The organism is Niabella ginsenosidivorans (assembly GCF_001654455.1).
Taxonomy (GTDB): Bacteria; Bacteroidota; Bacteroidia; order Chitinophagales; family Chitinophagaceae; genus Niabella; species Niabella ginsenosidivorans.
Window position 1 is genome coordinate 3,979,331 of the sequence record NZ_CP015772.1, and the last position, 57,671, is coordinate 4,037,001.

The 57,671-nt window shown below is 44.4% G+C and carries 52 protein-coding genes (2 of these 52 running past the window's edge); 23 read left to right on the forward strand and 29 right to left on the reverse strand.

Features of this window, described 5'->3' with window-relative positions; all coding sequences use genetic code 11:
* Positions 1 to 1,036, reverse strand: the 5' portion of a protein-coding gene (locus tag A8C56_RS16745; RefSeq protein WP_245645550.1) for a lipopolysaccharide biosynthesis protein. The gene continues 416 nt to the left of window position 1, outside the view; 1,036 of the gene's 1,452 nt are visible here — the first part of the coding sequence; it begins with the start codon at positions 1,034 to 1,036; its stop codon lies off the left edge, out of view.
* A 412-nt stretch (positions 1,037 to 1,448) separates the two neighbouring features.
* Between A8C56_RS16745 and A8C56_RS16750 the strand changes: the two genes are divergently transcribed.
* Positions 1,449 to 2,057 (forward strand): hypothetical protein, encoded by a 609-nt coding sequence (locus A8C56_RS16750; protein WP_067758518.1) that lies wholly within the window; start codon positions 1,449 to 1,451, stop codon positions 2,055 to 2,057.
* 684 nt (positions 2,058 to 2,741) lie between these two features.
* Here the strand turns inward: A8C56_RS16750 and A8C56_RS16755 are convergent.
* Entirely contained in the window at positions 2,742 to 3,911 is a 1,170-nt protein-coding gene (locus tag A8C56_RS16755) for an ABC transporter substrate-binding protein (protein WP_067758521.1), read from the reverse strand.
* Between the two features lie 55 nt (positions 3,912 to 3,966).
* A complete protein-coding gene (gene guaA / locus A8C56_RS16760; RefSeq protein ID WP_067758524.1) occupies positions 3,967 to 5,502 on the reverse strand; it encodes a glutamine-hydrolyzing GMP synthase in 1,536 nt (511 codons plus the stop codon).
* Positions 5,503 to 5,658: 156 nt separating this feature from the next.
* On the opposite strand from guaA, the gene A8C56_RS16765 reads away from it, so the two are divergent.
* The gene (locus A8C56_RS16765) at positions 5,659 to 6,384 is read left to right on the forward strand and encodes a head GIN domain-containing protein (protein ID WP_067758527.1); all 726 of its coding nucleotides are present in this window, start codon (positions 5,659 to 5,661) and stop codon (positions 6,382 to 6,384) included.
* A gap of 354 nt (positions 6,385 to 6,738) precedes the next feature.
* Here A8C56_RS16765 and def read toward each other — a convergent pair whose 3' ends face one another.
* Positions 6,739 to 7,323 (reverse strand): peptide deformylase, encoded by a 585-nt coding sequence (gene def, locus A8C56_RS16770; RefSeq protein WP_067758529.1) that lies wholly within the window; start codon positions 7,321 to 7,323, stop codon positions 6,739 to 6,741.
* Positions 7,324 to 7,380: 57 nt separating this feature from the next.
* Positions 7,381 to 7,947, reverse strand: coding sequence for a Crp/Fnr family transcriptional regulator (locus A8C56_RS16775; protein WP_067758532.1), 567 nt, complete (start codon positions 7,945 to 7,947; stop codon positions 7,381 to 7,383).
* A gap of 393 nt (positions 7,948 to 8,340) precedes the next feature.
* On the opposite strand from A8C56_RS16775, the gene trpS reads away from it, so the two are divergent.
* From trpS to A8C56_RS16795, 4 genes are all read left to right on the forward strand, one after another.
* Entirely contained in the window at positions 8,341 to 9,366 is a 1,026-nt protein-coding gene (gene trpS, locus A8C56_RS16780) for a tryptophan--tRNA ligase (protein ID WP_067758534.1), read from the forward strand.
* Positions 9,367 to 9,435: 69 nt separating this feature from the next.
* Entirely contained in the window at positions 9,436 to 10,074 is a 639-nt protein-coding gene (locus A8C56_RS16785; RefSeq protein WP_067758537.1) for a deoxynucleoside kinase, read from the forward strand.
* A gap of 235 nt (positions 10,075 to 10,309) precedes the next feature.
* On the forward strand, positions 10,310 to 11,146 hold the full coding sequence (locus A8C56_RS16790) for an endonuclease/exonuclease/phosphatase family protein (protein WP_067758540.1): 837 nt from the start codon (positions 10,310 to 10,312) through the stop codon (positions 11,144 to 11,146).
* A 431-nt stretch (positions 11,147 to 11,577) separates the two neighbouring features.
* Positions 11,578 to 12,870 carry an aminopeptidase P family protein gene (locus tag A8C56_RS16795; RefSeq protein WP_067758543.1) on the forward strand — a complete coding sequence of 431 codons (1,293 nt, stop codon included), beginning with the start codon at positions 11,578 to 11,580 and terminating at the stop codon, positions 12,868 to 12,870.
* A gap of 265 nt (positions 12,871 to 13,135) precedes the next feature.
* Here A8C56_RS16795 and A8C56_RS16800 read toward each other — a convergent pair whose 3' ends face one another.
* The 6 genes from A8C56_RS16800 to A8C56_RS16825 form a co-directional block, all read right to left on the reverse strand.
* Positions 13,136 to 13,858 carry a DUF3471 domain-containing protein gene (locus A8C56_RS16800; protein ID WP_067758546.1) on the reverse strand — a complete coding sequence of 241 codons (723 nt, stop codon included), beginning with the start codon at positions 13,856 to 13,858 and terminating at the stop codon, positions 13,136 to 13,138.
* Between the two features lie 35 nt (positions 13,859 to 13,893).
* Positions 13,894 to 14,337, reverse strand: a complete 444-nt coding sequence (locus A8C56_RS25320; protein ID WP_067758549.1) for a serine hydrolase domain-containing protein — start codon at positions 14,335 to 14,337, stop codon at positions 13,894 to 13,896.
* Entirely contained in the window at positions 14,331 to 14,603 is a 273-nt protein-coding gene (locus A8C56_RS25325) for a serine hydrolase domain-containing protein (RefSeq protein ID WP_067758552.1), read from the reverse strand. Before A8C56_RS25325 ends, A8C56_RS25320 begins: the two co-directional genes overlap by 7 nt.
* Positions 14,604 to 14,928: 325 nt before the next feature.
* Positions 14,929 to 15,993 (reverse strand): hypothetical protein, encoded by a 1,065-nt coding sequence (locus A8C56_RS16815; protein WP_067758555.1) that lies wholly within the window; start codon positions 15,991 to 15,993, stop codon positions 14,929 to 14,931.
* Between the two features lie 12 nt (positions 15,994 to 16,005).
* Positions 16,006 to 17,808 (reverse strand): HSP90 family protein, encoded by a 1,803-nt coding sequence (locus A8C56_RS16820; RefSeq protein ID WP_067758558.1) that lies wholly within the window; start codon positions 17,806 to 17,808, stop codon positions 16,006 to 16,008.
* A 7-nt stretch (positions 17,809 to 17,815) separates the two neighbouring features.
* Positions 17,816 to 20,311 (reverse strand): tetratricopeptide repeat protein, encoded by a 2,496-nt coding sequence (locus A8C56_RS16825; RefSeq protein ID WP_067758560.1) that lies wholly within the window; start codon positions 20,309 to 20,311, stop codon positions 17,816 to 17,818.
* Positions 20,312 to 20,492: 181 nt separating this feature from the next.
* Here A8C56_RS16825 and A8C56_RS16830 point away from each other — a divergent pair, with 181 nt between their 5' ends.
* The 4 genes from A8C56_RS16830 (at position 20,493) to A8C56_RS16845 (ending at position 24,623) form a co-directional block, all read left to right on the forward strand.
* Complete coding sequence (locus tag A8C56_RS16830) at positions 20,493 to 21,218, forward strand: succinate dehydrogenase cytochrome b subunit (RefSeq protein ID WP_067758562.1); 726 nt, start codon at positions 20,493 to 20,495, stop codon at positions 21,216 to 21,218.
* Positions 21,219 to 21,296: 78 nt separating this feature from the next.
* Positions 21,297 to 23,273 carry a fumarate reductase/succinate dehydrogenase flavoprotein subunit gene (locus A8C56_RS16835; RefSeq protein ID WP_067758564.1) on the forward strand — a complete coding sequence of 659 codons (1,977 nt, stop codon included), beginning with the start codon at positions 21,297 to 21,299 and terminating at the stop codon, positions 23,271 to 23,273.
* Positions 23,274 to 23,422: 149 nt separating this feature from the next.
* Positions 23,423 to 23,905, forward strand: coding sequence for a four helix bundle protein (locus A8C56_RS16840; protein ID WP_067758565.1), 483 nt, complete (start codon positions 23,423 to 23,425; stop codon positions 23,903 to 23,905).
* Positions 23,850 to 24,623 carry a succinate dehydrogenase/fumarate reductase iron-sulfur subunit gene (locus tag A8C56_RS16845; protein WP_067758567.1) on the forward strand — a complete coding sequence of 258 codons (774 nt, stop codon included), beginning with the start codon at positions 23,850 to 23,852 and terminating at the stop codon, positions 24,621 to 24,623. The genes A8C56_RS16840 and A8C56_RS16845 overlap by 56 nt, the downstream gene beginning before the upstream one ends.
* A 751-nt stretch (positions 24,624 to 25,374) precedes the next feature.
* On the opposite strand, the gene A8C56_RS16850 is transcribed toward A8C56_RS16845, so the two are convergent.
* The 4 genes from A8C56_RS16850 to A8C56_RS16865 all read right to left on the reverse strand — a co-directional run bounded on the left by A8C56_RS16850 (position 25,375) and on the right by A8C56_RS16865 (position 31,255).
* A complete protein-coding gene (locus tag A8C56_RS16850) occupies positions 25,375 to 28,545 on the reverse strand; it encodes a TonB-dependent receptor (protein ID WP_067758574.1) in 3,171 nt (1,056 codons plus the stop codon).
* Positions 28,546 to 28,754: 209 nt separating this feature from the next.
* Positions 28,755 to 29,366 (reverse strand): trimeric intracellular cation channel family protein, encoded by a 612-nt coding sequence (locus A8C56_RS16855; RefSeq protein ID WP_067758579.1) that lies wholly within the window; start codon positions 29,364 to 29,366, stop codon positions 28,755 to 28,757.
* A gap of 58 nt (positions 29,367 to 29,424) precedes the next feature.
* Complete coding sequence (locus A8C56_RS16860; protein ID WP_067758581.1) at positions 29,425 to 29,883, reverse strand: DUF983 domain-containing protein; 459 nt, start codon at positions 29,881 to 29,883, stop codon at positions 29,425 to 29,427.
* Between the two features lie 88 nt (positions 29,884 to 29,971).
* On the reverse strand, positions 29,972 to 31,255 hold the full coding sequence (locus A8C56_RS16865; RefSeq protein WP_067762185.1) for a UDP-N-acetylmuramoyl-tripeptide--D-alanyl-D-alanine ligase: 1,284 nt from the start codon (positions 31,253 to 31,255) through the stop codon (positions 29,972 to 29,974).
* A gap of 51 nt (positions 31,256 to 31,306) precedes the next feature.
* Here A8C56_RS16865 and A8C56_RS16870 point away from each other — a divergent pair, with 51 nt between their 5' ends.
* The 5 genes from A8C56_RS16870 (at position 31,307) to A8C56_RS16890 (ending at position 34,340) form a co-directional block, all read left to right on the forward strand.
* Positions 31,307 to 31,486 carry a hypothetical protein gene (locus tag A8C56_RS16870; protein WP_067758584.1) on the forward strand — a complete coding sequence of 60 codons (180 nt, stop codon included), beginning with the start codon at positions 31,307 to 31,309 and terminating at the stop codon, positions 31,484 to 31,486.
* A gap of 13 nt (positions 31,487 to 31,499) precedes the next feature.
* Positions 31,500 to 31,979 carry a 2-C-methyl-D-erythritol 2,4-cyclodiphosphate synthase gene (ispF, locus tag A8C56_RS16875; RefSeq protein ID WP_067762187.1) on the forward strand — a complete coding sequence of 160 codons (480 nt, stop codon included), beginning with the start codon at positions 31,500 to 31,502 and terminating at the stop codon, positions 31,977 to 31,979.
* A 69-nt stretch (positions 31,980 to 32,048) separates the two neighbouring features.
* The gene (dut, locus tag A8C56_RS16880) at positions 32,049 to 32,492 is read left to right on the forward strand and encodes a dUTP diphosphatase (RefSeq protein ID WP_067758587.1); all 444 of its coding nucleotides are present in this window, start codon (positions 32,049 to 32,051) and stop codon (positions 32,490 to 32,492) included.
* Positions 32,493 to 32,557: 65 nt separating this feature from the next.
* Positions 32,558 to 33,403 (forward strand): DUF4292 domain-containing protein, encoded by an 846-nt coding sequence (locus A8C56_RS16885; protein WP_067758590.1) that lies wholly within the window; start codon positions 32,558 to 32,560, stop codon positions 33,401 to 33,403.
* Between the two features lie 28 nt (positions 33,404 to 33,431).
* A complete protein-coding gene (locus tag A8C56_RS16890; protein WP_067758593.1) occupies positions 33,432 to 34,340 on the forward strand; it encodes a murein hydrolase activator EnvC family protein in 909 nt (302 codons plus the stop codon).
* Positions 34,341 to 34,620: 280 nt separating this feature from the next.
* Here the strand turns inward: A8C56_RS16890 and queA are convergent, their stop codons facing one another.
* On the reverse strand, positions 34,621 to 35,670 hold the full coding sequence (gene queA / locus A8C56_RS16895; protein WP_067758596.1) for a tRNA preQ1(34) S-adenosylmethionine ribosyltransferase-isomerase QueA: 1,050 nt from the start codon (positions 35,668 to 35,670) through the stop codon (positions 34,621 to 34,623).
* 441 nt (positions 35,671 to 36,111) lie between these two features.
* On the opposite strand from queA, the gene A8C56_RS16905 reads away from it, so the two are divergent.
* The gene (locus tag A8C56_RS16905; protein ID WP_067758603.1) at positions 36,112 to 36,366 is read left to right on the forward strand and encodes a hypothetical protein; all 255 of its coding nucleotides are present in this window, start codon (positions 36,112 to 36,114) and stop codon (positions 36,364 to 36,366) included.
* 131 nt (positions 36,367 to 36,497) lie between these two features.
* On the opposite strand, the gene A8C56_RS16910 is transcribed toward A8C56_RS16905, so the two are convergent.
* The 4 genes from A8C56_RS16910 to A8C56_RS16925 all read right to left on the reverse strand — a co-directional run bounded on the left by A8C56_RS16910 (position 36,498) and on the right by A8C56_RS16925 (position 40,012).
* On the reverse strand, positions 36,498 to 38,213 hold the full coding sequence (locus A8C56_RS16910) for an ABC transporter ATP-binding protein (protein ID WP_067758606.1): 1,716 nt from the start codon (positions 38,211 to 38,213) through the stop codon (positions 36,498 to 36,500).
* Positions 38,214 to 38,215: 2 nt separating this feature from the next.
* The gene (locus A8C56_RS16915; protein WP_067762189.1) at positions 38,216 to 38,602 is read right to left on the reverse strand and encodes a hypothetical protein; all 387 of its coding nucleotides are present in this window, start codon (positions 38,600 to 38,602) and stop codon (positions 38,216 to 38,218) included.
* Positions 38,603 to 38,802: 200 nt separating this feature from the next.
* On the reverse strand, positions 38,803 to 39,180 hold the full coding sequence (locus tag A8C56_RS16920; protein WP_067758609.1) for a hypothetical protein: 378 nt from the start codon (positions 39,178 to 39,180) through the stop codon (positions 38,803 to 38,805).
* Between the two features lie 61 nt (positions 39,181 to 39,241).
* Positions 39,242 to 40,012 (reverse strand): AMP nucleosidase, encoded by a 771-nt coding sequence (locus A8C56_RS16925; RefSeq protein ID WP_067758612.1) that lies wholly within the window; start codon positions 40,010 to 40,012, stop codon positions 39,242 to 39,244.
* A 78-nt stretch (positions 40,013 to 40,090) separates the two neighbouring features.
* On the opposite strand from A8C56_RS16925, the gene A8C56_RS16930 reads away from it, so the two are divergent.
* Entirely contained in the window at positions 40,091 to 40,537 is a 447-nt protein-coding gene (locus A8C56_RS16930; RefSeq protein ID WP_067762193.1) for a type I restriction enzyme HsdR N-terminal domain-containing protein, read from the forward strand.
* Here the strand turns inward: A8C56_RS16930 and A8C56_RS16935 are convergent.
* A complete protein-coding gene (locus tag A8C56_RS16935; protein WP_084490254.1) occupies positions 40,511 to 41,401 on the reverse strand; it encodes a 3-hydroxyacyl-CoA dehydrogenase family protein in 891 nt (296 codons plus the stop codon). The two genes, A8C56_RS16930 and A8C56_RS16935, sit on opposite strands and share 27 nt — an antisense overlap.
* Before the next feature lie 515 nt (positions 41,402 to 41,916).
* Here A8C56_RS16935 and A8C56_RS16940 point away from each other — a divergent pair.
* Entirely contained in the window at positions 41,917 to 42,423 is a 507-nt protein-coding gene (locus A8C56_RS16940; protein WP_067758617.1) for a ribonuclease domain-containing protein, read from the forward strand.
* 6 nt (positions 42,424 to 42,429) lie between these two features.
* A complete protein-coding gene (locus A8C56_RS16945; RefSeq protein WP_067758620.1) occupies positions 42,430 to 42,708 on the forward strand; it encodes a barstar family protein in 279 nt (92 codons plus the stop codon).
* A 146-nt stretch (positions 42,709 to 42,854) separates the two neighbouring features.
* Here the strand turns inward: A8C56_RS16945 and A8C56_RS16950 are convergent, their stop codons facing one another.
* Entirely contained in the window at positions 42,855 to 43,499 is a 645-nt protein-coding gene (locus tag A8C56_RS16950) for a carboxypeptidase-like regulatory domain-containing protein (RefSeq protein ID WP_067758622.1), read from the reverse strand.
* A gap of 104 nt (positions 43,500 to 43,603) precedes the next feature.
* On the opposite strand from A8C56_RS16950, the gene A8C56_RS16955 reads away from it, so the two are divergent.
* Positions 43,604 to 44,677, forward strand: coding sequence for an Mrp/NBP35 family ATP-binding protein (locus tag A8C56_RS16955; RefSeq protein WP_067758625.1), 1,074 nt, complete (start codon positions 43,604 to 43,606; stop codon positions 44,675 to 44,677).
* A 7-nt stretch (positions 44,678 to 44,684) separates the two neighbouring features.
* Here the strand turns inward: A8C56_RS16955 and A8C56_RS16960 are convergent, their stop codons facing one another.
* The 5 genes from A8C56_RS16960 to A8C56_RS16980 all read right to left on the reverse strand — a co-directional run bounded on the left by A8C56_RS16960 (position 44,685) and on the right by A8C56_RS16980 (position 51,582).
* Positions 44,685 to 47,336, reverse strand: a complete 2,652-nt coding sequence (locus tag A8C56_RS16960) for a glycoside hydrolase family 2 protein (RefSeq protein WP_067762195.1) — start codon at positions 47,334 to 47,336, stop codon at positions 44,685 to 44,687.
* Between the two features lie 905 nt (positions 47,337 to 48,241).
* Positions 48,242 to 48,958, reverse strand: a complete 717-nt coding sequence (dapB, locus tag A8C56_RS16965) for a 4-hydroxy-tetrahydrodipicolinate reductase (protein ID WP_067758629.1) — start codon at positions 48,956 to 48,958, stop codon at positions 48,242 to 48,244.
* A gap of 69 nt (positions 48,959 to 49,027) precedes the next feature.
* Entirely contained in the window at positions 49,028 to 49,747 is a 720-nt protein-coding gene (locus tag A8C56_RS16970; protein ID WP_067758632.1) for a DUF5683 domain-containing protein, read from the reverse strand.
* 19 nt (positions 49,748 to 49,766) lie between these two features.
* A complete protein-coding gene (locus tag A8C56_RS16975) occupies positions 49,767 to 50,696 on the reverse strand; it encodes a ParB/RepB/Spo0J family partition protein (RefSeq protein WP_067758635.1) in 930 nt (309 codons plus the stop codon).
* An 85-nt stretch (positions 50,697 to 50,781) separates the two neighbouring features.
* Positions 50,782 to 51,582, reverse strand: coding sequence for a ParA family protein (locus A8C56_RS16980; RefSeq protein WP_067758638.1), 801 nt, complete (start codon positions 51,580 to 51,582; stop codon positions 50,782 to 50,784).
* Positions 51,583 to 51,738: 156 nt separating this feature from the next.
* On the opposite strand from A8C56_RS16980, the gene A8C56_RS16985 reads away from it, so the two are divergent.
* From A8C56_RS16985 to lon, 3 genes are all read left to right on the forward strand, one after another.
* Entirely contained in the window at positions 51,739 to 52,998 is a 1,260-nt protein-coding gene (locus A8C56_RS16985) for a metallophosphoesterase (protein WP_067758641.1), read from the forward strand.
* Positions 52,999 to 53,074: 76 nt separating this feature from the next.
* Positions 53,075 to 53,665, forward strand: a complete 591-nt coding sequence (locus A8C56_RS16990) for a porin family protein (protein WP_067758644.1) — start codon at positions 53,075 to 53,077, stop codon at positions 53,663 to 53,665.
* 242 nt (positions 53,666 to 53,907) lie between these two features.
* Positions 53,908 to 56,307: an endopeptidase La gene (gene lon / locus A8C56_RS16995; protein WP_067758647.1), complete on the forward strand. Its 2,400-nt coding sequence runs from the start codon at positions 53,908 to 53,910 to the stop codon at positions 56,305 to 56,307.
* A 514-nt stretch (positions 56,308 to 56,821) separates the two neighbouring features.
* On the opposite strand, the gene A8C56_RS17005 is transcribed toward lon, so the two are convergent.
* Positions 56,822 to 57,523: a porin family protein gene (locus A8C56_RS17005; protein ID WP_084490255.1), complete on the reverse strand. Its 702-nt coding sequence runs from the start codon at positions 57,521 to 57,523 to the stop codon at positions 56,822 to 56,824.
* Positions 57,524 to 57,637: 114 nt separating this feature from the next.
* Positions 57,638 to 57,671, reverse strand: partial view of a hypothetical protein gene (locus A8C56_RS17010; protein WP_157098020.1) — the end only. Its footprint extends 566 nt past the window's final position; the window shows 34 of its 600 coding nt (coding positions 567–600); its start codon lies off the right edge, out of view — the gene reads right to left on this strand; it ends in the stop codon at positions 57,638 to 57,640.

Here is a 57,671-nt window from a genome sequence, read left to right on the forward strand (position 1 = left end):
TGCCGAGAAAAACATTCGCCATCAGTAAAATGGGAACAATTCCCAATCCTGAACGATATTTCTTACCGATCATGTTCTGCCAGATGTGCAGGTAAAGTCCTGTAAAAAGGTACGCTACACACAACGTAATCACAAACCATTTCATTACGCGGGCATACACCTGCCTGGCGTTTGTGGCACTCTTTTGCCTGAAGAAAAAAGGCTCCCCTGCCATCCGAAACGCCTGTATGAACATAGTAATGAAAATAGATATTTTATAATTGGCAGAATAAATTCCAACAATCTGCATATTCTCATCCATGGAATGCGGCAAAAAACTTTTTAGCATTTGCCGGTCCATTACTTCATTGATCATTCCCGCCAGGCCAATGATGATCATGGGTGTGCTATAATGCACCACGGTTTTCCAAAGATCTTTATTGATTTTAAAACGAAAGCGCTTCCACTCCGGGTATAAAAAAAGAAAAACAAAGAAAGACTGTACCATATTAGCCAGCACCAGGAGCGTTACCCGGTTTTGATGCAGTACCCACCTGACAAGAAAGTTATTTGATTTTGAAAAATACTCAGGAATAAAATACACAAACAGAACCACCAACCCAATATTTACTACAATACCAAAAATCTTTATGAGGGCATATCGCCGCGGGCGATTCTCCTGGCGCAACTTCGCAAATGGTATAGTGGCTAATGTATCAAAAGCCATTACAAAAACCGTAATTACAATTACCTGCGGCAATTTGCCAATTTCAAGAAATTCACTGATGGGTTGACTATAATAAAGCAGAATGCCACTTAATAACAGGGTTGTAATTACGTGAGAACCAAATGTTGTGTTGAATAATTGCTTTTGGGATATGCCGGCATCACTGCTAAACCGGAAAAATCCGGTTTCCAGGCCATATGTATAAATGATGTTTGCAACACCAATCCATGCATACAACAGGCTAAAATCACCATATTCCTTAACCCCTTTTTGATCCACCATCAGGTAGGTTAAAATAGGGGTTAACAGAAAATTTAATAATCTGGCCATTACATTGCTTAGACCATACCAAATCGTTTGCCCTGCCAGTTGTTTAATGCCGCTCAATGGATTCTTAAATTATTTGACAAATGTAGTGCACTTATTATAAATGGTAATAATTCCCGGGGGCGGGCGCATAAATCTGTAAAATACTCTGTAAAATACTTTGCCACGGTTACACGAATAAAAAAATACTATTCCTTACTTCAAAATGAGCACGAATAGCGCTGACTGGTGCTTATTTGTGCCTGCCCGGATGGGAAACAGGTGGATATTCGTGGCATTGTGAATAAAAACTCCTGATGACCAATTAGAGTAAAAAATAACTTGATGCGTTCGCCCGGATAACCCCTAAAATTTGGGCTTAGAGGAACAACTAATTAACTTCGCAATGCATCCATATATAAAAATACGAATTCACATGAAAAAGATCCTGTTAATCCTGGCTTTGTTTACTATGACCGGCTCTGTAACTTTTGGACAAAAAGCTTATGAAGGAAAAATAAAATATAAAAAAGCAGAGGAACCGGCTATTGTTATTGAATACAATTATCCCCGGGAAGTGGTGGAAAACGCCTTAAAAGCAAAGATGGCGGACCTGCGTTTAACCGGGCAGGAAACCAGAGGCATCTTAACCTACCCCAACAGCGTTATTACTTCTATTACCCCCTCCAAACTCGACTATACATTTAAAACAGAACAAACCGGTAAGAGCGGCAACTGGAAAACCACATTGTATATGCTGATGGAAGGCGCCGGCAATATTTCCGGTGATGCCGTTGTACTGGCATCCAATGCCAAATCTTTCCTGGAAAGCCTGAATGATAATGTCCGCAGAAGCAATACGATTCTCGAGATAAAAAAGCAGGAAGCCATTATGGTAGATGAAGAGCAAAAGCTAAAATCTTTGCAGGACGAGTACAGCGCGCTTGAAAAGAAAATGGAAGCCAATAAACAGGCACAGGCCGCCCAGGAAAAAGTGGTAGCGTCTCAAAAAAGCATCCTGGATGATCTGAAAGCGAAAAATTAGAAAGGGTATTCATTCAGAGGCACAATATTATCTTATTAGGTCTACCAGAAAATGCAGGAGCGACGAAAATTGTATATCTCTAAAACTTACTGGGGAGCCGGACTTTGGAAATTTTTAATGCTCCTGCCACTTAAGGGTCTTTTTTCGTACCCTTTTAACGATAAACTTATATAAAGTTTATAGGTCGCCCCGATGGGGCTCCCGATCCGTATAAAATCCTTTTAACGGGAAATTGCCTCTATGAGGCAGCAGGCCCCGTGAGACTGAATGCAAGTAAAAAATCGGTTCCTGCCTGAATAAAAGAAGCTGTTTCAAAAGTCTGATACAGCCTCTTTTTGTTTGGTAAAGGCGATGAGAGCGCAAGATCAAATATGCGATTCTCAGAACCTTCAAAAACCTCTTGATACACGCTCAGCCTGTTTTAAGCGCTTTACTGTAATGATGATTGAAAAGCTGCAACGGGTTCAACAAAGAAACAATGGATATGAAAATCAATAGTCCTTCAAAATGGGTGTTTTTATAAAAAAATGCATTTTGTAACCAGTAAATCCTCCTGAAAGGCAATTCCTGCCTGTATTTCATATTTTCGGAGCAACCTCATTAAATATTATAATCGCCTGCGGCGATAAGATAACAATGCGAAGCGTTGTCGCTTCACATAGCACATGCCTCTCACAGCGTCTTTTATTTTATTTCCTGTAAACTTCCATTAAAATATTTAAGGAAATACAGTTTTTTATTTTCGTAGTAATCAATTTTATTTTCTTTGCTTACCGGTTCTATATCCAGGTCATAAAATATCCTGAACTGGTTGCTTTCCAGCATACCGGGCACATTACCATTGTATTGATCCAGCAAATGCCCGAAACGATACACCAGTCCGAATCCCCTGAAAACAAGATCTGAGGGGCGTGCAAACATTTTTGAACTGTAATAGGTGCTGATGTTACGGCTTGCCACATCGGTGCGGGGGTTATAAAAGGGATTGCTGTAAATAAGGCTTAGTCCTTTGTATTTTGAAAAGTCCAGGTTATCCCAGGTGGGCATGCCCATTACCGTTATCGGCGAATAGGTTTTACCAAATCTTGCAAGCTGTGTTAACAGCCTGTCTGCATAGTTATTATCCAGCGATCCTATAACAAATAGCGAGGATCTGCCTTTTACCAAATTAGCAGCTACCTGCGCCTGGGAAAGGGTATCTCTTACCTCCACAAATTTTATATGCATTGCGGTGCTCCTGTCGGCCTTGTTTAAAGTTTCAAAAACGGACCGCAGGTAATTCTCTGATGCGCCTTTGCGGGTAAGATAGGTAATCTGCTGGCCTGGATAGTTCTTTTTGAGGTAGGCATAGATCTGCTCCCCCTGTGTAGGCAGGGTGGGGTTCAGTACTACAAAATAAGGATTATTGCGTACGTTACCGTCGTTGGGCACCGTGGCATTAATAACAGTAATCTTTTTGGAAGCAGCCAGCTTTGCCAGTGTTCCCAGCTCATTTAATGAGCAATAGGCTATAATCAGTTCCACCCCGTCTGTAGCCGCCTTATTAAACTGGCTTTCAATGTTCTGTCGGGATGATTTGGAATCATAGATATAAACGTCCAGCGGAATGTTCTGTGCGTTCAACGAATCAATTGCCATTGAAACGCCATGGTAAAACTCCAGTCCGGGTATTGAGGCCTTGGGAAAGGACCTGTTATCATAATTATAGCTGCCATCAGGGCCAAAAGCATTATCCAGGTACAGCGGAGTAAAAACGGCCAGCTTATGACGGTTACCGGCAGCCCCCGTAACCTGGGCAGCAACAGGTAACAGGCCGGTTACCAGAAGGAACACTAATAAAAAAAATTGCTTCATAGTTTACAAGAATATTTATCCCATTAAACAGATGGGCACTTATTACCTGCAAATATTATTCCCATTCTATAGTGGCCGGGGGCTTACTGCTGATATCGTAAACCACACGGTTAATGCCCCTTACATTATTACAGATCTCATTGGAAACATTTGCAAGAAATTCATAAGGCAAATGCGCCCAGTCTGCCGTCATACCGTCTACACTGGTAACTGCGCGCAGCGCAACAGTGTATTCGTAAGTACGCTCATCTCCCATTACCCCTACGCTTTTTACCGGTAATAAGATTGTTCCTGCCTGCCAAACCGTTGCATACAGATCATTTTCTTTCAGCGCTTTTATATAAATATCATCTGCTTCCTGCAACAATTTTACCTTTTCTTCTGTTACCTCCCCCAAAATGCGGATAGCCAGTCCTGGTCCGGGAAAGGGGTGACGGTCAATAAGGTTGGACGGAATGCCCAGTTCCCTTCCCACTTTTCGTACCTCATCCTTAAACAGGAAACGCAATGGTTCTACGAGCTCCAGGTGCATTTTTTCGGGCAAACCACCTACGTTATGATGCGATTTAATGGTAACCGAAGGGCCATGTACTGAAACGCTTTCAATTACATCCGGATAAATGGTGCCCTGGCCCAGAAAATCAATGCCGCTAAGCTGCTTGGCCTCCTGCTGAAACACATCAATAAATAAACGGCCGATGATCTTCCGCTTGGCCTCCGGATCCGGGTTGCCCTTTAACTCTTTATAAAATAATTGCCGGGCATCAACACCTTTTATATTCAGTCCCAGTTGTTTATAGGTTTCCAGTACCTGTTCAAACTCTCCTTTCCGTAAAACCCCGTTATCTACAAAGATCCCGTAGAGGTGGTCACCAATAGCTTTATGAATAAGTGTGGCCGCCACAGTGCTGTCTACACCGCCGCTCAGTGCCATAATCACTTTCCGGTTGCCAATCTTTTCTTTCAACTGGCTGATCGTGTCCGTAATAAAGTGGGCGGGGGTCCAATCCTGGCTGCACCCGCAGATATTTACCAAAAAGTTGTGCAGGATATTCTTTCCTTCCACACTATGATGCACTTCCGGGTGAAACTGCAATCCATACAACGGGTGCGGGGCTTTACTGTACTTAAATGCTGCCACCGGAATGCTTTCTGTTGTAGCCAGCACCTCAAAATCTGCCGGCAGTTCCAGAATGCTATCGCCATGGCTCATCCATACCTGGCTTTTATCCGGTACGCCCCTTAATACCACATCTTTTGCACCTTTTACTTCCATCTGGGCCCGGCCATACTCCCTTTTGTTACTCTTTTCCACCCTGCCTCCATAAAGCTTTGTGGCAAGTTGTGCTCCATAGCAGATCCCCAAAACAGGCACCTGTTCTGCCATACCTTTCAGGTTAATAACCGGCGCATTCGTATCGTTTACCGAAAATGGTGAACCGGAAAGAATGATTCCTTTTAAATTGCCGTCAAATTCAAAGGTTTTAGAGTAAGGGAGTATTTCGCAATAAACATTGGCTTCTCTTACACAGCGGGCGATCAGCTGTGTATATTGAGAGCCAAAATCAAGGATTAAGATTTTTTCGGTCATGATGCGGCGAAGTTAATAAAATCAGGCTGACATATTAGTAATATATTTATGAAGCAATGGTGATATTATTTTTAACAGCAGGAAAACCGGTATTACCTATTTTAAGGTTAAAAAGGGGAACGGCATTCCTGATATTTTAAACCCAAAAATACACGGATGAAACAGTTAATTCTTCTTTGTTTATCAGTAGCAGTAATTGCAGCCTCCTGCAATATTGTTGACAACCAGCGCGTGAAGGGAAACAAAAAGATCAACTCCCGGACCTATGATCTGAAAAATTTCAGCTCTATTGATGTAGGAGACAATGCAGCCGTTTACCTGAAGCAGGATTCGGTATACGGTGTAAAAATTGAAACAGACGACAATTTATTTCAATACCTGATTGTGGATATTGAGGATGGAGAATTGAACGTTGATGTAAAGGATGGTTATAATTTGAATCCAAGCCAGGAACTGAAAGTATATATATCAATGCCCTATGCCAACAAAATAGCTATTTCAGGAGCGGCCACCCTTAAACTGGTCAATGATAAATTTATGCAGGACCGCCCCCTTTCATTTGATATTAGCGGCGCATCTGACGGGAGCTTCAGGGTAAAAGCCCCCTCTATTAAGCTGGATGTGAGCGGAGCTTCCACTTTTACCATTTCAGGTGAAACAAGAGATGTAAGCGGTGAAGTAAGCGGAGCTTCCACTCTAAAGGCATATGACCTGAAAGCTGAAACCAGCAATATGGATGCATCCGGCGCCAGCACGGCCAACGTATTTGCCAGCATCCAGTTAACAGCAGATGCCAGCGGGGCTTCCAGCATCCGGTATAAAGGAAATCCAAAGGTAAATTCTACGGCTAACGGGGCCGGGAGCGTAAAGCAGGCCGATTAATTCAAATTGCGGCGGCTGTATTGCACCCCCGCTCTGCATTACGATGATATAATTGATTCTCAACGGTCAACATTTTATACCATTTAGATTTAAATTGCACCAGGTGAAGGTATATCAGGCTTGACGAAGCCCAATCATCCTTCGGCATCTATTTATAGTATCGCTCAACAGACCCTGAAACACCCCGAACATTCGGAGCAGGGTGACCCATAAGAAGGATTGTCACTGCCTCATCCGAACTTTCGGATGATTTGGTTTTTACAAATGGAAAACTGGGTGACAGTGTTCTTTAATCTAAATGTATTATTGGCAGTTGCTTTTGTCTGATTTGAATGGGAACACCCTGCAACAAGTTTACCTGAAGAAACACATCGGGTAGCCTGCCTGCACTTTTCCGGCCCGGATTTTTTTCAGTCTGGACATCAGCAATTTCCGGGCAACCGGGTTCAGGTGATCTATGTAAAGGATGCCCTGTGTATGATCATATTCATGTTGTATCATCCGCGCGGTATTACCGCTGAAAACTTTTTGACGCTGAACCAGCTCTTTATCCAAATACCGGATCTCAATGCTCCAGGGTCTTGCAACCGGCTGCGATAGCGAAGGAATGCTCAGGCACCCTTCCTCTTCTACCCATACATCACCGGATCTGCTGATCATCTCCGCGTTGATAAAAACTTCCTCTATTCCCGTATCCCCATTTTCATACAGGGCCTGGCGCGCTGCATTTTCCATCTGCTGATACGTACTCCTGCTGTCTACTATAAAAAGGCAAAGGTTTTTACCAACCTGGCTGGCCGCAAGGCCGCAGCCATTTGCCCGGCGCATGGTTTGCCACATCTGATCGATGAACGTATCCAATTCTTCTTTATCAAGGCTCACCGGTTTGCCTTTTTCCCTCAGCAGCGGGTGGCCATAGGCCAGTATGGGCTGTAACATCTGTAATAGTTTATTACAAATGTCTTTATTCCGGGCACAGCCAGCAATGAATAATTGTTAAGAAATCTGCCGGCGAATGCGGCTCAAGGCCTGTGGGGTTATGCCTATATAGGACGCAACATATTTCAGGGGTACCTGCTGCAGCACTCTTGGCTCTTCTTTTAATAATTGCAGATAACGCTCAGTTGCGTTGTACCGCACAAGGTCAATAGTCCGTCTGGCACAGGTAAGGAACATCCGTTCTGCTATAAAACGCCCCAGGAAATTTCCGGCCCTGGTATGCGTATAAACTTCCTGGAGATCCTCATAGGAAATACGCCAGAGCATGGTTTCAGAAAGCGCCTGCAACCGGTACGTTGCCGGGGTTCTTGTAAGAAAAGAATCATAGGCACCTGTAAACTCCTTATGAAAATTAAAATGGAAGGTCCATTCTCTTTCATCACCGGGAATATAAAACCGCACCAGGCCGGATTCAATAAAAGACAGGTAGTTTTCCGTTTCACCAAGGTCAATGATATGTTCCTGCTTTTGAAAAACCTGCTTTTGAAAATGAGCAGCTATGAAACGCCATTCCGGCTCCTCCAGCTTTATAAAACGCTCGTAAAATTCCCGGATATACCCCATAGGCATCAAAATTACTAAATACCCGGAAAGTTATAGCATTCATCATCTGCAGCATCTGCAGGAGTCCTGCCGGGTTTTGCATCTGCTGCTGTTATTCTTGCAAGCAATAGCATGCCGGCACAGCCAGGCTACAGCCCCCAGGCAACCGCATCTGGTAATAACCGGTCATCAAAAATAGTATTTTGTACAAACAGCAACTGAAGCACTGAGTACGGCCTGTTGAGAATTCAGAATGTTCAAAAATGAATTTGTCCATTTATCATATTGATGAGGTTATTAGCAATACCGCTTTATCCACATTTATGGATTCAAAAAAATAATTAAGATGCGTTTGCCCTGTTACTGCCATTTCAAAGATGTGACAGACCCAAACATTAATTATCTTTGCCGGCTATGGACAAGAAAAGTGCTACCCGGCCTGCCGGCAGGCCGGTTGTTTTAAGCGGTGTAAGGCCCACAGGAGCCCTTCATTTAGGTAATTATTTTGGAGCGATCAGCAATTATGTAAGAATGCAGGATGAATACCATTGTTATTTTTTTATAGCAGACCTGCATTCCCTGACCACACATCCTGATACAAAGGAACTGAGAGAGCATGTTCTTTCTGTTACTTCTTATTATCTTGCAAGTGGACTGGATCCGGACAAAAGCGTGCTCTATTGCCAGAGCGATCTGCCACAGACCACTGAGCTCTATTTATTCCTGAATATGCTGGCCTATAAAGGCGAACTGGAAAAAACCACCACCTTCAAGGATAAGGTAAAACTACAGCCCGAAAATGTAAATGCCGGTCTGCTCACCTACCCTGTTTTAATGGCTGCTGATATTTTAATACACCGTGCGCAATATGTTCCGGTAGGTAAGGACCAGGAACAGCACCTTGAAATGACGCGCACGTTTGGAAACCGATTCAATCACCGTTATGGCGAAGTGTTCCCGGAGCCCAAAGCATTCAACTACGGGCAGCAGCTATTAAAGGTGCCCAGCCTGGATGGCGCCGGTAAAATGAGCAAAAGCGAAAATCAATACGCAACGATTTATCTGTCGGACGACGATGACCTGATCCGCAAAAAGATCATGAAAGCAAAAACAGACGCAGGGCCTACTGAGCCAAACGCAGTAAAGCCGGATTATATTGTAAACATCTTTGACCTGATGAAGCTGGTAAGCGCCCCATCGGTCATTGAAAAATATGAGGCTGATTTTAATGCCTGTACGATCCGCTATGGAGACCTTAAAAAGCAACTTGCGGAGGATATGATCCAGTTCATCAGGCCCATTCGTCAGAAAGCAAAAGAGATCCGTGAAAATGAAAGCGCTTTAAACATTATTTTAAAAGTAGGCGCTCAGAAAGCTGCTGAAAGTGCCGAAAACACCATGCAACTGGTAAGAAGCGCCATAGGACTGAAGTACTTTTAAGAAAAATAAAAACGATTTAAAAAAGAATGGTTATTTTTCAATATTAAAAGATTTTATCCGCTTTATAACATGGCTAAGTCAAAATCCAAACCCAAACACATTGCCATTGCCGGTAACATTGGTGCCGGAAAAACAACGCTGACCGAAATGCTGAGCAAGCACTATAAATGGATTCCCCACTTTGAGGACGTGGACCACAATCCTTACCTGATGGATTTTTATGAAGACATGCCAAGGTGGAGCTTTAACTTACAGGTCTATTTTCTCAACAGCCGGTTAAAGCAATTGCTGGAAATCCAGAATGGAACGGAAACCGTTATCCAGGACCGGACCATTTATGAAGACGCGAATATTTTTGCACCGAACCTGCACGAGATGGGATTGATGAGCAAGAGAGACTTTGATAATTATTATCAATTTTTTACAACATTGAAGTCCATGGTCAACCCGCCGGACCTCATGATCTATCTGAACGCCTCTGTTCCCACACTGGTTGGTCAGATACAGAAACGGGGCCGGGAATATGAAGAAAATATCCGGTTAGATTATTTAAAGCGGCTGAATGAGTATTATAATAAATGGATTGCGGGGTACAAAGAAGGCAAGCTGCTGATCATTGATGTGGATAAAAACAATTTTGCAGATAACACGGAAGATTTTGGAAAGATTATATCCAAGATAGATGCACAGTTGTATGGATTATTTTAACCCAGGGGTAGAGCATCCTGTTATAAAAATCCCGTTTTAAAAGAACCAGCAAAATATTTCCGCTGTTCAGGACGACCATTGCACAACAGTTTCAGGAATACTTTTACAGGCTTAACCCGGAACCCTCCTAACAGGGAACATTATCTTTATATGACCTCTTTACGGATTGGTAACAAAATCCTAAATTAGCCCCGGATCAGCCAATCAACAATCAACATCTAAAACCATCAGACCAATGTATAAAAGAAGCCTTTTTAGTTTTCTGTTTTTTATTTGCTTTCTGTGTTCGTACAGCCAGACATTGAACATAGCCACCTATAATCTCCGTTATGACAACCCGGGAGATACGGGCAATTTATGGAAAGACCGGTCTGTCGCAGTTGTCGGCCTGATCCGCTTTCATGATTTTGACGTGTTTGGCACACAGGAAGGGCTGAAGAACCAGCTGGATGACATTGCAAACGGGCTGCCTGAATATACCTGCTATGGTAAAGGCCGGGATGATGGCGGCGATAAAGGAGAGCACTCTGCGGTCTTTTATAAGAAAGAAAAGTTTGCCCTGCTGAAGTGCGGCGACTTCTGGCTTTCCGAAACACCGGACAAGCCGGGCAAAGGCTGGGATGCGGAATGCTGTAACCGTATCTGCTCCTGGGTGCTTTTAAAAGATAAAGCTACCGGAAAACAATTTTATTTCTTTAATGTGCATTTTGACCATCAGGGAAAGATTGCACAGGTGGAAAGCGGGAAACTGATGCTGAAAAAGATCAGGGAGATTGCAGGCAAGAATAACGTGGTACTTACTGGCGATTTTAACGGAGACCGCAGCTCCGACTGGTACCAGCGCATCGCCAGTTCAGACATACTAAAAGACACGTATAAAGATGTAAAATACCCCTATGCCAATAATGCCTCTTTTAATGCATTTGGCAAAACGCTTGACCGGGATGATGTGATTGATCACATTTTCATCAGCAGGAACGGAAAATCATCCAGATGGGGGATTTTAACAGATACCTACCGGGGAAAGTTTCCGTCAGACCATTTTCCGGTGGAGGCGTTCATTCGTTTTTAATCAGCCGGATCAATAGTAAACCGAGGTTGGCATCTAAAAAAAGCTATGATTGCCAATAGATTCTGTACCAAGTATAGAACGACATTACGTCCTAAAATGATTTTTGATACAGCTTTGTTTTTTCATTTTGGAGCAGGCCATATTCTACTAAAAATTTCAGAGCTCCACAGAAGCCTATATTTCGCATCTTTGTTGGTGTTACGTCCCGGTTTCGCAGCGATAGCAGAAACACCAACAAACGCTGTTATGCCGCTGGTACCTTTCCTTCATGCATAAGCCGCACTCAACACCAACGGTGGCGAAACTTTAAAAGGATCCGCTTTAGTACCAACCCTCATCAGCGGTTATTGGTGCATTTGTAGCTTTGCAAAACCGGCAACGGGGTTCCTGCAATTACTTTATCTTTGAAAAAAATAAATCAGTAGCAATTCATGAAATATCTACCTCTTAATCCTGCAATTTTTATTAAGAACCGCAAACGTTTTGTTGATAAAATGGAGAAAAACTCCATCGCTCTTTTTTGGGCCAACGATGAAATGCCGGAAAACGGTGATGCGCTTTATAAATACAAGCCCAACAGCAGCATCTTCTGGCTGTCGGGTATTGGCCAGGAAGACACGATGGTTATTTTATATCCGGATCATCCGGATCCGAAGTATCGCGAGGTGCTGGTGCTGGTTCGCCCGAACGAGCTTAAGGAAAAATGGGATGGCCGGCGTTTGCGCGCTCATGAAGCTACAGCCATTAGTGGTATGAAAACAGTGGTTTGGGCAGATGCGCTGGAAGGGCTGCTGCAGGGATGGATTCATTCGGCACAGAACATATACCTGGATACCAATGAAAATGACCGCAAAGGTACTACAATTGAAACCCGCCAGTACCGTTATATAAAAGAATTACAGGCCAAATACCCGCTGCACCATTACTTAAGAGCGGCGCCTTTTATGAAAGAGCTGAGGGCTATTAAAACACCGGAAGAGGTAGAAGTAATCAATAAAGCCATAGCCATTACTGAAACCACTTTCCGCCGTTTACTGCAATTTATTAAACCGGGGGTTTGGGAATTTGAAATTGAAGCAGAGATCGTTCATTCCTTTTTGAGCAACCGCGCTACCCGTGAAGGATATGCCAGCATTATTGCCAGCGGTGATAATGCAAGAGTGCTCCATTATATCAGTAACGACCAGCAATGCAAGGATGGCGACCTGATACTGATGGATTTTGGTGCCGAATATGGGGGGTATAATGCGGATCTGACAAGGACCGTTCCTGTTAACGGCAGGTTTACCAAACGCCAGCGCGCCGTATATGATGCCTGTTTAAGAATACACCGTTATTGCGCTTCTATCCTGAAGCCGGGGATCAGTATTGCCACCTATCATGAAAAAGTAGGCGACCAGGCGACCAAAGAATTTATAAAACTGGGCCTTCTGACAAAAGTAGACATAAAAAACGAAGATCCGGCCAACCGGGCTTATCGCAGGTACCTTTATCATGGCATCAGCCACCATTTGGGTATTGATGTGCACGACCTGGCTCCTAATTTCCACACTCCTTTAAAAGCGGGGATGGTACTGACCATTGAACCCGGCATTTATATTGAAGAGGAACAAATGGGCGTACGGATTGAAAACAATTTCCTGCTGACGCGCAGCGGTAATGTAGATCTGATGAAAACAATGCCCATTGAAGCGGATGATATTGAAAGGCTGATGAACAGCTGATAAAAGGCCGGGCAAAATTATTTTTAAGACACCTATGGCATTTTTTTGGTTCATAAGACATGATCCGGATCATCGGACCAAGGTCTATCGCCGAGGCTGACCAAAAAGCCCCTTTTGTCATGCTGAATTTATTTCAGCATCTAAAATAGCGATTGCTTGTCAATAGATTCTGATCCGTCAACCGGCTGACAGAACGACACTCTATTATAAACAGACTTTTTGGTCAGTCCTGGGTCTTTATTCGCAGCTTTTGCAGGCATTTGAGCTATTTGCTTTTTTTAAAATGCAGGTACTTAAAAAGGAAATCGCTACTGTTTATAGCAAGCCGGAAACCCTTGGGGTTTCCATTTTTGTTCATCTCAAATCTTACTTCTCCTGCAGGAACAAACTGATCATTGAATACAATTTTGAATGTATCCTTACTCAAAAAATATAAATAACCGGAGAACTGATTTTTAGACGGCAGCAACTCCAAAAATGCTTTTCCCTTTTCTTCTCTTATAAGGGCTTTACCATATGCACTGTCTTCATATTCTCCTTCGTATATTGAAAAGTCCGGAATAGATATATGTGACCTGTAAGCCGTATCCGTATCGTCTTCGTCCCATGAAAAATGAAAGTTCTTGCCATACAAATCCGCATCCGTATGCTGCCAGTTAATCCTATTGCCTTTCAGACATTTTATTACTACATCTGCAAGTTCTTCATTAAAGTAGGTGATTTTACTGGTTAGTATCACTATGTCTATACTATCACCTGGTATAATGGTTATATAAGATTTGTAACCAGGCATACCACCCCCATGTGTCAATATCTTTTTTTCATTTTCAAGTTCTATGTTCCAGCCGAAGCCATATCCGTCATCAGATGTATTTGAAAAGTGTATCTTGGGGGTGGTTATAGCATATATAACTATCTTCAGATAATAAACGCCTGTTCTTAAAAACGCCTTTATGAATCCATGCCTGCAGCCATCTGAGCATATCATCAATATTTGAATTTATACCTGCTGCAGGTGCCATATTATCCACGTTTACTATTGGTATGGGGGCTATTTCTAAAATGAGGCAGCGCATAATTATTGCTCTTTATCACTTGTACGATACTTGTTGAGCTATTTTGCATGAATAACGGTGAAAAGAATTTTTCTTTTATAAAATGATCCCATGTTTGCCCTGTAACTTTTTCAATGATCAGGCCCGCCACGAGATACATTACATCCTGGTAGCCATAATCAGCCCGGAAGTGATTCCGGATAGCACTGTATTGTATTCTTCTTACAATCTCCTGCCTGGAATAATCAGATCCATACCAGAGCAAATCTCCTTCAAAAGTTTCCAACCCTGACCTATGGCTTAAAATATCAGCAAAGGTAATATGTTTGGTTATCCATGGATCGCTTAATTTAAAATCCGGCAGGTATTTGATCACTTCATCATTCCAGTCAACTTTACCTTCGTCTACCAAACACCTATGGCAGCGGCTGTGAAAGCTTTGGTACATGACATAATTGGAAAAACAGTTTGTGTTGTTACGGGAGTACCATTAACTGTGCTGTTTACACCATATCCCTTTTTAAAAACAACCTGATTGTTTTTGATGATACCAATTGCAAGCCCCGGAATATGATAATCGGCCACTTCTTTTGCGATAAAAACATCAAGCGAATCAGTCTGGTATTGCGCAAAAAGCAAATTCGGGGTTACGAATAGAACGATGAATATCTTTTTCATTTATGGCTATTACATCTGGTTGATTTCTTTAACATACACACTTTACGAAAAGTGGGGTTTTTCTTTTGAACCTGCAATTTGCTTTGGGTATTTTCTCCACTTAATCCGTTTAACTTTTGAATTATTACTACACTAAGTTAAAGCGGTTTTAGAAAATCAGGGAGAAAATTATGATTGCATTGAGATTAAATGGCTGTATGCTGGCCAAGCGTGCAGGCTTTGTTGATCTGTTGACTAATAAGTGCATAAGGCTTTCCGGTTATTCAACAATCCCTAAATAGAAAAGCGGCTGATGGGTCGCTCTTTTGTTCCAGGCGTTTATGGATCATAATAGCTGTTCCACCTGTTTGCTGAAATTCCGGTTCCCGTTCCTTTCATCAAATAAACGGGCTATTTCCTTTGCTTCCCTGCTGAAATGTGCTATAAGCTCATTACGGGTGTATCCTGTTTTACCGGTATACAGGCCGTGTTCTTCCGGCAACACCAGATGAAACACGACTTCCTGCGGAAACTGCGGCAATATTTCCAAAAGTGACAAAGTCATCTGGAACATTTTGCGGCTTTTGCTCCCCACAACTTTTGGGATCAATTGTTCCAGGCGTTCTTTTACCCCTGCCGGATCCCCGGTCACCTTGCAGATCAGCAGCTTGACTTCCGAGAAGATTGCGGAAGAGTCATTGGCCAGCTTTGCCAGCTCTTCTTCTGCTTTATCAGAAAAGTTCCTGGCTATATCCGGCTGTCCGTTTTTATACGCGTGATAGCTGAGGTTTACCAATGTACGCATGGGCACATGTACACAGGTATATTGTTTCTCTAATAAAGGAACCGCCTGTGCATGCCCCTGTTCAAAACCATCCAGTTCCAGCGTAGCGCTTACGTCCGCATCCATTTCACAGGCCTGGCAATCGCTCATGGCATCCCTTTCCACAGTTTTCAGTTGCTCTGCAAATGCACGGATCAATACAGGGTCTTTCTGAATAAGCGCATCGCTGTACAGTTCATTATAGTAGGCCCGCAGACCATACCCATTCCTTTGCAGCCTGGTTTTAAAATCTTCCAGTGCCGCCTGAAGCTGTTCTATGGAAACAAGCGGGTTATCATACAGATCGCTCATCATCCACTTATACTGCCACAAAAAATCGGTTTCTGAAAACAGATCCGGGTTTTCATCGCAGGCCTTCAGTACCCATGCAAAGGCGGGAATCGATTCCCTGGAAAAAGCCACATCCCTTTCTTCTTCAATCAACATCAGGCGCAGGTCATATCCCCATTCTATATCTTCATTCTCATCGGCAATTTTAATGGCCTGTAACAAAAGCTTTATTTTTTCCTCAGGCGTTGCCAACCCTTCTACCTGGTTTAATAATTTCTGGATCTTTAATGTATACATGGTGTTTACCCTTTAAATCTGAATAAAATTTTTCATTCCCATTACCAGCAATGAATGCAGCGCATTGTTAAAGAGCAGTAGCTGTTTTTCGCTTACAGGATATTTCCCCATTAGTAATGCCTGTACATACAGCACTTCGGTAATAGCCTGCAGCATATAATCATCGTCGATCGTAAGGAGGTTCTTTACCAGGCCATTATTCATATTCAGGCAAAAGGTGTTTACCGCTTCTGCTCTTTGTTGTATACTGCCCAATGCCCCGGCAAAAGGATTATCATTTGCCTTTATCTTTTTTATAGTGGCTGAAGTAAAATCTTCATCTCCCCTCGTAAAAATGGCAGGCGTATCTGCCGGGGCAAAATATTTCAGCTGCATTACACAGTTAAAAGGTTTTGTGTATTGCTCCAGCTTTTTTAAAACAGCGCGGTATGCTTTTTTCTCGTCTTCGCTGATGTCAGTAAATGTTTCCAGCAATTTCGACGAAGACATTTCACGGATATTCAGTTCCGGCTGCATCCCTTTAATTTTCTTTATCAGGTCCTCTTCAAAAGTGTACGCCACATTTACAACCAGCGCTCCCTGGTATTCTGCAATACGCTGCACCTGCCTGAACTCCTCATAATCCGCGCAATAATAAATAACAGGAAAATGCTCCCTGATATCCTTAAAGGTACGGAAGCCTTTATTGGTCTCAAAAGGGAGGTCATCAAGGATCAGTGACAGGAATTCGGTATCCTCCGCTGCGATCGCTTTCAGATGCAGGAAATGGATCTGGATGATCTTCTGATAAATCTCAAAGTCAATATTCCGGATATTTTTCAGATAACTCTTTAAAGCTTTCCCTATTTCCTTTCTTGCAGCGCGCAGGAGGTCATTTTGCATAAAGAATTCCCTTGAAGCAGTAGCACTAAGCGTGTTACTGTTCACCACCATTTTTACAAAAAAGGCCCAGGAGGGCAGCAGACCATTATCCGCCTCACTTAACAGCATCCTTTTCAAATAAATGCGATGATGCTGTCTGGCAGAAAACTGCGTTTTGTAGGGCAGGATGTACAAAACACCTTCACATTCCCCTGCTTCAGTACGCAACCGGACGGCATCAATAAAACTGGTCTGAAACAGCTCTTTGCCCATCTGTAATAATGCTTCTTTTGAAGTGTCGGGATGAAGCCAGACAGGCGGCTGCTCATTTAAAACCTTTTCTTCTTTACCTGTCCTGATCGTTATTTTTTCGGGCAATGCATCTCCATAAAACTTTATCTGGGGAATAAAGTTTTCCGGTCTGAATAAATGGGCATGGCTTTTCTTGGGTGTAAGACAGACCTTTGTGCCAACCGGCATTGTTTCCTGCAGGGTCTCGATCCGGTAGCGGCCGTCATTAAAAGCTGTCCACCGAAACCCGGTGGCGTCAAATGCCGAGCGCGTTTCAATACAGATCTCATCGCTTACAACAAAACAGGATAATAAACCGATGCCGAACCTTCCAATAAAGGTACGCGCATCCTCTGCTGATTTCCGTTTTGAGCTTTCACCAATAACCGATAAAAATTCATGTATTTCGTTTTCCTTTAAGCCGATGCCGTTATCCTGGAAAACGAATGGATTGCCGGCAGGCCCTGCATCGGGTAATGTAATGCGGATATCACCAATCAAATGCTCATCCAGTTGCCGGAAAGCGGCAATAGCGTCAACAGCATTCTGCAACAGCTCTCTTATAAATGTGCCCGGGTTGCTGTACAAATGTTCTGACAGCAGGCTGATCATGCCCTGCAGGTTCACCTGAAAAGAATAATATTCATTATTTACAGTTTCCATAAATTGCCTATCTTCTTTTACCTGTTATTTTTTTTGCGCCTTCGTGCCCGTTTTCAGCAGCCTTTTCAAACCAGTACAGGGCCTGGTCTTCATCTTCATCAACCCCCTCTCCCATCAGGTAGCAATTGGCCAGTTCAAACTGGGCATTGGCCAGTTCATTGTTAGCGGCGTTTTTAAATAATTCCACCGCCTTTCCCGGTTGCTGCTGCACTCCCTCCCCTTTTAAATATTGCCGCCCCAAGGCAACCTTTGCGTTATCATTCCCTTCATTGGCGCTCTCGCTGAACCACCGGAAAGACGCTTCCAGGTTTTTGTCGGTTCCATAACCATCATAATAACATTTTCCCAGGCGGTATTTCGCATTCGTGTTCCCGTATTCCGCTGCTAATGTATATTCATTAAAAGCTGTAGCCGGGGAAGCTTCTGTTCCAATGCCGTATTCATAACACAGGCCCAATCCATCAGAAAAGACCTGCTGTTCTTTTGCCCTTTTATAATAATCAATTGCTTTATCGTATTGTTCCAGGCGGTTATAATCAAACAGGTAATAATCTCCCAGTTCCAGCAGCGCATACGGATGCTCCTGTTCAGCCGCTTTTTCCAGCCATTCCCGTCCTTTTTCAGCATCAGGCTGCGCATAGCCATGTAAATAATAACGTCCTACGGCATACTGAGCATATACATAGTTCTGCTGAGCCGCTTTTTCCATATATCCGACCGCTTTTTCCCGGTCTTCCGCAACCCCTTCTGCACGTTCATAGCTCAAAGCCAGTTCGGCCAGTGCTTTGGGATAACCGGCATCAGCTGCTTTCTTTAAATATTCAAACCCTTTATCATAATTCTGCTCTGTACCCACGCCGAATTTATAACAACGCCCCAGCTCATAAACCGCATTTATTTCGTTATAACCAGCTGCATATTCATAACAGGCAAATGCCCCGGCAGGGTCTTTTTGTCCGGACCGGTGATAGTCAAACTCAAGGTACAGGCCCTTCAGGTAATTGGCATAAGGGTATCCTATTGCCGCTGCCCTGCTGAAATACTCAAAGGCTTTTGCATAATCCTGCCGCCCGCCTGATTCTTCATAAAGACCCAATTCCACATAAGCCTGTGCGTTATTGCCCGCTGCAGCCTTTGTAAAATAAGAAAGCGCTGCGGGCATATCCGCAGGTGTATCATCAAAGCCGTATTTTAAAAACCGGCCGGTATTATATTGTGCCACCGGCAGGTTTTTGTCAGCCGCCTGTTTGTAATGCTCCAATGCCTTTGTAAGATCCGCTGCAATGCCCATATCCGGCTCGCCATATTCATAAAAATTACCCAGGCGGTAGGTTGCATAGGGAATCTCCTTCTGATGCAGCTCCGTAAAAGTGGCATATGCAGTTTCTTTATTAACGGGCGTTACCGTGCCTTCCAGATGCATTTCGGCCCATTCAATAGCCGCATCAATACTACCGGCTTCCTTTGCCGCTTTCATTAAGGCCAATCCTGCGGGAATATCTTTTATCCATTCATTGTACAAATACAGGTAAGCCAGCCGGTAGGCAGTATAGCTGTTCCCATACTTCCAGGCCTGCTTCAGCCAGCAGACCGCTTTATCAAAATCCTGTGCAGACTGCGGCTGCTGCGGCAGATACCTTAAGCCCAGGCTTACAGCGCCGTCTATTGCCCCGAGATCATATGCTTTTTTTATAGCACCAAGCAAAGCCTCTTTTTCTTCGTCTGATCCTGCGTCGGGCCATTGCACATCCGTCAGCACCAACCGGCAATAAGAAGAGTTATATTTTTCAATTCCTTCTTTTAGTATTTCCAGCTGTTTTTCCTTTTCCTCCTTCCTCCCGTAATAACCCTGCAAAGCATGATAATAATTTTTGCGGATCTTTTTATCCGGATGCTCTTTCAGCGCGTAAAATGGTTCCGTCAGGGTTGCCTCGGGGCTAAACCATATAAGATAATAGTTATAGTAAATAATTCCCCAGGGGTTGTCCTTTTCTGCCAGCTCCTTAATTGCTACAAGCGCCTTTTCTTTATCGGCGCCCGGCAGCAATCCTGCATACTGATAATAACAGTATACAGGAGCGGCTGCTTCAACACCTGCTGTTATTGCCTGCCGGAACCATTGTTCTGATTTCTGCAGATCACGGTATTCTCTTCTTGCAAGTACATATGCAATTGCCAGTTCCAGGCCCGCTTCAGGGCACAGGGCAGCCAACCTGCCCAATATTTCAGTCATTTTTTTAAAAAACCATTGATAGGCTTCATCATCCAGGTAAACGCTGGCGGTATGATCCGCCCCGTCATAAAACAGCAGGTCAAATAAACTGGTCAGTTGCTCTTTGGGCGCTCCCTCCCGGTACTCACTGATCAGTTGCTCCAACAAAGCAAGCCCCCGGAACCAGTTTTCCTGCACCCGGATATTCTTCTCATTCAGCTGGCTTAAAAGACCGGGATCAGGCTGGACACTATTATTAAAGTACTTTTCATAAATTACAATATTATTCATAATTAAATATTTATTCTGGTCAGGCGCCGAAAGTAATATTTTCCTGAATACTTTTAAATAAGGGGTTTTAGAAATTGATCTTAAACACCTGAATCCATCCCCCACTTGTCATTTTTTTGTCAGCAAATTAACCGTTAAGCGTTACCTTTGTAGGCAATTTAATCACCTTCTATAAGAAAATATGAACTGGTCTCAACTTTTTACTTCCGCGGTGGGTAAGAAAATTACCATGGCCCTGTCGGGAATTTTTTTAATCCTTTTCTTAATTGTTCATGCCGGATTAAATGCTTGTATATGGGCAAATGACGGTGGTGTTATGTTTAATGAAGCAGCTCATTTTATGGGCGCAACCGTGGTGCCCCGTGTACTGGAGATCGGCCTTTTTGTATTTTTTCTGATCCATATTATCCAGGGCATTGTTCTGGAAATTCAAAACCGCAGCAAACGGGGTATTGGCTATGCCGTTAAAATGGGCAACCGGGGCAGTACCTGGAACAGCCGTGCAATGGGCATTTTAGGTGCGCTTGTGTTGATTTTCCTGGTGATCCACCTCAGCGATTTCTGGTTTCCCAGCCGTTTTGGCGGACTGGAATCGATGTACATCGATACAGCTTCCAACCAGATTGTTCCGCCCGGAACTGCCGGAGGTAAGGAATACCACGACCTTTACGGCGAAATGCAGCATCAGTTTACACAATACCCCTGGATCATTATTGTTTATGAAGTGGGTGTTATTGCGCTTTTCTGGCACCTGGTACACGGATTCCAGAGCGCGTTCAGAACATTGGGGCTGACCAATCATAAATATATTAACCTGATCAAAGGAACAGGTGTTGTTTACTCCGTAATCATCTGCCTGGCATTTATGCTGATGCCGCTAAGCTTTTATTTCGGATGGATCCATTAACACAGCGGGGCTATTGTTGGTATCTTAAATTAGAAATCTCATCCCGATAGCTATCGGGACTCAAATCTCAAATCAGTTATGCTTGATTCAAAAATACCAGCCGGAAAATTAGAAAATAAATGGACCGATTATAAGGGACATTGCAAATTGGTAAATCCGGCTAATAAAAGGAAATTAGAAATCATTGTTGTAGGAACAGGGCTTGCAGGGGCTTCTGCCGCCGCCTCTTTGGGCGAGCAGGGCTACCAGGTAAAGGCATTCTGTTTTCAGGATTCCCCACGCCGCGCACACTCTATTGCCGCACAGGGGGGGATCAATGCAGCCAAGAACTACCAGAACGACGGGGACTCTGTTTTCCGTCTTTTTTATGATACGATAAAAGGCGGAGACTACCGTTCACGGGAAGCGAATGTACACCGCCTTGCGGAAGTAAGCGTGAACATTATTGACCAGTGTGTGGCACAGGGCGTTCCCTTTGCACGTGAATATGGAGGCTTATTAAATAACCGCTCCTTTGGCGGGGTACAGGTAAAAAGAACTTTTTATGCAGCAGGGCAAACCGGCCAGCAATTGCTGATTGGTGCCTACCAGGCTTTAGAGCGCCAGGTATCACAGGGAAATGTAAAAATGTACAATCGCCATGAAATGCAGGATATTGTTGTAATTGATGGCAAGGCCAGGGGCATTATTGCGCGCAACTTAATTACCGGCCAGCTGGAACGTTTCTTTGGGCATGCAGTAGTGCTGGCAACCGGCGGGTATGGAAACGTGTTCTATCTTTCTACCAATGCCATGGGCAGCAATGTTACTGCCGCATGGAGGGCACATAAAAAAGGAGCCTATTTTGCAAACCCTTGTTTCACACAGATCCACCCTACCTGCATTCCTGTTTCCGGCGACCACCAGAGCAAGCTGACGCTGATGTCTGAATCCCTGAGAAATGACGGGCGCATCTGGGTGCCTAAAAAGCAGAATGATACCCGTAAAGCCAATGATATACCGGAAGATGAACGGGACTATTACCTGGAAAGAAGGTACCCGGCCTTTGGAAACCTGGTGCCCAGGGATGTGGCATCCCGCGCTGCAAAGGAGCGTTGTGATGCGGGCTATGGTGTGGGTACGACCAAACAGGCGGTTTACCTCGATTTCAAATACAACCTGATCAACAAATACGGCCGTGCCGAAGCCAATAAGCACGGTATACAGAATCCTGATACCGAAACATTGATCCGCCTGGGCAAGGAGGTTGTAAAGGAAGAATACGGGAACCTGTTTGATATGTATGAAAAAATTACAGGTGAGAACCCTTATGAGGTTCCGATGCGCATATACCCTGCAGTGCACTATACAATGGGGGGCCTTTGGGTAGACTATGAGCTGATGACTACAGTAAAAGGGCTGTTTTGCCTGGGCGAAGCCAATTTCAGCGATCACGGCGCCAACCGTTTGGGCGCTTCTGCGCTGATGCAGGGACTGGCGGATGGTTATTTTGTAATTCCCTATACTATTGGCAATTACCTGGCTGATGAAATAGCAGTGAAACCCATCCCCGTTTCTGACCGCTCTTTTGTTGAAGCAGAAGCACATGTAAATGAGCGCATTAACCGTTTAATGAGCATCCAGGGCACACAAACCGTAGAAAGCTTCCACAAACGTCTGGGAAAAATAATGTGGGAAAAATGCGGCATGGCGCGTAATGAAGAGGGACTTAAAGAAGCCATCCAGGAAATAAGAGACCTGAGGACCGATTTCTGGAAAAACGTGCGGATACCCGGCGGCATCCATGAAATGAACCCTGAGCTGGATAAAGCAAACCGTGTAGCCGATTTCCTGGAGCTGGGAGAACTGATGTGCATGGATGCGCTGGAACGCAGGGAAAGCTGTGGCGGCCACTTCCGCGAAGAAAGCCAGACACCGGATGGGGAAGCGCTGCGTCATGACGATGAATACATGTATGTAGCTGCCTGGAAACAAACAGGTGAAAACAGCTGGGAGCTGGAAAAAGAGCCGTTGAGCTATGAGGTGATCAAGCCTACGCAACGGAATTATAAATAATTTGAAAATCGGGAAATTTCAAAATTTGAAAATGTCCATTAGTAGGACATACTCAACCATCGCTCGTGAAGATTGAAAATAACACATAACCGGGGAATTAGGTATTTTAGAGAGACGAATCTATTCTTTCACCTATTAAAACCCAGGTTATGAGAAATGATAAAGAAAATGTGATTGTTGATAAAACAATCAGTTTTTCACTTGCAATAATTAAATATTGCGAAGTTCTTGAACAAAACAGGAAGTATGTGATTGCAAAGCAGTTGCTACGATCAGCAACATCAATAGGAGCAAACGTATTTGAGGCGCAAAATGCTGAAAGTAAGGCTGACTTTATTCACAAAATGAAAATTGCTGCAAAAGAGGGCAGTGAAACCTTGTATTGGCTGGTCTTATGCGAAAGAAGCGAAGGCTATCATTTTGATGCCGCACTAAAATCAGCTATTGAAGAAATTATACGAATTCTGTCAAAAATCATTTCTTCATCCAAAGGGAAAATACCCGGTTTTATTTGGTCTGTACTGTACGCATTTTTCAAATCTTCAAATTATCAAATTGAGCAATTAAATAGAAAATATGGAACATTACAATATGAACCTTACTTTGAAGGTATGGAAACAAAAAAACGCTGAAACCGGCGGAAAGTTCGAGACCTACAAAGTATCCAATATCTCATCGGAAATGTCGTTCCTGGAAATGTTTGATGTGTTGAACGAACAACTGGTGCGTGAAGGGAAAGAACCCGTAGCGTTTGACCATGACTGCCGCGAGGGTATTTGCGGAATGTGCTCCATGTATATTAACGGGCGCCCCCATGGCCCCTGGCACGGAACCACTACCTGCCAGCTGCACATGCGTGCTTTTAAAGATGGAGATACAATTGTTGTTGAGCCCTGGCGCGCCAAAGCATTCCCAGTAGTAAAAGACCTGATCGTAGACCGCAGCGCGTTTGACCGCATCATACAGGCGGGTGGTTATATTTCTGTGAACACCGGCAACGCCCAGGATGGTAATAATATACCTATTCCAAAGGAAAACGCAGATAAGGCCTTTGCCGCTGCTGCCTGTATTGGGTGCGGTGCCTGTGTGGCGGCCTGTAAAAATGCGTCGGCATTGCTCTTCCTGTCTGCAAAGGTTTCCCACCTGGCCCTGTTACCGCAGGGAGAAACTGAAAGAAAACAAAGAGCTTTGAACATGGTGGCTCAAATGGATAAAGAAGGGTTTGGGGCCTGCACCAATACCGGTGCCTGCGAAGCGGTTTGCCCCAAGGAAATCGAGATCACTAATATTGCCCGCCTGAACAGGGAATACCTGATGGCTGGCCTGGCCTCAGATACAAAAGAACAATGACAAAAGATCCGGTATAATAAAAAGCCCAGTATCAAATGCCGGGCTTTTTTATTGACCCGCCCTTCTTTTAAAAACAGATCGCAGCCAAAGGTAATAATGATGTGAAATAAGGAGATTCACATAGCAGTGCGGTTCAGCTATCCGGGCCTTGCCATTTAAGCCAGGGAAAAAATCACGACGGTATCTTTAGCCATTGGCTATTATACCGTTTAGACCTTTAAATTGCACCAGGTGAAGGTATGTCAGGCTGATTGTCACAGCGCCTGTCGAACTGTTGACGAAGCCTCGATCGATGGATATTAATGCTCTTCGTCAGGCTGCCAGTGACAGAGTGTTATTGTTTTGAAATCAATTTTGCCTTTTGTCATGCCGTTCCGATAGTTCGGAATTGTTTCGGCATCTATTTATCGCTCAACAGACGCTGAAACAAAAACAGATCCCGGAACAGGTGGGGAATGACATCTTCAGGGTAACCCTTAAGAAGGATTGTCATCGCCTCATCCGAAGTTTCGGATGATTTTGTTTTTGCAAATGGAAAACTCAGGGTGACCGTGCTCTTTTAATGTCGAAATAGTATTATTTCAACAGGCTTTAATGAAACGGCGCACCTGCGGGAACAAAGGTTATCTCAAAGAGTATGTCAGCCTGGCAAATTGGTCATTTCAATATAAACCACAGCCGGCAGACTTAAATGCAACATTTTTGTTGATAAACCATCCGCTCTTCTCAGACGGCTGTTTTATTTCTCTTTTTAAAAGGAGTACTTTATACCAAACTGTACAGAATAATAAGGGCTGGCAGTCTTCGTCTTTGTCCCTGCATTTTGATTAACGCTGTATATATACGATTGTGTTTGCTGGTCAAAACCGGTAACATTATAAAGCGTTGTATTTACAATCTGGCTGTAACCGCCCCATTCATGGTTCAGCAGGTTCAGCACATTAAAAATATCTGCCCGTAAGGCAATTTTATGTGTTTGAGCTATTTTGAACTCCTTTGCAATACTCATATTCCAGATAGACCGCCAGGGCTGGAGGCCCCCGTTATAGGCGGCAAATTTTCCAAAGTTGTGTTCAAGGAATTTCCTGAATTCCGGGCTCGTTTTCTCCAGAAGACTGTTCATATCCTTTTTAATAGCATCCGGGGTTGCCGGATCATTCGGATCATATATATAGGCCAGGCTTGTTCCGTCATTGCCTTCCCCTATAATATCCTTATTAATATTGACCGTGTATCTTGCATTCTGGAACAGCTGGAATGAAGAGCTGATGCTAAAGCCATAAAATGTAGGGCTCAGGAACAATGCCACCAGTTTATTGGGCTGGTCCCCATCGCTGTACCAGTTCTTCCCGTATTCGCCATAATTCCAGTAAGAAGGTCCTACACTAAAATTGGCGTTCCGCGGATCACCGTTATCATAGGGGGGAGTACCCGTAGCTTTTCCCCTGGCATAAGAAAGGCTGAACGATCCGTCTTTACCGATCCTTGCCGCAGCTTCTATCATAAACCCAAGGTATTTGGATGCCCATGAGGCGTTGGTAAAATAACGGACCTGGTTAAAATTGGCACTCTTTCTTGAATTTTGTAAAATAGGAATAAAGCTGGTGCTGGAGGTGTTGGTCAGCGTGCCCGCCGGCACATACACTTCCCGCCCTTCATTGGTAACAAATTCAGGCTGGGATTTCAGGTTCAGGTCGTATAAATAAAAATTATCCCAGGTATTATTAAAGTAACCATTGATACCGGCGCGCAGCCAGTCATTAAAGTAATGATAGAAACTGATGTTGGTTTTAAAAGTAAGCGGGTTTTTCAGGTTCTTATCAAGCACCAGCACCGTTGCCGGTTGCTTGCCCGATGAAGGCAGGGAATTATAATAGTCTACCCCGGGTACCAGATCAAAGTCAGACTGGTAAGCAGCCCAGTCCGGTACAGGAACATTCTGGCGGATATCTACCTGCCGATAGTTTACTCCATTATCAATATGGGCAAATGTTAATGGCTGGGTGGTAAATTCAGAGGCAAAGAGCCCTGCGCCAAACTTAAAAATATCCCTGCCATTATTATGAATATCCCAGATCAGGTTGATACGGGGCTGAACATTTTTTGCATCAAACGGCCGCACATCTGTGCGCACTCCCAGGTCTTTATCCAATTGTTCATTATAAGCAGGTTTATTGCCGATCAGCGTTCCATCCCAGCGGATACCGGCAGAAAAATTCAGGTTAGGGCGTAGATTTGTTTGCATTTGCACATACAAACCAAACTCAAACAGGGGCACGCTTACCGGGGGATTATTGCCATTCAGGGGAATTTTACGGTTGAACTCATACGGCAGGTTCTTTTGCATACTATCAATACTTGCGTAATAAAACTGTCCCTGCTGATCATGTGTCAGTTGATCAGTAATATGGTTAATATTGTTATCCGTACCAATGACAAAATCAACATTTCCTTTTTTAAAGTAATAATTATCCACCAGTTGAATCACATTGGAAGCGTCTGTTTCCGGCACCCAGTTCTGGTTACCAAAAGCTACGGTGCGTGTATCCGTACTACCGTCGCTGAATGTGGAACCAACGGTTACAAAGCCTTCCGGAACGCGGTTGTACAGGAAGTGCAGAAACTTCCGGTAGGTACTGTAGTTCAGTTTCAGGTCATTATAAGATGTAGAAGAAACCTCTGTTCTTAAGCTGAGCATTGCTGCATGATCTTCTTCAATACCGGTATATTGCGTGGAAAGCAGCCCGTTGGATTTTAATTTATTGGGGTCTACAAAATGCAGGTAATTGTATTTCAGGGTCAGCAGGTTTCTTGCATTGATATTATAATCAAACTTGGCAAACACATTTCTTGTAGTCTGTTTAATATTAATGGTGCCATACTCCTGGCCCACGGGAAATCCAAACTGCTGCTGCATAATGGACACAATCTTCTCCATATTTTCCCTGGTAATTTTCAGGTTTTTTTCTGCCTGCTCCTGTGTTGCTCCGGCTGTATTAAAATCATAAGCGCTAAACGGGATCGTATTCGTGTATTGATCATAGGCTACCAGAAAATGCAGTTTATCTTTAATTACTGGGCCGCTGAATAAGGCACCGAACTGATCCATCTTATATTTACTGTTGAGCGTGTGCCCGTAAATGTCTTTCTTTGCCGCTAAAGCATTTGCCCCGTAATAGCCCCACACGGATCCGGAAAAGGTATTGGTGCCTGATTTTGTAATGGCTTTCACCACACCCCCGGAACCGCGCCCGTTGGTTACATCATAATCATTTGTTGACACTTCAAATTCCCTGATGGTTTCCGAGGATATGGAAAATGCTGCATCCGTTACGCCCCCAAAAGTTGCACGCCGGTTGCTTACCCCATCCAGCATATACCCTGTTCCTCCTGCTTTTGCGCCGGCTAATGACGAGCCGCTGGCCAACGGCGATAAACTGGTAAGCTCTGTATAATTCCGGCTTGCTAAAGGCAACTTTTGCATGGTCCTGGAACTGATCGCCGTAGCGGTTCCCAACCGGTCAATACTATTGTTAAAGCTGCTTGAAACTACTGTTACATTGCTTAATTCACTTACCTTTTCACTTAATACCACTCTTCGAAGCACCAGGTGGTCTCCAAGGTTCAGTACGTTCTTTAATATTGTTGTAGGCTGATATCCAACCTGCGATACTATGATATCATAGGTGCCGACCGGCAGGTCAGACAGGTTAAAATACCCGTTATTGTTGGCTGCTGTATTCGTGGTAAAACCGGTATTGGTGTTTTTTACCATAATGGTGGCGGCCGGAAGCACCTGGTTGCTGTCATTAAAAACAAAGCCGCTAATAGATGAACCGCTGTTTTGGGCAATCAGGTCATTTGCAGAAATAAAAGATAATAATAGTAATAAGAACAGGTATTGAAAGCAATGTTTGTTCATATAAAGAAGAGTATAAGGTTTTCAATTGCAGGCAAATTTATCAGCAAGCAATACATGACCCGTACATTGCTTACTGATTTAATGATAACTTAATAGATCGCCGCCAGGGATACCATGAGCGCTGTAAAAACCGGTAACGTCAGAGAACGGAAGGTATTTTCTATAATTGCTTTTGATTAAATACTTTATCCTCCGGGTGTTTTGTTTATTTAATAATTGATCTTTGGCAATGAAAGATTTTTTTGCACAACAATAATCCTTGTAACAAAAATGAGCGCAATCACAATGAACTTACAGATGTCTACATTCACCTCCAGGTGCAGCAGTAAAAAATAAACCAATCCTCCGAAGATACAAACCGTTGCATAGATCTCCCTCCTGAAGATCAGCGGTATGGTGTTCAGGAGAATATCCCGCGTAATACCGCCAAAGCAACCGGTAATAGTACCCAATGCAATGCAGATACCGGGGTTCAGCCCGAAATTGATCCCCTTTTGTAACCCCACCACTGTAAAAAGCCCCAGCCCTAGGCTGTCAAATAAAAAAAGGGTTACTTTCAGCTTCCGGATATAGGTCTTAAAAATAATTCCGGCTACAGAAGTAGCCAGGATCACCAGGCAAACCTGCACATCGCGCATCCAGGCTACCGGCACATCGCCAATCAGCAGATCCCGTATCGTTCCGCCGCCTATTGATGTTACAAAAGCAATGATCAACACCCCAAAAGCATCCAGCTTACGCTGCATAGCAGAAAAGGTTCCGGAAATCGCAAACGCAATAGTGCCCAATAGCTCAATAATTCCTGATGTACTGGAAAACATAAATTATAAAAATTCAATGCTCATATCTCATATCTCAATGCTCACATCTTCCATCTCACTACCAGTTATTTCCCTGCTCTTCATTCATCCGTTCAGAAACATCTTCCGGTTTTGTATGCCTCCAGTCAGGATCGTAGGGTACGAACCAGGATAGCCACAGGCTTCTTGAAAAGCGCATCAGCCAGGGCTGCAGGAGGATCAGCGCCACAGAATTAAAAATAAGCCAGTACATAAAGCGGCGGTCTTCCGTTGAAAAACCAATTACCAGCCACCACAAAACAGCGCTCAATGCCGTAAGGATCACTGCAATGAAATAGCTGACATAGCCGGTTCCGTAATAAAAACCCACTTCAATTTCTGTGGGCTGCCCGCAAACCGGGCAATATTTATTCATTTTAAGGACACCCTTTATGCGAAAGGCAAATTTTTGTTCAAACAGCTTCCCTTCCCTGCATCGCGGACAATAGCAACCCAACACCGAAGCCAGGTACCCTCTGTTGCTTTCTTCCGGTTTCATAATTAAGGAATTTAAACCTCAAAGGTACAAACAATACAGGGCCTGCCCATTTTTTACATATGCTGAGCCCTTTATGATCAATCGTTATTTATAAAACTTCCAGAATCTTTTCCATCTGCGTGCTGCGGCTCCCTTTGATCAGCAGCAACGTGTTTTCCGGCTTATGGCCTTTCATCCATTCCGCAGCCTTATCTGAAGATTCAAAACAGTTGAACTCATTTGCATAAGGTGCAAAAGGTTTTCCTACCAGCACTACATTTTGCCATTTATAGCGCCGGATCAGTTCCACAATACTTTCATGCTCTGCTACTGAGGCTGCGCCCATTTCCGCCATAGCGCCCAGCAGCAGCATCTTATTGCTGCCGGCCCTATCTGCAAAATTTTCAATAGCCAGCTTCATACTGCTGGGGTTAGCATTGTAGGCATCCAGGATAATCTTATTGGACCCTTTTTCAAGCAACTGGCTACGGCTGTTGGAGGGCGTATACTGCTCAATAGCTCTTTTTATTTTCTCCATCGGAATATTAAAATAATCCCCTATAGCCGTTGCCGCCAAAACATTCGGCAGATTATAATCGCCCACCAATTGCGTTTGAATAGTAGTTGTTGCTGGTTTTATAAAATTGACTTCTAAAAAAGCAGTATGTCCCTTTGCGGCACCCACAACATCCGCCTCACCGGTTCCATAGCTGACAATTGTTGCAATGCCCCTGCTCATGGCACGCAGGTAATCATAGTCCCACATTACAAAAGCAGTTCCGTCTCCACGCTCCCGCAAAAAATCATACAGCTCCCCTTTCCCTTTTTTAACACCTTCCAGACTGCCAAAGCCTTCCAGGTGCGCCTTGCCCACATTGGTAATTAAACCATGGGTGGGCTTTGCCACCCGGCAATAGCCTTTTATCTCCAGCAGGTGATTGGCGCCCATTTCAATAACCGCCATCTGTGCATCATCCCTGATCTTTAGCAATGTTAACGGCACACCAATATGATTATTGAGGTTTCCTGTAGTAGTATAGGTTTTGTATGTGCTGCTCAGTACAGCATGGATCAGCTCTTTGGTAGTTGTTTTACCATTGCTGCCGGTTATGGCAATCACAGGAAACCGGAACTGGTCCCTGTGATGGGCGGCCAGTTGCTGCAAGGTCGTCAGCACATCGTCAACCAGGATGGTTTTACCCGGAATTTCATAAGCTGCTTCATCAATAATCACCCTGGCTGCGCCTGCATCCACCGCCTGCTGTGCAAAACTGTTCCCGTTAAAATTGGGGCCTTTTAAAGCAAAGAACAGCTCCCCTTCCTTTATCTTTCTTGTATCTGTCTGCACATCAGGATGCTGCAAATACACCTGGTAGATTTCCTCAATATTCATTGAACAAAAATAAAGAAAACTGCTTGCGGATATGCTGTCCATCTTTTCAGGATGCAAAGTTATCCGGGCCCTGGCAAAGGCAGCATCAGTGCAATAGCAGCCATGCATATACGGATCAATAACACAGTTATCCGCTTCATGCTGATCAATATTAAATTTAATGCCTATATTGGCGTCGTACAAAATTTTAACGGGTTGATACATCAGCCGGTAACCGGCCAGGATGGTTAAAAAAATAAATGAAATGGCATACAGAATAGGTTCAGGGATCGATTTTCACCAGTTTGCAGAAGGACGGGAGCTTTGGATCGGCGGCGTAAAAATCCCCCATCACAAAGGTGCCCTTGGTCATAGCGATGCAGACGTTCTGTTGCATGCTATCTGCGATGCGCTGCTGGGGGCTTTAAGCCTGGGCGATATTGGCCTTCACTTTCCCAATACGGATGAGCGCTTTAGAAATATTGACAGCAAACTTCTTTTAAAAGAAACTATGAAGCTGGTTTTGGCTAAGGGTTATAAAGTGATCAACGTGGATAGCACCCTTTGTTTACAGGAGCCCAAAATAAAAAAATATGTGCCCTCTATGCAAATGGCCATTGCAGGTATATTAGCAGTTACAACGGATGATGTGTCCATAAAGGCAACGACCACAGAGGAAATGGGCGCTATTGGCCGTCAGGAAGGGCTAATGGCCATGGCCACTGTTTTGTTACAAAAAATATAAAATTTACAGGCGCTTTTAAAGAGTGTTAAAGTAGTATGATATTCGTACCAAGCATTTATCTTTGTTATAATGGCAGCAGTTGCAATAAAAATCATTAATCAATCAGCAAACCCTTTGCCGGAATATGCCACATCAGGCGCATCCGGTATGGATATCCGTGCTTCACTGAAAGCCCCCGTTACCTTAAAATCCCTGGAAAGGGCATTAATACCTACCGGCATCTTTATGGAAATACCGGAAGGCTTTGAAGTACAAGTGCGCCCCCGTAGCGGCCTGGCCATAAAACATGGCTTAACCTGTTTAAATACACCCGGTACTATTGATGCGGATTACCGGGGTGAAGTAAAAGTAATTTTAATCAACCTTTCCAATGAGGATCAGGTGATCCACAATGGCGACCGTATTGCACAGCTGGTGGTTCAAAAAGTGGAACAGGCAACATGGATCGCTTCAGAAACCCTTAGCGAGACCGTTCGGGCGGCCGGAGGTTTCGGGCATACCGGAAAACAATAATGCCCAGCCCAATCTGCAGTTTTTTAACTGCGGGGTATTCTATTTTATCAATAAAAACCAGGTGAATGAAATACATTCTATTTGTTTTTTCAGCAATGATCATTTTTGCATCCTGTAATCCTGCAAGGAAGGCACAGCGTATGCAGTCCCAGCTAACCCCCTCGGATTCGTCGCTTAACGTAGCCTCGTCCTCTACAGATGAAACAGACAAGCTAAAGGACAGGGACACCGCTATGGTTACAGAATCCATCAGCACAGTTCTTGAAAAGCTGAACCATATCACTTACACTACTTTTTCAGGCAAAGCCGATGTGTCCTATACGACCAAAGGCGATACCAAGAATTTTGACATTAAAGTACAAATGATGCGGGACAGTATTATATGGGTATCCGTAACCGGCCCTTTAGGAATTGAAGGCGCCCGGGGCATCATAACAAAAGATTCTGTACGCATAATAAATAAGCTTAATAAACAATATATTACCGCCAGCTACGTTTATTTACAGGAGCAGCTGGGCCTACCTGTTGATTTAATAACGCTCCAGGATCTGCTGGTGGGCAACCCGGTGTTTATTGACAATAACAACAGCAGTTATACCAAACAGGACAGTACTATTGAGATCACCAGCCGAACAAGATTTTTCCGGAACCTGTTAACCGTACTGGCCCCGGATTACCTGCCTTCTAATAGCAAGCTGGAGGATGTGGATGCCGGCAGGAACAGGTCTGCTGAACTGAATTATGGAAATTATGAAAAGGTAAATAACTTTCAGTTTCCCAGATCTCGTCAGATAAATGTAAAATATAAAACAGATATACAAATAACATTCAATTATAAATCTTTTAATTTCAACGAAGCGATAAACACACCGTTTACCGTTCCCAGGGGCTATAAGAAGGTAGACCGATAGCCTTGCAGCTTAAAACTTTGAATGCTTTATGATTATAACAAAAAACTGGCTTCTGGCAGGTTTGGTATTATTAGCCGGAAATTTATTTGCGCAGGATGATGTAAAGGTGACCCTGAAGAAAGACCGCGCAATGATGATCAATGAAGTGAACCAGATTGAACGTACCTTTAAAAGCACCAAAACGATTTCCCGTGAAGCAATGATTCAGCTGACCGACCTGAACCGGAAAATAGAGGGGCAGGAACGATATGTGGTAAGCATGTCCAGGCAGGAACCGCCGATGTTCAATACAGAAGAAATGCAGGATGCCACCCGGGAAATAACACGTATAAAAAGCACGGTAGCAACCCTCAGGAATTATTATTACCACCCGGAGACCATTCCAAAAGAGAATACGGCAGCCAGCCGGCCACCGGCGCAAACGCAAACATATACCCCGCCGGCCAGAACATATCCCGTATTACCGCCCCGGCAACACGCTACGTTCCCGACAAGCAATGCCGCCCTGACCGGAGACTTTGGGCTGTATAAAGGCCAGATTCCTTATCCGCTTGAAAAAGGAACCATTACCCAGGGATTCGGGCATTTTAAAATTGAAGGCTCAGGCCCGGATATTGTTGGCGATAACCCAGGCTGCACTTTTGCTGCCCCTGTTAATACACCCGTAAAAGCGGTTTTTGAAGGTGATGTTATCAGTGTTTCCAAACTGGGGAGCACTTTTTATATTGTCATCCGCCATGGGCGCTATTTTACCGCTTACAGCAATCTTGCCAGCTCCACGGTGCTGAAGGGCTCCAGAGTGAAGCCCGGCCAGGTGATCGGAACTGTTGGCCGTGATGATGAAACCGGTTATGGAAAGCTGGATTTCATTTTAATGTTCGACGATAAAAACCTGGATCCCCAACCCTGGTTTGTACGCCAGCAGTATGGTCAGTAGCTCCGGCAGGCAGGAAATACAATTATACTATTTCGACGTTAAAGGAACACTGTCTCCTCAAGGCAATCATAAAAGCGTTGCATTTAAGCTTATTGGGATAATAATTTTTCAATCGTCATTGCCCAAGGATGATCCGGCTTCGGCAAGCTCCTGACATACCTTCACCTGGTGCAATTTAAAAGTCTTAACAGTATTATGGTGTGATGCGGCCCGCATTATTCATTAAAAAGGGCTGTTTCTGTTGAAAAAAGCCCTTTTTAATTTATTACCAGCTCTTACATTAAATGATCAGCAGGGCATCTCCATAGCTGAAGAAGCGGTATTTATCCTTAATTGCCTTTTTATAAGCTTCAATGGTCAGTTCATAACCTGCAAAGGCACTGGTCATGATCATCAGGCTGGTCTTGGGCAGATGAAAGTTGGTAACCAGGGCATTGGCAATATTGAACTCATACGGGGGATGAATGAACATATTGGTCCAGCCCTCAGACGGTTTTAACAGTTTTTGCGCGGTAAAGGAAGATTCCATAGCCCGCATGGTAGTAGTTCCGATAGAGCAAATGCGATGATTGGTTTCTTTGGCCTTATTAACAATACGGCAGGCCATATCATCAATATGATAATATTCTGCATCCATTTTATGTTTGCTCAGATCCTCCACTTCAATCGGGCGAAAGGTTCCCAGGCCTGTATGCAGGGTAACCTCAGCAAAACGGATGCCTTTGATCTCTAGCCGTTTGATCAGTTCGCGGCTAAAGTGCAATCCCGCAGTGGGCGCTGCTACCGCGCCTTCATGCTTTGCATACACGGTCTGGTAGCGTTCCTTATCCTCCTCATCGGGCTTGCGTTTAATATATTTGGGCAGTGGCGTTTCTCCCAAAGCCTCCAGTTGCGCCTTAAAATCATCCTCGGAACCTTCCCACAAAAAGCGGATGGTTCTTCCGCGGCTGGTTGTATTATCAATAACTTCGGCCACCAGCTCTTCGTTATCGCCAAAATAGAGTTTATTTCCCACCCTTATCTTGCGGGCCGGATCAACAATCACGTCCCAAAGGCGGTTTTGCTTATTCAGCTCCCTTAAAAGGAATACTTCAATCTTTGCCCCGGTCTTTTCCTTGCGGCCGTACATACGGGCAGGGAACACCTTGGTATTGTTGACCACAAATACATCCTTATCATCAAAATAGTCCAGTATATCACGGAAATGTTTATTCTCCATTTGTCCGGTCTGGCGGTGAACCACCATCATACGGGCGTCTTCTCTTTTTTTAGCGGGATGTTGTGCAATAAGGTTTAAGGGTAGGTCGAATTGAAATTGTGAAAGCTTCATTATACTGTTTAAAGATTTAAAATAGTTATTTTTAAAACAGGTGAAGCGGGGTGGAAGTGTTGAACATGATTGACTATCAATATGTTTTATCGCTTCGATCCCCGGTCTTACGGCACCGGTTTTCGATTAATGCGTGCAAAGGTACTAATTTTTTTAATTATCAATAAATTTGTCTTCAAAACCCAAAAACCGGCCAGTAATAACGCACAGCGCGGTATTATCTTTCTGACGAAAGCTTTCGTTTTATACAGTATTACCATAAACCACACAACTGTTATGAAACCATTACCTGCATTGCAGCTTGCTTTATTGCTGACCTTGCAATGCCTTCAGGCGTCCAACGCGCATCGGCATTTCAGGCGGGCTGAATTTCTCAGGCGCCGAAAATAAAAAACAATGATCACTGGTCCAATACATCCAAAACGCATAAAACCGGTTTTTATGCGGAGGCAGTTGTTGAAATTCCTGTCGGAACAGACTATAGCCTTCAACCGGAGCCGGAATATATTTGTTCCAACGGCAGCACCAGGCTACAGCTATTCTTCTGAAGAAGATGCAACACCCACATTCATTCAATTACTGATACATTTTGTTTATAACCCACGCATAAGCCGTAACCGCAATGACCATGTATACAGCCAGCCCTTCGATATTAGGATCAACGCATTACTGGGCTATAGAATCATCATTATATAATACATCTACAGGATTAAAAAATGTTACAGCCCCTTATGAACATCAGAAAAGAGCGCGTATTAAAGAACAGATCATCCGGCATTGCTCCTGGCTATCTGTTTTAAGGCGTTTACAGCCTGTCGAATAAAAATTTAAGAGGCCGCCACGATACCTCTGGGTATTGAAGCAATGAGCGCCCTGGTGTAGCTGCTCTCCGGGTGCTCATAAATGGTGTCTGCGGGACCGCTTTCTTCAATTTTTCCTTTATTCATTACAATGATCCGGTCGCTGAAATAACGCACTACGGAAAGATCATGACTGATAAAAACAATGGTAAAGCCCAATTCCCGTTTCAGGTCATTTAAGAGATTCAGCACCTGTGCCTGCACGCTTACATCCAGCGCAGAAACAGATTCATCACAAATAATAAAGGATGGGTTTAAGGCAAGGGCCCGGGCTATTACAATACGCTGGCGCTGGCCACCGCTGAACTCATGCGGGTAGCGGTTATAATGTTCCGGCAGCAACCCTACTTTTGTCAGCAGTTCCTCAGCACGTTCTCTCCGTCCGGCTGCATTTGTTATTATCTTATGAACTTTGAGCGGTTCTTCAATGGCAGGGCCGATCTTTTTTCTTGGGTTCAATGAAGAATAGGGGTCCTGGAAAATGATCTGCAATTGTTTTCTTAATCCGCGCAATGCTTCTTTTTTAAAGAAGGCCATGTCTTTATTTTGGTAAACGATCCTTCCGCTTGTTGCAGGTACCAGTTGCAGCAAGGTTCTTCCCAGTGTGGTTTTACCACAACCGCTTTCCCCTACCAGGCCCAGTGTTTCATTTTCGTAAACATCAAAGCTGACATCATTTACCGCCCGGGTATAGCTAACGGGCTTCCCCAGCCAGTTGGTTTCTTTTGGGAACCATACGTTCAGATGGTCTACATGCAGCAACACTTTCTGCCGGCCCGCTTCCGGCAATGATGGCCTTACAGGCAAAGCCACTTCAACCGGTTCTTTTTTAGGGCTCATAAAATCACTTACCACAGGCAGGCGTTCTCCCCGTTGATGATTGACCGGCCTGCATGCCAGCAATGCTTTGGTGTAAGGGTGTTTGGGCTGGCTGAAAAGATCCGACACCGGTCCTTCTTCCATAATTTCGCCTTTATACAGCACCACCGCGCGGTGCGCAATTTCTGCAACCACGCCCAGGTCGTGCGTAATAAAGATTACGCCCATGCCCGTTTCCCTCTGCAGTTCTTTAATTAACTGCAATACGGTTTTCTGAACGGTTACATCCAGCGCTGTTGTAGGTTCATCACAGATCAGTAATTCCGGTTTGCAGCACATGGCCATGGCAATCATTACACGCTGTTTCTGCCCGCCGCTTAACTGATGCGGGTACCGGTTATAAATGGCCGGCGGATCCGGAAGTTTTACTCTTTCCAACCACCGGATCGCTGTTTTTTTTGCTGCTTCTTTTGAAACACCGGTATGCACCCGAATGGCTTCTGCCACCTGGCTGCCACATGTATATACAGGGTTCAGGGAAGTCATAGGCTCCTGAAAGATCATGGAAATGGCGTTTCCCCTTATTTCCTGCAATGTTCCTGTGGTCTGCTTTAAAAGATCGATCGCGCTGCCGTCTTCCTTATGAAAAATAATAGCGCCCTGCACATATTTCGCCGGAGGTGAGGGAATCAGCTGTAAAACAGAAAGCGATGTAACAGATTTACCGGAGCCGGACTCCCCAACCAGCGCAACAATCTCTCCTTTCCTTACCTCAACAGAAATATTCTTTAACGCATGATTCACACTGTTTCCTGTAACAAAATCCACTGAAAGATTGCGGATACTTAATAAGGGCTGTTGCATTCTTATTGAATTACTTTAATGTTCAGCCGCTTATGAGGTGTTGGGTAATAAGCCATGCATACGGCACAGTGCTGGCTGGTATCTTTCGGAACAATTTCAAAATAAAAAGTAGCCCCTTCTTTAAGGGTAGCCGGAAAGCTGCACGGATTACTGATGGCAAACGCATTTTTATAGATTTTACCGGTTTGCGGGTTGGTCCAGGAAGCCTCTACAAGCGAAGTATCGATATTGCCTTCAATAACAGAAAAGGTATTGTTAGAACAAAGGGCAGCTACTTCAAAGCGGGCTTTATACCGGCCCGGAACGCTACGGGAGGCCCTGGGGGTACAAGCCGTAATTACTGAAATACCTGCCACTAAAACAAATACAAAACCGGTATTTTTTTTCATGTGCATTTTATTTACTGGTTTAAAGAGAAGCGTTTTTCTTACAGGCAGAAAATTACGCATAAAATCTTACTCAGGGTTTTTAATTGTTTATTTTTTAACGCTTCACCTCTGCAGCCCTTCTTTCACCAGACCGGGAAAAACTATGTTTTATTGTCATGACGCATTTTTATGCCTTCTTCAAACTTATGGTCACGGCGCTTTCACTTTAAAACTTCAATACTTAACTTTTTATCTAAATTGTACACAGGATATATAGCTAAACAGGGATATGCTTCTTCGGGGGCCTCCGTTATTTTAAAGGAAAATTCATCACCCGTTTTAATATCTGCCGGAAAAGATATGGGGTTCTTTACCTCAAACACATTTTTATAGTATGCTTTTGTAACCGGCTGCTGCCATTGTTCCAAAGTACGTCCTTTGCTTATGGTTCCGTTGGTAATGGCGCAAATATAGTCTCCGCATGCTCCCTGAAAGATCAACCGGGCTTTAAAAACCGTTGATTCCTGTTCAACATGGTGTTTCTGACAACCTGCAGCCCAAATGCCAAACAGCAGCGGTAACAGTACACTTCGTTTCATACAGCATTGCATTTATTTATATTTAGTAAACGCAGGAGCCTCCTTAAACGCAACAATGCCATCAGAACCTCAGGTGCCGTACGGTCTGGCCGTTATTGATCAGCTGTTTTAAAGAATCAATGCCTATTTTAAGATGATTTTCTACATACCTGGCTGTTACTTTTTTATCGCTTTCCGCTGTTTTTACCCCATCCGGTATCATGGGCTGGTCGCTTACCAGCAATAAGGCCCCTGTTGGTATCTTATTATAAAAACCTACTGTGAAAATGGTGGCGGTTTCCATGTCAACGGCATAAGCCCTTATTTTTTGCAGGTAGGCTTTAAAGGATTCATCATGCTCCCACACCCTGCGGTTGGTTGTATAAACAGTGCCTGTCCAGTAATCGGTCTTTGCCTCCCGTATGGTCGTGCTCACTGCTTTTTGCAACGCAAAGGCAGGTAAAGCGGGCACTTCTTTTGGAAAATAATCGCTTGAGGTGCCCTCACCTCTTATAGCTGCTATAGGCAGGATCAGGTCGCCCACTTTATTGCGTTTTTTCAGTCCGCCGCATTTTCCCAGGAACAAAGCGGCTTTAGGGCTGATCGCAGTCAGCAGATCCATAACAGTAGCTGCCGTAGGGCTGCCCATGCCAAAATTGATGATCGAGATATTATCCGCAGTAGCACATTGCATGGGCCGGTCGGCACCTATCACTTCCACATCGTGCCATTGGGCAAACAGCTGCACATAATTGCTGAAGTTGGTCAGCAGGATATATTCTCCAAAATTCTTTAAGCTTTCACCAGTGTAACGGGGCAGCCAGTTCTTTACTATTTCCTCTTTCGTTTTCATTTTCTCGATTTTTCAGCTATTAACCATATGGAATATTCCATATTGGCTGATGCTAAATTAACCTTTATTTTTGGTTCAATGATTCTTATTCAATACCCCGATCCTGATTTTCGTATTGAAACCCGAAACGGGCTGCCGCATATCTTTGATGCACTGAGAAAAAAATGGCTGGTGTTACAGGATGAAGAGTGGATCCGGCAGAATTTTATACAGTACCTGCTCAAAAAAATGAACTATCCCAAAACCCTGATCGCACTGGAAAAGGAAATAAAAGTTGGCGAGCTCAGAAAACGTTTCGATATCCTTGTTTATGACTCCCGGCTACGCCCCTGGATGCTGATTGAATGCAAGGCAGGCCAGATAACCCTGAATGAAAATGTACTCAGCCAGGCGCTCCGCTACAATATTGCATTACCGGCCCGGTACCTTGTTATTACAAACGGCAATGAAACAATGGGCTGGAAAAAGGAAAACGACCAGTTAATCACAATTGACCGGCTACCTGAATTTTTCACTGACCACTAAACCTTTTGATCCCTGTGTATAGGAATAAAAACCTTCACCGGATTTAATGCCCAGCTTCCCGGAGGCCACCATATTTACCAGTAACGGGCAGGCAGCATATTTAGGGTTCCCGAAGCCGCTGTACAGCACATTTAAAATGGAAAGGCAAACATCCAGCCCTATAAAGTCTGCCAGTTGCAGCGGCCCCATCGGGTGCGCCATACCCAACTTCATAATGATATCAATTGCTTCCACACCTGCCACACCCTCATATAAGCTGTAAATGGCTTCATTGATCATGGGCATAAGAATACGGTTGGCTACAAAGCCGGGGTAATCATTGGCCAGTGCAGGAATTTTTCCCAGCTTCCTGCTCAGTTCTACAATGGTTGCTGTAACTGATTGGGCGGTAGCATACCCGTTAATGACCTCTACCAGCTTCATAACCGGTACAGGGTTCATAAAGTGCATACCGATCACCTGTCCGGGCCGCCCGGTAGCTGCCGCAATCCTTGTAACAGAAATAGAAGAAGTGTTGGTTGCCAGAATACAATCCTTTGGAGCTGCCGCATCTGCTTTTTTAAACAGCTCCAGTTTCAGCGCCTCATTTTCCGTTGCAGCCTCTACTACCAGCTGAGCAGCGTCAACTCCTTTTTCAATCCTGCTCTCTGTAATAATATTCTGTAAAGTGGCTTCTTTTTGCTCCGCGGTTATTAGTTCTTTTGCCAGCTGACGGTCCAGGTTCTTTTGAATTGTTTTCAGCGCTTTTTGTAGTTGTGCTTCCGACACATCGATCAGCACCACCTGATGCCCGTTTTGTGCAAACACATGCGCAATACCATTTCCCATGGTTCCGGCGCCAATAACAGAAACATTCCTGATCATATAAGAGCAAATTTATTTATGCAAGATTAAGAAAGAAAGAATAAGCGAATAAATATATTTCTAAATTGGTGAAGGTTGTCAGGTTCCCGCAGCTGCGCAGATTCCCTGGAGGGGCGAACGGAAAACCTCTGCTCTGATCCTTTCCAAAGCTTCGGAACAGCCGCAGATAACGATCTTTATTTAAATGACAGCAAGCTTTATTGAAACATCCGCAGGCCTGTTTTATGATCAACGCTAGTCTGCAACAACAAAACGCCGCCGGGTTCGCGCAGATCCTGCAGAAGAGCAAATGAAAATCTGCGCCCGTATGTGTTTGACAGCGGAAAATACAACCGGTAGCGTATCAGCTATAGTTCTCTACTAAAAGTTCCCGCAAAAATGCGCAGATCCCGCGGAAGGGTAAGTAGAAAGCCTGCGTTCGTCTGCGTATTCAGCAGGAGATCTTCTCAACAGCCTTTTTATTTAAAAGAGAAATCTTATCGTTATTTATATTTGTTCAGCAAAGCTGATAAAATATGCAAAAGCAAAAGCGGTCTTTACTATGGATGCTGCTTATTATAGCTGCCCTGGTATATTACTGGTACTCCCACAAAAAAGGACCGGACCCGGCACTCCCTGTTACACCACAGGTAGTAAAAACGGATCCTTCCGGTAATACTGACAAGAACATTCAGCCGCCATCCCAGGCTTCTGTTGAGGAACTCACAAAAGAATCCGCAGTAGTGCCTTATGTAAAACAAAACGGTCATTTGCCGGATTATTATATAACCAAGCGGGAGGCCCGCAGCAAAGGCTGGGAACCTTCCAAAGGAAATTTATGTATGGTACTGCCCGGCAGGGCCATTGGCGGCGATATTTTTTCCAACAGGGAAAGATCGCTCCCGGAAAAGCAGGGCCGGAAATGGTTTGAGGCAGATATCAATTTCAGTTGCGGCAGGCGTAATGCCGACCGGCTGCTGTTTTCCAGCGATGGCCTTGTGTTTGTTACCAAAGACCATTACAGAACCTTCCAGGAAAAATAAAATAACATGAAAGAGCTCATTTTTGATTTTGACCGCATTGGTACCCAACAGGATTTCTATAAAATTGCAGCCCGGCAATTTCCTTTTCCCGGGTATTTTGGCAATAACCCGGACGCGTTATGGGATGTGCTGACCGGTGCTATTGAGCTGCCGGTGAGCGTCCGGTTTATAAACCTTACGCTGGGCCAGCTGGAAACCTTTGGCAATATTATCGGGGTTTTTGAAGATGCCCGGGATGAACTGGGCGATAATTTCAGTTTTGAATATTACCTGAAAAAGCCGTAAAAAGGGATTTCCCCCGAACAAAGCGACGCTTATTGCCATGAACGCTTATATGCGTATTTACAAAACTATCGTTCACTAAAAAATATAAATGCAAGGGCCTTTTTAATGCAACAGGCTGCTTTTCCAACAAGAAATTTGTAATTTCACTAATAGTTCTTATTCTTAAAATCACCCCGCTTCCAGGCCTCGATGAACTGTGCCCAGGCTGCCGGGTTAAAAATATTCATAGGCGGCAATTGCCCCTGGTAACGCGCTTTTTGTGAGATCATGTTCAGCTGCTGATTGGTGGCCTCCCGTCCGTCAAACGGTGTTTTTTGCAGCATCATACGCTGCATTTCCTTTGTATTGTTCTTCCGTATGGTCTCCATTTCATCATCAGCCACCCTTACATTTACAAAGTCGCGGGCAAACTGTTCCGGCGTCGGGCGCGGCCGTATAATAGCCGCAGGGAGGTATACGGTATCTGCCGTCAGCAGTACAACCATGTTGTATTGATTCCCTTCCAGATCCCTTGGTATCTGTTTTGTAAGCGGTTTATAGCTTACATGTGAAAATTCGATCACATCCCCTTTTAATGCTGCAATGGAAAAAACCCCGTCACTATTACTGACAGTGCCCCTGTTGGTTCCTTTTACAGTCACACTTACAGAAGGAATACCGTACAAGCTATCTGACGACATAATAATACCAAACAATTGAATGACAGAATCACGGGCTTTCTCAAACTGTGCATGCGCAGTTGATGGCAGAATAAATAAGGATACAATAAAAACAATCAATAGTTTCTTCACAGCCCAAAAATAAGTACAGGAATCGTAAATAAGGCAACAAAATGCCCGTTAGGATGTTTAACTTTGAGGATTGTATTGAATTTAACATAAGCTTTAGCAAATAAATGACAAAAGAACTCGTTTTAAAAGCCTTGACCAGTGTGCATATTCCGGGATCCAATAAAGATATTGTAGCGCTTGAAATGGTAAAGGATCTTGTAATTGAGAAGTATTATATTTCTTTTAATCTTCAGTTACCTACTGAAGATGCGCAGCTGAAAGATAAAGTAAAGGCCGATTGTATACAGGCCATCAAATCCCAGGTGAATGAAAAAGCGGTTATAAAAGTAGGGTTTGGCAATACCGGCATAAAGGCCCAGGCACCTGCTGCACCGGTAAACCCTGTATTGCCTGGTGTAAAAAATGTTATTGCTGTTGTGAGCGGTAAGGGAGGTGTGGGAAAAAGCACCGTAGCAGCCAATCTTGCCCTGGCGCTGTCCCAAACGGGCGCCTCGGTAGGGTTAATGGATGCGGATATTTACGGCCCCAGCGTACCTATAATGTTTGGGGTGCGTGGAGAACGGCCCATGATGCGCGATATAAATGGCAAGGGCATGATTGTACCACTGGAGCGCTTTGGTATAAAATTACTAAGCATCGGCTTGCTGGTGGATGAAAGCAAAGCTGTTGTATGGCGCGGGCCGATGGCCAGCAGCGCTATCAAACAATTCATTACGGATGTGGATTGGGGTAACCTGGATTACCTGATTGTTGATATGCCTCCCGGTACCGGCGATATTCACCTTACATTGATGCAGATTGCGCATGTAAGCGGGGTGGTTATTGTAAGCACGCCGCAGGATGTGGCACTGGCAGACGCCAAAAAAGGCATTGCCATGTTTGGCCAGGCACAACTGAATGCGCCTATCATTGGTCTGGTTGAGAATATGAGCTATTTTACCCCGGAAGAGCTGCCGGATAATAAATACTACATTTTTGGAAAAGAAGGGGGCAAACGCCTGGCAAGCGAGTATGACCTGCCTTTCCTTGGAGAGATTCCATTGGTACAGGGCATCCGCGAAGGAGGCGACCAGGGAATTCCGGTGATGATGAGCGATAATGAGATCACAAAGGCTGCGTTCAAGGCTTTTGCAAAGCAGGTAGCACATTTTGCCGCTACAAGAACTTCGCGCAGATAACCATATACTACGGGCGCACTTTCTGGCGCTGCTCTTTCAGGTTCCAACCGGATACTGATACAGATATACCGGAAGCTGTTTCCGGATAATCGATCGTGATCTTTTTCTGAGAACCGGGCAGCAGCGTTACATAATTATCACTGTAGAAACCGGGCAGCAGCCGTTCTCCTGTTTTGGGATCAACAACGGACAAACGGTTGAAAAAGGCCACAGGCGCATCATAGGGATTGGTAAGCGTTACTTCTGCCTTTCCTTCTGCTAATTTCCTGCAATGCATTGTAAGCCGGGACGGCGGCATGTTGTTGAGGCCGGAGTATTGACCAGTTGCATCAGGAAGCCAGTAAATATTTTCATCGATCATTGTTTTATCAGCATCCAGCAACTGTATTGCCAGAAATGTTCCTTCCTGCTTAGCCACCCTGCTCAGTGCACTATTTAAAGAAAAGATCCGTTTTGAATTTTGCGGGATTGCTTCACAAAAAACCTGGGTGATCAGGTGCTCCTTTCCCTGCATATCATATGTCTTTACCACAAGCATCAGGTTATCTTTCTTTTCCCAGGTATTGTTGGCTATATAAACGGAGCTATCGCCAAAACTGAACATACCATGAAGCGGCCGGTTCCCTGTACGTAACCCATATAAGCAGGCATTGGGGTCAAGATAGTAATCATACATCTGCCCGCGCAGGGCCGTCCAGGGATTTTGCGTTTTCCAGATGATCACACCGGTATACCAGTCCCATTGATGACCAATAAATCCTTCTGTCAGGCTCCTGTACTGGTCGTAATTCACCAATTGCGCTTTGTTGGCAAAATCTTCCAGGTCTCTGGGCATTCCATAAGCATTCACAAACCGGCCATACCCGATGTATTTATGATAGGTCCATACGGAGTCATTTACTGCTTCTGAACCCTTTTGCTCCGACGGAATTACCTGATTGGCTTTGGGCAGGAAACGCTGCAACGATACCAGGTCTCCCATACCTACCGAACCGATCTCCGAATTAAACGGCCAGGTGCGGTAGTTCCAGAAATAAGACAGCGGCTGGATCCCGTAAGGGCCATCGCCATTACCTCCGGTAGCGTTGTAAGACATACTGTCTGAATTGGAGTAATCAATAAACCAGCGCGTACCATCCAGCACCGGCATTAACGAATCTTTAAGTGCGTGAAAGATATCCGGTGGCAACACAATTTCATTACCGCCGCACCATATGGCCAGCGACGGGTAATTGCGGATCATCCTGATCATGTCCGCCGCCGATCTTATGAACAGTTGGTGATCATCAGGGTATTGACGTCTTGTCCACTGATCTTCTTTTTTCTTTGGGTCCATCCACCGGCCGTTACAATCGCCTGAGCCCCAGAAATCCTGCATTACCAGCAATCCATACCGGTCGCAGGCTTCATAAAATTCCGGACGCTCCGTTAAAGCGCCACCCCAAACGCGAATCAGGTTCAGGCCCATATCCCGGTGAAAACGGACCTCCGCATCATACCGGGCGTTGCTGAACCGTAACAGCGCATCGGAAACGATCCAGTTACCACCACGAATAAAAACAAGCTGGCCATTTACGCGCACTTCCATGCTCCGGGTATGCATATTCCAGTTGTTCCTTACCTCGCGGAGCCCCACTTCTATATTCCGGCTATCAGAAATTTCCTGGTCATCTTTTACAAATGAAATAACAGACCGGTAAAGATTTTGCGGCCCATAGGTATTGGGCCACCAAAGCCGCGGATTTTTAATTTCAATGGCAGAAAGATGCACTTCCTTTTTTTCAAAGGGCTGCAATTGCACACGCTGCGTAACATACTGCTCATTGACCACATACCTCAATACCCCCGTAACGGCCGTATTGCCTGCATTCTCCAGCGTTGCCGATGCATGCACAAATGCTGGCTCCTGCTGTTCACCGGGTTTTCGTATACCGGGCACTGTTGTTTTTATAAACGGGTCCGTAATAATAACAGCGCCGGTCTTTTCAATGGTTACCTTATCCCATATGCCCGTGTTCCGGTCGCGTACGGGCTGGATCCAGTCCCACCCTGCTACATACTGATGCGCCACGTTCTTTGCAATGGTACCATCGCCTCCCTGGCCGCCATTAGGATCCCCCACCTCATCCGGCGGATATACGATCACCGCCAGCCTGTTTTGGCCGGATGGTTCCAGGTATCGGGTAACATTATAACGCTGCCGCAAAAACATTCCGGTAAACGGCTCTTTGTTCACCTTTTTGCCGTTCAGGTAAACGGCACATCTGTAATTAATGCCCCTGAAATTCAGCCACACCTGCCCGTTATCTTCAGGCGGGGCTTCTTTGAAGTCCTTACAGAACCAATAGGTATAATACGCCTTTCCGGCCTGTGCAATATCCGGTATCCGGTTATTGTTCATACCATAAAACGGATCCGGAATCTTTTTGTTTTCCAGCAATGTGGTCAGAACGGTTCCGGGCACTGTTGCCGGCATCCAGGAGGCGATGGAGTACCTGCTTTCAGAAAGCGTTTCGGGCTTTACAGAAAGCCCGGATGCCTTATGGCATTTCCACCCGCTGTTCAATTCATAAGAACGGGCAGAGGGATATTGTGCCCGGCAATAGCTAAGGCATACTGCTAAAAATAATACCGTAATTGCAATATGTTTTATCATCATCCGGAACCAAATGCGCAATGAATATATGCAGGCGAAAATACGAAAACGGGAAGAGGGAATATCTGTTTCTTTTAAATGCAGCTGATCATGAACCAGGATCAAAAATAGCAAATCCACTTGGGGCGGCTAAAAAGGCCCTTTGATAGTCACCTGAAATTTCCGGAGTTAAAGAATCCGTACAGATCTTTGAGTGCCGTGGGCACAGCGCATTTCTTTCGCAATAAGAAACATTCCTGGCAGCGGCACCACTCAAAATGATACCACCGCTCTTAAATTGACGGTTATGATGCCTGCACAAACCACTTAAGTATAAATAGCCTGCTGTACTGCAGCTTCAAACTTTTTGTAAGCCTGGTTAATTTTAATGTATCTTCTCGCATTTCATCTGTCATTAAGCGATAGCATTCATTTATACTGAACTAAAATATGGCGGTTCCATAGTGTGATTCTTAAAAAACGATAGAAAATTTTGTCCTCTCTTTTCTGATCAGATTGCTCTTCAATGATACGGAGCACTGTGATGAGGTGTTGCTATTCTTTTACCAAGAGATGGCCCCTCCGGGGCAGCGCTGTATGGGCGGTATTTTGGTAAAAAGTTACTTTTTTCAACGCATTTAGCCCGCCTACGGCGGGGCAGCCTGTAATACCAATTAGATTAAAAAAGTATTGTCATCCTGACGAAGGAAGTTTGTCAAATGAATTATGGTTCGACAGGTTCATCACGACATTGCTTATTGAACGGATTTTAATTTCTAAAAGGTATAAATTGAAATGCAACCTTAATTAAATGACTAAAATAAAATACCCTCAGTAAAAAAGCTGAAGCCTCGGTACGCAAACTTTCGCCAAAGAAGAAAGCATGAAGGGGGCGGGAGCGCTTTCCCCGGAAAACCTATTTACGGTTTTTACAGATCCAGTACATCCTTCATGGAAAACACGCCTTTCTTATCTCTGATAAATTCTGCCGCCAGTACGGCGCCCAATGCAAACCCCTTACGGTTATGCGCCGTATGTGTAATGGTAATATCGTCAATTTCAGATGAATAGGTAATCGTATGTATTCCCGGGGCAGGGTCAATGCGTTTGCTGGTAATCAGCAATTCTTCCGCAGCGGGCTGCACATCATTCACCCATTTTTTCTTTTCTGTATAGACCTCCATTATCTGCTCAGCCAGTGTAATGGCTGTGCCGCTGGGAGCATCTTTTTTTTCGGTATGATGAATTTCCTCAAGGCTTACAGTATAATCCTTGTGCGGGTGCATTAATGCAGCCAGCTTTTTATTAAGTTCAAAAAACAGGTTCACCCCAATGCTGAAGTTACTGGCATATAAAAAAGTACCATTGTGTTGGCTGATCTCTGAAAGCAGTTTCGGCATTTTCTCCAGCCAGCCTGTGGAGCCGCTCACCACAGGAACCCCGAAACGGATCAGCTTTGTGAGGTTCTCAAGCGCGGTATGAGGGCCTGTAAATTCGATTGCCACATCGGCCTTTTTTACATTATCCGCAGTAAGCGCATCTGTATTATGCGCATCAATGGTCAATACAATTTCATGACCCCGTTCAAGCGCTATTGCTTCAATAGCCTTTCCCATTTTCCCATATCCGATCAATGCGATCTTCATACTAAATATATTATTTACAATTAAGATGAACTGTTGATTAAGTATTCCTCACTGACAGCTGCTGTCCGATCATTTCAATTGCAATACAACTGCAAATCCTGCTTTATTATATACATCAACAGGCGGTGGTTCTATCCGTAAAGCCAGTTTAGGAGAAATGTCAAAGGTACTTAAATGCGCATCAACCGTTGCATCCACCACATTCAGCGCCCAGGCTATGAGAAAGAAAACAGCCGAATAATCCACATTCTGCCGGAACTGGCTCCGGTTACTCTGCAACCCGCTCAGGTTGATCCCGTTTCTCAAAAAGAACGGGTCTTTAAGATCTTTGTATACTTTGGCAAAATTGGGGCCGGTAAGGCTGTCCGTTCCTGCCTGTATATTATAGGCCACTTTTACAGCATAGCGAAACCGCTTATACCATATCAGATTATCAACAAAAATACCGGCTGTTACACCCAGCCCGGCATATACAATAGGCACTTTCCATATCCGTTTATTATATACCTGTCCCCAGCCGGGCAGCACAGCAGACCGGAAAGCAGCTTTGCCCGGATTGCGGTAACGGGGATCTTTCCGGGCTACCGAATCTATATAAACATCCTTTTTTCTTTTGGGTTTTACGGCTGCTTTTTTTACAGTTGCGGAGTCGGTCTTATGAGTTACCGAATCTTTTTTCTCTGGCAGAACAGCGCCTTTAGCGGGAATGGTATCAACAGATTGTGCGCCCACATACATACCAGAGCCGGCAAAAAGCAGCAGCAGCAGTATTTTGTAAACAAATTGCATTTTGCAAATAAAGCGCTAATTAGTCTACCGATACGTTAAAGTTGTGCAACAGCTTATTCAGCTCTTCTACTGAATAATAATCAAATGTGATCTGCCCGCTGCCATTGCTGCTGTGTTTCAGTTTAACACGGGTATCAAACCGGGAAGCCAGTTTGTCCTCAATCCTTTGGAAAGAAGCAGAAAGCCCGCCTCTGCCTGCCGGTTTTTTAGCAGCGGCTCCCTGTTTGTACAGGTTGCGCACCAAAGCCTCTGTCTGGCGTACGGATAATCCTTTATCTTTTATTTCACGGAAAATGAATAATTGCTTTTCAACAGTGTCTACATTAATAATTGCACGGGCATGGCCCATAGAAATTTCGTTGCTCCGTACAGCCAGTTGAATATCGGGGGGTAATTTTAACAAACGAATAAAATTGGCAATGGTGCTGCGATCTTTCCCCATCCGTTCAGCTACCTGGTCCTGTGAATAATCCAGCTCATCCATCATGCGCTTATAACTGAGGGCTACTTCAACAGCGTTCAGATCTTCCCGCTGCAGGTTTTCCAGTAATGCCAGCTCCAGCAACTGCGCATCATTTGCCTGGCGGATGTATGCAGGCACATCCGTTAACCCAGCCATCCGGGAAGCCCGTAAACGGCGCTCGCCTGCAATGAGCCGGTACTTGCCTGCAGCCGTCTTGGACACCGTAAGGGGCTGAATGATATCATGGATCTTAATAGATTCCGCCAGTTCCTTCAACGCCTGTTCATCAAAATCATGCCGGGGCTGTTTGGGGTTCACTTCTATATCTGCAACGGGTATCCTTAAAATGGTAGTTACGTTCTCAACAACGGTCTTTTTTAACTGCTCACCCGCCGGCGTATTGCTTTTGAGCTCTGCATCAATACTACCTAATAAGGAACGGATCCCTTTGCCCAGCGCATCTTTATTTGGTTTAACGGTTGCCATATTTTGCTTAAAGTTTACTGTTGGTTCCGGGCCAGACTGTAACCCCTGAACATTTAATACTGAACGTTCAACCTTTAACAGGTTCCTATTCTAAAATTTTGTTTTCGTTAGCAATTTTTGTCATGTCATTTTTCTGGAGGATCTCTTTTGCCAGATTCAGATAATTCAGCGCACCTTTACTGTTCGCATCATAAAGGATGGCTGGTTTTCCAAAGCTGGGAGCCTCGCTCAGTTTGGAGTTCCTGTGAATGATCGTATCAAAGACCTTATCTTCAAAATGCCGGCGCACTTCGCTCACCACCTGGTTACAAAGGCGCAGGCGGCTGTCGTACATCGTCATCAAAATACCTTCTATGACCAGTTCTGTATTTAACCGGCTTTGTACGATCTTAATGGTATTCAGCAGTTTTCCCAAACCTTCCAACGCAAAAAATTCGCACTGAACCGGCACCACAACAGAATCGGAGGCGGTTAAAGCATTTACAGTGATTAATCCCAGTGAAGGCGAGCAGTCGATCACAATAAAATCATATTCCTGTTTTACGGCCTCCAGGATGCCCTTCAGCACCGTTTCCCGGTTGGGATAGTTGATCATCTCAATTTCCGCGCCTACCAGGTCAATATGGGAAGGGATCAGATCCAGATTGGGTATTTCACTTTTCAGGATCACTTCTTTAGCCGGCGCCTGGTTGGCCATACAGTCGTAAAGGCTGTGAGTAATGTTCTGCAGATCAAAACCCACCCCTGTTGTGCTGTTGGCCTGCGGATCCGCATCCACCAGCAGGGTTTTATATTCCAGCACCGCAAAGCTTGCCGCCAGATTGATTGCCGTGGTTGTTTTACCTACCCCTCCCTTCTGATTTGCTACTCCGATTACTTTTGCCATATTTCTTATGATTCTATGTCCAAATAGCTTCTAAAACATGAAAAATGCTACATTTAAGCAAATGTAAAGTATTTGCGATCTTTAATTGATACAAAAAGCCATTTCGTTCAATTTATCCACATTTAATTAGCTTTGGTCTTATAAACAACCCCGGCTATGCGCAATACTTCCATGTGGTGGATCATGATCCTGGTAATGCTAATCATTGATCTTTACATTTTTATAGCTATACGATCCTCCCTGTTCGCCTATGCTTCCAACCGTAACCGCACCCTGTTTTCAATCATTTACTGGAGCATCACCCTGCTTTCCCTTGGAGTTGTTTTAATAGTGCCCAATCTGCCTGCAACGGAGGCCGGCCGGTTCAGAAGAAGCATACTGTATACTATTATATTTGCCCTGTTCCTTGGAAAAATACTGGCAGCTGTATTTTTCCTTTTTGATGATATCCGGCGGCTGGCGCAATGGGTGGGTGGTAAACTGTTTTCTTCCAATAACGAGGTAGGAGAAGTTTCCGGAGCGGACAGTGAAACTATTTCAAGATCCAATTTTCTTACATGGCTGGGCATTGCTGCCGGGGGCACCATCTTTTCAAGCCTTATTTACGGGTTAAGCAATAAGTATAATTATAAAATAAAAAGGGTGACCCTTTCCTTTCCCAACCTGCCGGATGCATTTAAGGGGTTCAGAATGATCCAGATATCTGATATCCACAGCGGAAGCTTTAATAATAAGGCGGCTGTGAACAAAGGGATCGATATGATCTTAAAGGAAAATGCTGATGTGATCGTTTTTACAGGCGACCTGGTAAATAATATTGCTACAGAAATGGATGCCTATACAGACATCTTCAGCCGGCTGAAAGCCCCGATGGGAGTATTCTCCACATTGGGCAACCACGATTACGGGGATTACCACAACTGGAGAAGTCCGCAGGAAAAAGCGGCCAACCTGGAACAATTAAAGCGCATCCACGGGCAGATTGGCTGGCGGCTGCTGTTGGACGAGCACCTGCCTTTAGAGAAGAATGGCGCACAGATCGGACTGATTGGCGTACAGAATATCAGCGGGAAAATCCGGTTCCATAGCTATGGTAATATGGCAAAAGCCATGCAGGGGGCAGAAAAATATCCTTTTAAAATTCTACTAAGCCATGACCCCTCCCATTGGGATGCCGAGGTTAATAAAAAATATCCCGACGTGGACCTGATGCTCAGTGGCCATACCCATGGCATGCAGTTTGGCGTTGAAATTCCGGGCCTTAAATGGAGCCCCGTACAATATGTATACAAGCAATGGGCCGGGCTTTATGAAAAGGGAAAACAAAAATTGTATGTAAACAGGGGGTACGGGTTCATCGGATATCCCGGAAGGGTGGGCATTCTGCCGGAAATAACCGTATTTGAATTTAAGTAACAATTAGCGGTACAAAAGCGTTTTGTATTCAGTTTACAGCTATTTTAGCAGTCTAATTCTCATTTAACCCCTCGTTATGAACTATTCTAAAAAAATAATACTTGCAGCAACCTTATTCATGTGTTTTTCGGCCGCACAGGCCCAGTTCCATTTGGGTATAAAAGCGGGGGCCAATCTTACAAAAATTGACGGCAAATCCTTTAGCGATGAATTCCGGTTCAATTACCTTGCGGGCGCCTTTGCCGAACTGGGCGTTGGAAAAAAGTTCAGCATCAACCCTGAGTTGCTTTATAGTCAAAGCACCGCTACGGTATCTGATAATTATAATGATGTATCCAATATATTCAGCACGGATCAGCGAAAGGCCAAACTGAATTATCTATCCATTCCGGTGCTGGCCGATTATAAGCTTATAGGTCCTCTGCACATCCAGGCCGGGCCACAGTTCAGCATTGCTACCAATCAGGATAAGACCCTGCTTCAGAACAGCGGGGAGGCCTTCAAGAACGGCGATTTTTCATTTGTAGCCGGCGCCCAGGTAAAGCTGATGAAGTTTCGTGTTTCTGCCCGGTATATTGCAGGCATGAACAACATCAACGATATTGATAATCAGGACAAATGGAAGAACCGCGCCATACAGGTAGCCCTGGGCTTTGCTATTTTCTGATCGGAAAAGCAGCATACGGAGAACAGATTTAGGTAAAAGCATAGCTGTTTTTTTATGCTTTGCGGGGCCTGCTGCCTGCTCACAATGCCAGGAATTTGTTCCGGGGTGACCCGATAAATACCCCAATCCCGACAATCTTACACTATTTTATATTATGGCATTACTATTGTCATACTGGTGTTCTTAAAATCACTTTAAAGACATTGGAGAAACAGTGTCAGTTTGTCTTATTATAAATTATTATGAAGTTTGACATAGCGTTTAAGCCGGAAGATGAAATGGACTTTATGCCAATAATTCCGCTTAATGAAAATGAGGGCGATGAGAGTTTAGATCAGGTACCCGATGAAATTGCTCTTTTACCATTGCGTAATACAGTCCTGTTCCCGGGCGTGGTGTTACCGATTACTGTTGGAAGGGATAAAAGCATCCTTGCAGTAAATGATGCTTATAAAGGCGATAAATTTATTGGCGTGGTAGCACAGAAAGATGCCAACCTCGAAAATCCGGAGGCAAAGGATCTGCAAACCATCGGTACCATAGCGAAAATAATCAAACTGATAAAAATGCCCGATGGCGGAACAACCGTCATCATCCAGGGACGGAGTAAGTTTTCGATTGAATCCGTTAACTCCGATGAGCCTTATTTTAAAGCCACCATCAAAAAAATAACAGACGCTGATGCGCCGGGCGATGCAGATTTTGAGGCGCATATTGCCAATATCAAGGATCTTGCCACCAATATCATCCAGCAATCGCCCAATATTCCGTCTGAGGCGTCGATCATCCTTAAGAATATTGAAAAACCTTCCTTCCTGATCCATTTTGTAAGCAGCAACCTGAACACCACAATGGAGGAAAAACAGCGTTTGCTGGAGATCAGTGATATCCGTGAACGCGCCACCAGCCTTATGCAGTTATTGCAAAAGGAATTGCAGTTTGTGGAGCTGAAGAACAAGGTAACCAACAAGACCCGCACAGAGCTTGACAAGCAGCAACGCGAATATTTTTTGCAGCAGCAGCTAAAAAGCATCAAGGAAGAGCTGGGGGGTGACTCCAACAGCCAGGAAATAAAGGAAATGCAGAAAAAGGCAGAAGCCAAGAAATGGCCGGAAGCCGCAAAAGAAGCTTTCAGAAAGGATATTGAGAAGCTGGAGCGGATGCATCCCAGCACGCCGGATTATTCCGTGGTATATAATCATGTGGATTTCCTGCTGGATCTGCCCTGGGAAGAATATACGGAAGACCATTATGATCTGAAAAATGCCCGGAAAACACTGGATCAGGATCATTATGGCATGGCAAAGATCAAAGAACGCATACTGGAATACCTGGCCGTATTAAAGCTGAAGGGCGATATGAAAAGCCCCATCCTTTGCTTCCTTGGCCCTCCCGGTATAGGGAAAACCTCTTTAGGCAAAAGTATTGCCAGTGCCCTGGGCCGCAAATATATTCGTTTAAGCCTGGGTGGGGTGCATGATGAGGGAGAGATCCGCGGGCACCGTAAAACCTATATTGGCGCCATGCCCGGCCGCATCCTGCAATCTTTAAGGAAGGCTAAAAGCAGCAACCCCGTAATCGTGCTGGATGAGATCGACAAGGTGGGCAACGACTTTCGCGGAGATCCCAGCAGCGCTTTGCTGGAAGTGCTGGATCCGGAACAGAACAATACCTTTTATGATAATTATTTAGAACTGGAATATGACCTGAGCAAGGTATTGTTCATAGCTACCGCCAACAATATTCAAACCATACAGCCGGCATTGCGCGACCGCCTGGAGATTATTGACCTGAGCGGTTATGCAATTGAGGAAAAGATCGAAATAGCCAAGCGCCACCTGATCCCCAAGCAAAAGGAATTGCATGGGCTGACCAAAAATAACATCCGTTTTTCCGACAAGGTGCTGTCACAGCTGATTGCCGATTATACCCGTGAAAGCGGTGTGCGGGAGCTGGACAGGCTACTGGCCGGCATTATGCGTAACCAGGCTAAAAGAGTGGCAATGGGCGAACTGTTAAAAACGCCACTCACAACCGACGATGTTCAGGAAATTTTAGGAAAGCCCCGGTACAGCAATGACCTGTATAAGACCGTGAACCTGCCCGGTGTGGCGGTAGGTCTGGCCTGGACCTATGTTGGCGGGGATATCTTATTTATCGAATCCAGCCTTAGCGACGGTAAGGGTGAACTGCATCTTACAGGGAACCTGGGCAATGTAATGAAGGAAAGCGCCACTACTGCATTGACCTACCTGAAGTCCAACGCGCAAAAATATAAGATAGACGCTTCCCTGTTTCAGAAAAAAAATATTCATGTGCATGTGCCTGAAGGAGCCACCCCCAAGGACGGGCCCAGCGCAGGTATTACCATGATGACCTCCATCGCATCAGCGCTTACCGGCAAAAAAGTAAAGCCTTACCTGGCAATGACCGGGGAAATTACGCTGCGGGGACAGGTACTGCCTGTAGGTGGAATCAAAGAAAAGATCCTTGCTGCCAAAAGAGCAGGATTAAAAGAAATCATCCTCTGCGCTCAAAATAACAAGGACGTATCTGAAGTGGAACCGGACTTTATTAAGGGACTTAAGTTTCATTATGTAGATAAAATGGAAGACGTTCTTAAAATTGCAATAGGGCTTTAGCCTGCTCACTTTGTTGTTTAATGCGCATCAGGGGCAGAGCGCTTCAATTAAAAAATTGAACTGCTTTGAAATTTTTACACGCCGCCCCGATGGTGCTGCCTATAAAATATCCATACCCTTATTACCAGTGAGATTGCCTCTACGAGGCAGCCCGCCCATTGGGCTGAATGCAGGTAAAGAGTCAGTTCTGAAAAAAAGATGCCGTCTCAAAAACCCTGCACTGCCTCTTTTTATCCTGCAAGGTAACGAAGCGCGAGATCCAATACGCGATTCTCAAAACCTTCAAAAACCTTTTGATACACACCGGGCCTGTTTCAGGAGCTTTAGTAATGATTGAAAAGTTGCCCGGGCTCAGCAAAAAACAATGTCAGCCGGATGCCACAGTAAGCCTGCCAAACTGTTGACGGAGGCCAACCTCTTGATTGTCTATATTTCGTCAGGTAATGCCTGCCTGTATTTCATATTTTTCGGTAAGCCATAAATAATAATGCACAGGAAGCGGCAAAAACAGGTACTAAAACTTATACCCCACAGAAAGGCCAAACTGCATATTCTTAAGCACTTCCCCTGTTTTCCTGTTATCTACGTCTGGAGCAATATTTAACAATCCTAACTGACCATTCAACTGCACTGAAAACTTATTGGAGAATTCATACCCGGCCAGTAGAGTACCTCCCAGATCAAAAGCTTTTCCGTAAGGAAGCGTTTTAAGATCATTAAAATTAAGATAGCTGCTGTCTGTTGACGAGATGTTGTTCTTAAATTCAAGATTTCCGGTTTTACTTACGGTCGTATTACCGTCTGTTCCTTTTACTTTCCACCTGCCACTGATACCATAAGCGATGCAGGGCCCTGCGCCCAGCAAAAGATGGCCATTGCCCAGTTCCGGTTTGTACAAAAACTGAACCGGTAATTCCAGGTAATAGGGGTGCTGGTTCACCGTAATTGAAACGCCACTGTTCATTTCTTTATACTGATAGCCCATCGTATTGAACAGCAAGGCCGGCTGCACCGCAAACTCATCACCTACAGGCAAATCAGCCGTTATACCTACATGGAAACCTGTTAGCAGGTTGGTGGGCATCTTATTCCCGTTTTCATCTTTAACTATAGCATTTGAAAAATTAATTCCGGCCCGCAGGCCAAACTGAACCTGTGAAAAAACAGCACAGCTGGTACCGGCCAGCATACATGTAAAAAGCAGTTTTCTGAACATAAGCATGTGTTTTTAATTAAGGATTGGGTGTACAATTAATAAAAATACAGAAATAAATAATATACGAAGACTAAGACTTACAGTGCGTACAAACAGCAGCAATCCGGCATTTTCTTATGGTTTTTTCTCTACCCCTGCATAGGCCGCC

Bases quoted from the DNA above. Each gene is read 5' to 3' on its own strand.
- A8C56_RS16750 (WP_067758518.1), top strand. From the start codon at position 1,449: ATGAAAAAGATCCTGTTAATCCTGGCTTTGTTTACTATGACCGGCTCT.
- A8C56_RS16755 (WP_067758521.1), bottom strand. From the start codon at position 3,911: ATGAAGCAATTTTTTTTATTAGTGTTCCTTCTGGTAACCGGCCTGTTA.
- guaA (WP_067758524.1), bottom strand. From the start codon at position 5,502: ATGACCGAAAAAATCTTAATCCTTGATTTTGGCTCTCAATATACACAG.
- A8C56_RS16765 (WP_067758527.1), top strand. From the start codon at position 5,659: ATGAAACAGTTAATTCTTCTTTGTTTATCAGTAGCAGTAATTGCAGCC.
- def (WP_067758529.1), bottom strand. From the start codon at position 7,323: ATGTTACAGCCCATACTGGCCTATGGCCACCCGCTGCTGAGGGAAAAA.
- A8C56_RS16775 (WP_067758532.1), bottom strand. From the start codon at position 7,947: ATGGGGTATATCCGGGAATTTTACGAGCGTTTTATAAAGCTGGAGGAG.
- trpS (WP_067758534.1), top strand. From the start codon at position 8,341: ATGGACAAGAAAAGTGCTACCCGGCCTGCCGGCAGGCCGGTTGTTTTA.
- A8C56_RS16785 (WP_067758537.1), top strand. From the start codon at position 9,436: ATGGCTAAGTCAAAATCCAAACCCAAACACATTGCCATTGCCGGTAAC.
- A8C56_RS16790 (WP_067758540.1), top strand. From the start codon at position 10,310: ATGTATAAAAGAAGCCTTTTTAGTTTTCTGTTTTTTATTTGCTTTCTG.
- A8C56_RS16795 (WP_067758543.1), top strand. From the start codon at position 11,578: ATGAAATATCTACCTCTTAATCCTGCAATTTTTATTAAGAACCGCAAA.
- A8C56_RS16800 (WP_067758546.1), bottom strand. From the start codon at position 13,858: ATGATATGCTCAGATGGCTGCAGGCATGGATTCATAAAGGCGTTTTTA.
- A8C56_RS25325 (WP_067758552.1), bottom strand. From the start codon at position 14,603: ATGAAAAAGATATTCATCGTTCTATTCGTAACCCCGAATTTGCTTTTT.
- A8C56_RS16815 (WP_067758555.1), bottom strand. From the start codon at position 15,993: ATGTATACATTAAAGATCCAGAAATTATTAAACCAGGTAGAAGGGTTG.
- A8C56_RS16820 (WP_067758558.1), bottom strand. From the start codon at position 17,808: ATGGAAACTGTAAATAATGAATATTATTCTTTTCAGGTGAACCTGCAG.
- A8C56_RS16825 (WP_067758560.1), bottom strand. From the start codon at position 20,311: ATGAATAATATTGTAATTTATGAAAAGTACTTTAATAATAGTGTCCAG.
- A8C56_RS16830 (WP_067758562.1), top strand. From the start codon at position 20,493: ATGAACTGGTCTCAACTTTTTACTTCCGCGGTGGGTAAGAAAATTACC.
- A8C56_RS16835 (WP_067758564.1), top strand. From the start codon at position 21,297: ATGCTTGATTCAAAAATACCAGCCGGAAAATTAGAAAATAAATGGACC.
- A8C56_RS16840 (WP_067758565.1), top strand. From the start codon at position 23,423: ATGAGAAATGATAAAGAAAATGTGATTGTTGATAAAACAATCAGTTTT.
- A8C56_RS16845 (WP_067758567.1), top strand. From the start codon at position 23,850: ATGGAACATTACAATATGAACCTTACTTTGAAGGTATGGAAACAAAAA.
- A8C56_RS16850 (WP_067758574.1), bottom strand. From the start codon at position 28,545: ATGAACAAACATTGCTTTCAATACCTGTTCTTATTACTATTATTATCT.
- A8C56_RS16855 (WP_067758579.1), bottom strand. From the start codon at position 29,366: ATGTTTTCCAGTACATCAGGAATTATTGAGCTATTGGGCACTATTGCG.
- A8C56_RS16860 (WP_067758581.1), bottom strand. From the start codon at position 29,883: ATGAAACCGGAAGAAAGCAACAGAGGGTACCTGGCTTCGGTGTTGGGT.
- A8C56_RS16865 (WP_067762185.1), bottom strand. From the start codon at position 31,255: ATGAATATTGAGGAAATCTACCAGGTGTATTTGCAGCATCCTGATGTG.
- A8C56_RS16870 (WP_067758584.1), top strand. From the start codon at position 31,307: ATGCAAAGTTATCCGGGCCCTGGCAAAGGCAGCATCAGTGCAATAGCA.
- ispF (WP_067762187.1), top strand. From the start codon at position 31,500: ATGGCATACAGAATAGGTTCAGGGATCGATTTTCACCAGTTTGCAGAA.
- dut (WP_067758587.1), top strand. From the start codon at position 32,049: ATGGCAGCAGTTGCAATAAAAATCATTAATCAATCAGCAAACCCTTTG.
- A8C56_RS16885 (WP_067758590.1), top strand. From the start codon at position 32,558: ATGAAATACATTCTATTTGTTTTTTCAGCAATGATCATTTTTGCATCC.
- A8C56_RS16890 (WP_067758593.1), top strand. From the start codon at position 33,432: ATGATTATAACAAAAAACTGGCTTCTGGCAGGTTTGGTATTATTAGCC.
- queA (WP_067758596.1), bottom strand. From the start codon at position 35,670: ATGAAGCTTTCACAATTTCAATTCGACCTACCCTTAAACCTTATTGCA.
- A8C56_RS16905 (WP_067758603.1), top strand. From the start codon at position 36,112: ATGCGGAGGCAGTTGTTGAAATTCCTGTCGGAACAGACTATAGCCTTC.
- A8C56_RS16910 (WP_067758606.1), bottom strand. From the start codon at position 38,213: ATGCAACAGCCCTTATTAAGTATCCGCAATCTTTCAGTGGATTTTGTT.
- A8C56_RS16915 (WP_067762189.1), bottom strand. From the start codon at position 38,602: ATGAAAAAAAATACCGGTTTTGTATTTGTTTTAGTGGCAGGTATTTCA.
- A8C56_RS16920 (WP_067758609.1), bottom strand. From the start codon at position 39,180: ATGAAACGAAGTGTACTGTTACCGCTGCTGTTTGGCATTTGGGCTGCA.
- A8C56_RS16925 (WP_067758612.1), bottom strand. From the start codon at position 40,012: ATGAAAACGAAAGAGGAAATAGTAAAGAACTGGCTGCCCCGTTACACT.
- A8C56_RS16930 (WP_067762193.1), top strand. From the start codon at position 40,091: ATGATTCTTATTCAATACCCCGATCCTGATTTTCGTATTGAAACCCGA.
- A8C56_RS16935 (WP_084490254.1), bottom strand. From the start codon at position 41,401: ATGATCAGGAATGTTTCTGTTATTGGCGCCGGAACCATGGGAAATGGT.
- A8C56_RS16940 (WP_067758617.1), top strand. From the start codon at position 41,917: ATGCAAAAGCAAAAGCGGTCTTTACTATGGATGCTGCTTATTATAGCT.
- A8C56_RS16945 (WP_067758620.1), top strand. From the start codon at position 42,430: ATGAAAGAGCTCATTTTTGATTTTGACCGCATTGGTACCCAACAGGAT.
- A8C56_RS16955 (WP_067758625.1), top strand. From the start codon at position 43,604: ATGACAAAAGAACTCGTTTTAAAAGCCTTGACCAGTGTGCATATTCCG.
- A8C56_RS16960 (WP_067762195.1), bottom strand. From the start codon at position 47,336: ATGATGATAAAACATATTGCAATTACGGTATTATTTTTAGCAGTATGC.
- dapB (WP_067758629.1), bottom strand. From the start codon at position 48,958: ATGAAGATCGCATTGATCGGATATGGGAAAATGGGAAAGGCTATTGAA.
- A8C56_RS16970 (WP_067758632.1), bottom strand. From the start codon at position 49,747: ATGCAATTTGTTTACAAAATACTGCTGCTGCTGCTTTTTGCCGGCTCT.
- A8C56_RS16975 (WP_067758635.1), bottom strand. From the start codon at position 50,696: ATGGCAACCGTTAAACCAAATAAAGATGCGCTGGGCAAAGGGATCCGT.
- A8C56_RS16980 (WP_067758638.1), bottom strand. From the start codon at position 51,582: ATGGCAAAAGTAATCGGAGTAGCAAATCAGAAGGGAGGGGTAGGTAAA.
- A8C56_RS16985 (WP_067758641.1), top strand. From the start codon at position 51,739: ATGCGCAATACTTCCATGTGGTGGATCATGATCCTGGTAATGCTAATC.
- A8C56_RS16990 (WP_067758644.1), top strand. From the start codon at position 53,075: ATGAACTATTCTAAAAAAATAATACTTGCAGCAACCTTATTCATGTGT.
- lon (WP_067758647.1), top strand. From the start codon at position 53,908: ATGAAGTTTGACATAGCGTTTAAGCCGGAAGATGAAATGGACTTTATG.
- A8C56_RS17005 (WP_084490255.1), bottom strand. From the start codon at position 57,523: ATGTTCAGAAAACTGCTTTTTACATGTATGCTGGCCGGTACCAGCTGT.